At 70.3% G+C, this 57058-nt stretch carries 50 protein-coding genes and 1 pseudogene (1 of these 51 cut by a window edge); 21 read left to right on the top strand and 30 right to left on the bottom strand.

Features of this window, described 5'->3' with window-relative positions:
- The 4 genes from hrcA to lepA form a co-directional block, all read right to left on the bottom strand.
- Positions 1-522, bottom strand: partial view of a heat-inducible transcriptional repressor HrcA gene (gene hrcA / locus ABD169_RS09475; RefSeq protein ID WP_344031773.1) — the 5' portion only. Its footprint begins 513 nt before the window's first position; only the first 522 of its 1035 coding nucleotides appear in the window; it begins with the start codon at positions 520-522; its stop codon lies off the left edge, out of view.
- A gap of 133 nt (positions 523-655) precedes the next feature.
- Entirely contained in the window at positions 656-1894 is a 1239-nt protein-coding gene (hemW, locus tag ABD169_RS09470) for a radical SAM family heme chaperone HemW (protein WP_344031771.1), read from the bottom strand.
- 2 nt (positions 1895-1896) lie between these two features.
- Entirely contained in the window at positions 1897-3069 is a 1173-nt protein-coding gene (locus ABD169_RS09465; protein WP_344031769.1) for a DUF1990 domain-containing protein, read from the bottom strand.
- Positions 3066-4916, bottom strand: coding sequence for a translation elongation factor 4 (gene lepA, locus ABD169_RS09460; protein ID WP_344031767.1), 1851 nt, complete (start codon positions 4914-4916; stop codon positions 3066-3068). The genes ABD169_RS09465 and lepA overlap by 4 nt, the downstream gene beginning before the upstream one ends.
- A gap of 91 nt (positions 4917-5007) precedes the next feature.
- Between lepA and ABD169_RS09455 the strand changes: the two genes are divergently transcribed.
- On the top strand, positions 5008-5805 hold the full coding sequence (locus tag ABD169_RS09455; RefSeq protein ID WP_344031765.1) for an MOSC domain-containing protein: 798 nt from the start codon (positions 5008-5010) through the stop codon (positions 5803-5805).
- Between the two features lie 133 nt (positions 5806-5938).
- Entirely contained in the window at positions 5939-6199 is a 261-nt protein-coding gene (rpsT, locus tag ABD169_RS09450) for a 30S ribosomal protein S20 (RefSeq protein ID WP_099725122.1), read from the top strand.
- A gap of 1168 nt (positions 6200-7367) precedes the next feature.
- Here rpsT and holA read toward each other — a convergent pair.
- The 3 genes and pseudogenes from holA to ABD169_RS09435 all read right to left on the bottom strand — a co-directional run bounded on the left by holA (position 7368) and on the right by ABD169_RS09435 (position 11769).
- Positions 7368-8315 (bottom strand): DNA polymerase III subunit delta, encoded by a 948-nt coding sequence (gene holA / locus ABD169_RS09445; protein WP_344031763.1) that lies wholly within the window; start codon positions 8313-8315, stop codon positions 7368-7370.
- A gap of 806 nt (positions 8316-9121) precedes the next feature.
- Positions 9122-10243 (bottom strand): annotated as a pseudogene (locus tag ABD169_RS09440) (ComEC/Rec2 family competence protein); the annotation flags it as partial.
- 728 nt (positions 10244-10971) lie between these two features.
- Positions 10972-11769: a helix-hairpin-helix domain-containing protein gene (locus tag ABD169_RS09435; protein WP_344031761.1), complete on the bottom strand. Its 798-nt coding sequence runs from the start codon at positions 11767-11769 to the stop codon at positions 10972-10974.
- A 178-nt stretch (positions 11770-11947) separates the two neighbouring features.
- Here ABD169_RS09435 and ABD169_RS09430 point away from each other — a divergent pair, with 178 nt between their 5' ends.
- Genes ABD169_RS09430 through ABD169_RS09420 form a run of 3 tightly spaced genes read left to right on the top strand, consistent with a single transcriptional unit; the run spans position 11948 to position 13886 of the window.
- The gene (locus tag ABD169_RS09430) at positions 11948-12331 is read left to right on the top strand and encodes a GntR family transcriptional regulator (protein WP_344031759.1); all 384 of its coding nucleotides are present in this window, start codon (positions 11948-11950) and stop codon (positions 12329-12331) included.
- Positions 12328-13050, top strand: coding sequence for an ABC transporter ATP-binding protein (locus ABD169_RS09425; RefSeq protein ID WP_344031756.1), 723 nt, complete (start codon positions 12328-12330; stop codon positions 13048-13050). Before ABD169_RS09430 ends, ABD169_RS09425 begins: the two co-directional genes overlap by 4 nt.
- Complete coding sequence (locus ABD169_RS09420) at positions 13047-13886, top strand: hypothetical protein (RefSeq protein WP_344031754.1); 840 nt, start codon at positions 13047-13049, stop codon at positions 13884-13886. The genes ABD169_RS09425 and ABD169_RS09420 overlap by 4 nt, the downstream gene beginning before the upstream one ends.
- An 85-nt stretch (positions 13887-13971) precedes the next feature.
- Here ABD169_RS09420 and leuS read toward each other — a convergent pair whose 3' ends face one another.
- Positions 13972-16488, bottom strand: coding sequence for a leucine--tRNA ligase (gene leuS, locus ABD169_RS09415; RefSeq protein ID WP_344031752.1), 2517 nt, complete (start codon positions 16486-16488; stop codon positions 13972-13974).
- 52 nt (positions 16489-16540) lie between these two features.
- Positions 16541-17917 carry an anthranilate synthase component I family protein gene (locus ABD169_RS09410; RefSeq protein ID WP_344031750.1) on the bottom strand — a complete coding sequence of 459 codons (1377 nt, stop codon included), beginning with the start codon at positions 17915-17917 and terminating at the stop codon, positions 16541-16543.
- Positions 17918-17971: 54 nt separating this feature from the next.
- Between ABD169_RS09410 and ABD169_RS09405 the strand changes: the two genes are divergently transcribed.
- From ABD169_RS09405 to ABD169_RS09395, 3 genes are read left to right on the top strand one after another with little or no spacing between them, the layout of a single operon-like run.
- Positions 17972-18736: an aminotransferase class IV gene (locus ABD169_RS09405; RefSeq protein WP_344031748.1), complete on the top strand. Its 765-nt coding sequence runs from the start codon at positions 17972-17974 to the stop codon at positions 18734-18736.
- 42 nt (positions 18737-18778) lie between these two features.
- Complete coding sequence (locus tag ABD169_RS09400; protein ID WP_344031746.1) at positions 18779-19720, top strand: SPFH domain-containing protein; 942 nt, start codon at positions 18779-18781, stop codon at positions 19718-19720.
- Between the two features lie 2 nt (positions 19721-19722).
- A complete protein-coding gene (locus ABD169_RS09395; protein ID WP_344031744.1) occupies positions 19723-19986 on the top strand; it encodes a type II toxin-antitoxin system antitoxin in 264 nt (87 codons plus the stop codon).
- Here ABD169_RS09395 and ABD169_RS09390 read toward each other — a convergent pair.
- From ABD169_RS09390 to ABD169_RS09380, 3 genes are read right to left on the bottom strand one after another with little or no spacing between them, the layout of a single operon-like run.
- Complete coding sequence (locus tag ABD169_RS09390; RefSeq protein WP_344031742.1) at positions 19974-21359, bottom strand: amino acid permease; 1386 nt, start codon at positions 21357-21359, stop codon at positions 19974-19976. The two genes, ABD169_RS09395 and ABD169_RS09390, sit on opposite strands and share 13 nt — an antisense overlap.
- Before the next feature lie 57 nt (positions 21360-21416).
- Complete coding sequence (gene kynU, locus ABD169_RS09385; protein WP_344031740.1) at positions 21417-22688, bottom strand: kynureninase; 1272 nt, start codon at positions 22686-22688, stop codon at positions 21417-21419.
- 41 nt (positions 22689-22729) lie between these two features.
- On the bottom strand, positions 22730-23383 hold the full coding sequence (locus ABD169_RS09380) for a cyclase family protein (RefSeq protein WP_344031738.1): 654 nt from the start codon (positions 23381-23383) through the stop codon (positions 22730-22732).
- Positions 23384-23524: 141 nt separating this feature from the next.
- Here ABD169_RS09380 and ABD169_RS09375 point away from each other — a divergent pair, with 141 nt between their 5' ends.
- Complete coding sequence (locus ABD169_RS09375; protein WP_344031736.1) at positions 23525-23986, top strand: Lrp/AsnC family transcriptional regulator; 462 nt, start codon at positions 23525-23527, stop codon at positions 23984-23986.
- Positions 23987-23991: 5 nt separating this feature from the next.
- Here ABD169_RS09375 and cydC read toward each other — a convergent pair whose 3' ends face one another.
- Genes cydC through ABD169_RS09355 form a run of 4 tightly spaced genes read right to left on the bottom strand, consistent with a single transcriptional unit; the run spans position 23992 to position 29872 of the window.
- The gene (gene cydC, locus ABD169_RS09370; protein WP_344031734.1) at positions 23992-25671 is read right to left on the bottom strand and encodes a thiol reductant ABC exporter subunit CydC; all 1680 of its coding nucleotides are present in this window, start codon (positions 25669-25671) and stop codon (positions 23992-23994) included.
- Entirely contained in the window at positions 25668-27371 is a 1704-nt protein-coding gene (gene cydD, locus ABD169_RS09365) for a thiol reductant ABC exporter subunit CydD (protein ID WP_344031732.1), read from the bottom strand. Before cydD ends, cydC begins: the two co-directional genes overlap by 4 nt.
- An 11-nt stretch (positions 27372-27382) precedes the next feature.
- A complete protein-coding gene (gene cydB / locus ABD169_RS09360) occupies positions 27383-28411 on the bottom strand; it encodes a cytochrome d ubiquinol oxidase subunit II (RefSeq protein ID WP_344031730.1) in 1029 nt (342 codons plus the stop codon).
- Positions 28412-28423: 12 nt separating this feature from the next.
- The gene (locus ABD169_RS09355; protein WP_344031728.1) at positions 28424-29872 is read right to left on the bottom strand and encodes a cytochrome ubiquinol oxidase subunit I; all 1449 of its coding nucleotides are present in this window, start codon (positions 29870-29872) and stop codon (positions 28424-28426) included.
- Between the two features lie 236 nt (positions 29873-30108).
- On the opposite strand from ABD169_RS09355, the gene ABD169_RS09350 reads away from it, so the two are divergent.
- The 3 genes from ABD169_RS09350 to ABD169_RS09340 all read left to right on the top strand — a co-directional run bounded on the left by ABD169_RS09350 (position 30109) and on the right by ABD169_RS09340 (position 33533).
- Positions 30109-31158, top strand: coding sequence for an App1 family protein phosphatidate phosphatase (locus ABD169_RS09350; protein WP_344031726.1), 1050 nt, complete (start codon positions 30109-30111; stop codon positions 31156-31158).
- Positions 31155-32264 (top strand): FUSC family protein, encoded by a 1110-nt coding sequence (locus ABD169_RS09345; protein WP_344031724.1) that lies wholly within the window; start codon positions 31155-31157, stop codon positions 32262-32264. The genes ABD169_RS09350 and ABD169_RS09345 overlap by 4 nt, the downstream gene beginning before the upstream one ends.
- A gap of 63 nt (positions 32265-32327) precedes the next feature.
- The gene (locus tag ABD169_RS09340; RefSeq protein WP_344031722.1) at positions 32328-33533 is read left to right on the top strand and encodes an amidohydrolase; all 1206 of its coding nucleotides are present in this window, start codon (positions 32328-32330) and stop codon (positions 33531-33533) included.
- On the opposite strand, the gene ABD169_RS09335 is transcribed toward ABD169_RS09340, so the two are convergent.
- Genes ABD169_RS09335 through ABD169_RS09305 form a run of 7 tightly spaced genes read right to left on the bottom strand, consistent with a single transcriptional unit; the run spans position 33515 to position 41036 of the window.
- Complete coding sequence (locus ABD169_RS09335) at positions 33515-34561, bottom strand: LacI family DNA-binding transcriptional regulator (protein ID WP_344031720.1); 1047 nt, start codon at positions 34559-34561, stop codon at positions 33515-33517. The two genes, ABD169_RS09340 and ABD169_RS09335, sit on opposite strands and share 19 nt — an antisense overlap.
- Before the next feature lie 23 nt (positions 34562-34584).
- Positions 34585-35847, bottom strand: a complete 1263-nt coding sequence (locus ABD169_RS09330) for an amidohydrolase family protein (RefSeq protein ID WP_344031718.1) — start codon at positions 35845-35847, stop codon at positions 34585-34587.
- A complete protein-coding gene (allE, locus tag ABD169_RS09325) occupies positions 35837-36601 on the bottom strand; it encodes a (S)-ureidoglycine aminohydrolase (protein ID WP_344031716.1) in 765 nt (254 codons plus the stop codon). Before allE ends, ABD169_RS09330 begins: the two co-directional genes overlap by 11 nt.
- 28 nt (positions 36602-36629) lie before the next feature.
- Positions 36630-37649 (bottom strand): aminopeptidase, encoded by a 1020-nt coding sequence (locus ABD169_RS09320; protein ID WP_344031714.1) that lies wholly within the window; start codon positions 37647-37649, stop codon positions 36630-36632.
- Positions 37646-39052, bottom strand: a complete 1407-nt coding sequence (locus tag ABD169_RS09315; RefSeq protein WP_344031712.1) for a dihydroorotase — start codon at positions 39050-39052, stop codon at positions 37646-37648. Before ABD169_RS09315 ends, ABD169_RS09320 begins: the two co-directional genes overlap by 4 nt.
- On the bottom strand, positions 39049-40326 hold the full coding sequence (locus ABD169_RS09310) for an amidohydrolase family protein (RefSeq protein ID WP_344031710.1): 1278 nt from the start codon (positions 40324-40326) through the stop codon (positions 39049-39051). Before ABD169_RS09310 ends, ABD169_RS09315 begins: the two co-directional genes overlap by 4 nt.
- A 2-nt stretch (positions 40327-40328) precedes the next feature.
- On the bottom strand, positions 40329-41036 hold the full coding sequence (locus ABD169_RS09305) for a pyroglutamyl-peptidase I (RefSeq protein ID WP_344031708.1): 708 nt from the start codon (positions 41034-41036) through the stop codon (positions 40329-40331).
- Positions 41037-41289: 253 nt separating this feature from the next.
- On the opposite strand from ABD169_RS09305, the gene ABD169_RS09300 reads away from it, so the two are divergent.
- The 7 genes from ABD169_RS09300 (at position 41290) to ABD169_RS09270 (ending at position 48782) form a co-directional block, all read left to right on the top strand.
- A complete protein-coding gene (locus ABD169_RS09300) occupies positions 41290-42930 on the top strand; it encodes an ABC transporter substrate-binding protein (RefSeq protein ID WP_344031706.1) in 1641 nt (546 codons plus the stop codon).
- A gap of 37 nt (positions 42931-42967) precedes the next feature.
- Positions 42968-43924 carry an ABC transporter permease gene (locus ABD169_RS09295; RefSeq protein ID WP_344031704.1) on the top strand — a complete coding sequence of 319 codons (957 nt, stop codon included), beginning with the start codon at positions 42968-42970 and terminating at the stop codon, positions 43922-43924.
- Complete coding sequence (locus tag ABD169_RS09290) at positions 43921-44802, top strand: ABC transporter permease (RefSeq protein WP_344031702.1); 882 nt, start codon at positions 43921-43923, stop codon at positions 44800-44802. The genes ABD169_RS09295 and ABD169_RS09290 overlap by 4 nt, the downstream gene beginning before the upstream one ends.
- Positions 44802-45623: an ABC transporter ATP-binding protein gene (locus tag ABD169_RS09285; RefSeq protein ID WP_344031700.1), complete on the top strand. Its 822-nt coding sequence runs from the start codon at positions 44802-44804 to the stop codon at positions 45621-45623. Before ABD169_RS09290 ends, ABD169_RS09285 begins: the two co-directional genes overlap by 1 nt.
- Positions 45620-46471: an ABC transporter ATP-binding protein gene (locus ABD169_RS09280; RefSeq protein WP_344031697.1), complete on the top strand. Its 852-nt coding sequence runs from the start codon at positions 45620-45622 to the stop codon at positions 46469-46471. The genes ABD169_RS09285 and ABD169_RS09280 overlap by 4 nt, the downstream gene beginning before the upstream one ends.
- A gap of 83 nt (positions 46472-46554) precedes the next feature.
- Positions 46555-48228 (top strand): ABC transporter substrate-binding protein, encoded by a 1674-nt coding sequence (locus ABD169_RS09275; protein ID WP_344031695.1) that lies wholly within the window; start codon positions 46555-46557, stop codon positions 48226-48228.
- A gap of 104 nt (positions 48229-48332) precedes the next feature.
- Positions 48333-48782: a hypothetical protein gene (locus ABD169_RS09270; RefSeq protein ID WP_344031693.1), complete on the top strand. Its 450-nt coding sequence runs from the start codon at positions 48333-48335 to the stop codon at positions 48780-48782.
- 88 nt (positions 48783-48870) lie between these two features.
- Here the strand turns inward: ABD169_RS09270 and ABD169_RS09265 are convergent, their stop codons facing one another.
- The 6 genes from ABD169_RS09265 to ABD169_RS09240 form a co-directional block, all read right to left on the bottom strand.
- Positions 48871-49431, bottom strand: coding sequence for a YceI family protein (locus ABD169_RS09265; RefSeq protein ID WP_046455981.1), 561 nt, complete (start codon positions 49429-49431; stop codon positions 48871-48873).
- 138 nt (positions 49432-49569) lie between these two features.
- A complete protein-coding gene (locus ABD169_RS09260) occupies positions 49570-50328 on the bottom strand; it encodes a type 1 glutamine amidotransferase (RefSeq protein ID WP_425560967.1) in 759 nt (252 codons plus the stop codon).
- A complete protein-coding gene (locus tag ABD169_RS09255) occupies positions 50322-51623 on the bottom strand; it encodes a MurT ligase domain-containing protein (protein ID WP_344032373.1) in 1302 nt (433 codons plus the stop codon). The genes ABD169_RS09260 and ABD169_RS09255 overlap by 7 nt, the downstream gene beginning before the upstream one ends.
- Before the next feature lie 92 nt (positions 51624-51715).
- Positions 51716-52735: an Fpg/Nei family DNA glycosylase gene (locus ABD169_RS09250; RefSeq protein ID WP_344031689.1), complete on the bottom strand. Its 1020-nt coding sequence runs from the start codon at positions 52733-52735 to the stop codon at positions 51716-51718.
- A gap of 5 nt (positions 52736-52740) precedes the next feature.
- The gene (locus ABD169_RS09245; protein WP_046455983.1) at positions 52741-53232 is read right to left on the bottom strand and encodes a ribose-5-phosphate isomerase; all 492 of its coding nucleotides are present in this window, start codon (positions 53230-53232) and stop codon (positions 52741-52743) included.
- 35 nt (positions 53233-53267) lie between these two features.
- Entirely contained in the window at positions 53268-53885 is a 618-nt protein-coding gene (locus ABD169_RS09240) for a mycothiol-dependent nitroreductase Rv2466c family protein (RefSeq protein ID WP_046455984.1), read from the bottom strand.
- A gap of 90 nt (positions 53886-53975) precedes the next feature.
- Here ABD169_RS09240 and ABD169_RS09235 point away from each other — a divergent pair, with 90 nt between their 5' ends.
- On the top strand, positions 53976-54665 hold the full coding sequence (locus tag ABD169_RS09235; RefSeq protein WP_344031687.1) for a DedA family protein: 690 nt from the start codon (positions 53976-53978) through the stop codon (positions 54663-54665).
- Here ABD169_RS09235 and ABD169_RS09230 read toward each other — a convergent pair.
- A complete protein-coding gene (locus ABD169_RS09230) occupies positions 54627-55586 on the bottom strand; it encodes an aldo/keto reductase (RefSeq protein ID WP_344031685.1) in 960 nt (319 codons plus the stop codon). The genes ABD169_RS09235 and ABD169_RS09230 overlap by 39 nt on opposite strands.
- 184 nt (positions 55587-55770) lie before the next feature.
- Here ABD169_RS09230 and pepN point away from each other — a divergent pair.
- Positions 55771-57058 (top strand): aminopeptidase N (gene pepN, locus ABD169_RS09225; RefSeq protein WP_344031683.1); only part of this gene is annotated, 1288 nt, incomplete at its 3' end.

Here is a 57058-nt window from a genome sequence, read left to right as displayed (position 1 = left end):
CACCCAGGCCTCGGTGACGCGCACCGCGGGCAGGGCGGCGACCTGCTGCTCGACCACGCCGGTGCCGAGGATCAGCACGCAGAGCACGCGGGCCTCGCCAACGGCGACGAGGTCGATGTGGCGCACCGCCGTGCGCTTGAGCGACGGGTACTGCACCACGGCGACCTGGTTGGTGAGCTGCGCCAGCAGCCGCACGGTGCGGGCCATGGCGTCGTCGAGGTCGCTCGATTCGCCGAGGAAGCGTTCGATCGCGGCCCGCTGACCGGCGCTCAACGGTTGGAAGCGGCTGAGCGTGTCGACGTAGAGCCGGTAGCCTTTGTCGGTCGGAACGCGACCGGACGAGGTGTGCGGCGCTGCGATCAGCTCTTCGTCCTCGAGCAGCGCCATGTCGTTGCGGATGGTGGCGGCGGAGACGCCGAAGCTGTGGCGCTCGACGATCGACTTCGAGCCCACCGGCTCGTTCGATTCGACGTAGTCGCCCACCAGCGCGTGCAGCACGGCGAGACTGCGCTCCGAGACCATCACGCACCTCCTCGCCGGCGTTCGATGTGGATCGGGTCGGCACCCGTCGACTGGCACTCGCAATCGATGAGTGCCAAGTCTATCCCACCGACCCCGCGGAACGGCCCGCTCGTGGCCGCCGCGTCACCCCGATTCAGCCGTCGGCGGAACCGAGTAGCCGATGCACCACGGTGTCGGCGAGCAGACGGCCGCGCAGGGTGGGGATGATCCGGCCGCGGATCGCCGCCGGGCCGTCGATGAGTTCACTCGCGATGAGCCCCGGGACCGCCCGCCGTTCCTCCGGGCGGAGCACCGAGGCGTCGAGCCCGTCCGAGATCCGAGTCTCGAGCAGGATTCGCTCGGTCCGCCTGGACTCGGCGTCGAGCGTCTCGCGGGCGTGCGCCGGCGAGATGCCCTCGGCGATCCGCTGCGAGTACGCGGCGGGGTGCTTCACGTTCCACCAGCGGACGCCTCCGATGTGGCTGTGCGCGCCCGGGCCCGCGGCCCACCAGTCCTCGCCCGTCCAGTACGACAGGTTGTGGCGGGATCGGGTCTCGGGCGTGCGCGACCAGTTGCTGATCTCGTACCAGTGCAGCCCCGCGTCGGCGATCCGCGCGTCGGCGAGCTCGTACATCTCGGCATGGAGGTCGTCGTCAGGGGCGGCGACCTGCCCGCGCTTGATCTGCGCCGCGAGCTTGGTGCCCTGCTCGATGATGAGCGCGTAGGCCGAGAGGTGGTCGGGTTCGCAGGCGAGCGCGACGTCGAGCGATCGCTCCCAGTCGCCGATCCGCTCGCCCGGAGTCCCGTAGATCAGGTCGAGGCTGACCTGCAGGCCCGCCTCCTTCGCCCATTCGACGACCAGCGGGATGCGTTCGGGGGTGTGCGTGCGGTCGAGGGTGGCGAGCACGCTCGGCACGGCGGACTGCATGCCGAAGCTCACCCGGGTGAACCCCGCGTCGGCGAGCGTGCGCAGGTAGGCGGCGTCGACGGAATCGGGATTCGCCTCCGTGGTCACCTCGGCGCCGGCGGCCAGCCCCCACTCGTCGCGGATGCGACCGAGCATCGAAGCGAGGTCGCCGGCCGGGAGCAGCGTCGGCGTCCCGCCGCCGAAGAACACGGTCGAGACCCGCCGTTCGGGCAGGCCGGACTCGCGCAGCACGCGAGCGCCGAAGGAGAGCTCGGTCGCGGCCTCTGCGGCATACCCGGCCTGGCTCGCTCCCCCGCCCAGCTCGCTCGCCGTGTAGGTGTTGAAGTCGCAGTAGCCGCAGCGCACCCGGCAGTAGGGCACATGCACGTAGACGCCGAAGGCGCGATCCGAGGCGCCGTCGAGCACGCTCGTCGGAAGCGAACCGTCGGAGGGAGCGGGATCGCCCTCCGGAAGGATGCTGGGCACGCCTAGCCCTTGCCGCCGCGCGACTTGCCGCGGTTCTTGCCGCCGTGCGGCTTCGAGCCGGGCGACTTGCCGCCCTGGGCCCTGCCCTTCGACTTGCCCCACGACTTCGCGGTCACGGGTGCCGCGTCGTGCGGCTCGACCCGGGGAACCTCCGCTGCGGCGGGCGCGACGGCGTCGGTGTCGGCTGGCGCTTTCTCGGCGGCGGGCGCGTCGGGCTCGGGCTCGGGCTCGGGCTCGGGCTCGGGCTCGGGCTCGGGCTCGGGCTCGGGCTCGGGCTCGGGCTCGGGCTCGGGCTCGGGCTCGGGCTCGGGGCCAGGATCCACCGCGGCGGCCTCGGCCGCAAGCGGGTCCGCCGCGGCCTGCGGAACGGCTTCCGGCGCGGCCGGAGCACTGGGCTCGGCCACCGCCTGCGCCTCGGGTTCGGGCGCAGCCTGCGGGGCGCTCGGCACGGATCCCACGCCCTCGGTCAACCCGGGCGCGGGCACCATCGGAGTGGCATGCACCGCGGCGGGTTCCCGATCGGACGCGGCGGCCTCGACGGGAGCCGCGTCGGGCACAACGCCGGGGAGCATCGCTTCGAGGTGCTGCTTGGCGCGCCCGATCGCGGAACGGATCTGCGAGCGTCCCTTGAGCGCGCTCGTCGATCCGAGGAAGCCTCGGGTGACGCCCCAGACGGTGTCGTCCGAACGGTGCTCGACGAGGAACAGCTCCTCGCCGATCGCACCGTCGTCGTCGGCCGTGCCGATGGCGAAGCCGACGCGGTCGGCCTCATCGATCACGTAGACGACTCGGATGCGGCGGGACTGCTTGCCGCTGTTACGGCTGATCGTCGCGGTCGTACCGGAGGTCAGGTACGGCTCGCCGTCGGGACCGAAGTGATCCTCGCGCGCGGCGGGCGCTTCCGCCGAGCCCTGCGCGTCGAAGGTGAGGCCCGCGTACTGCCCGCCGTCGCCGCGGACCACGTCGGCGATGGTCTCGCCGGAGGCCCGGTGCGCACCCCAGGTCATGAGCAGGCTGACCGCGGCCAGGAAGCGCTCCTGTCCGCTGCCGATCAGCAGCGACTCCTCGAAAGGCGTGGTGCCCTCGGGCGGGAAGCGGAGCAGATCCGGTGCGTTCGACGCCCCGACGGCGGCATAGGTCACCGGCATCGGCACGTAACTGCTGCGCCGACTCACTTCTTCTGCTCCTTGCCCTCCACGTCACCCGAGAGCGCAGCGATGAAGGCTTCCTGGGGTACTTCGACCCGGCCCACCATCTTCATGCGCTTCTTGCCCTCCTTCTGCTTCTCGAGCAGTTTGCGCTTGCGGCTGATGTCGCCACCGTAGCACTTGGCGAGCACGTCCTTGCGGATCGCGCGGATGGTCTCGCGGGCGATGACGCGCGCGCCGATCGCGGCCTGGATGGGCACCTCGAACTGCTGGCGCGGGATCAGCTTGCGCAGCCGCTCCGCCATCATCGTGCCATAGTGGTAGGCGTTGTCGCGGTGCACGATCGCGCTGAACGCATCGACCTTGTCGCCCTGGAGCAGGATGTCGACCTTGACCAGATCGGCCTCCTGCTCGCCCATCGGCTCGTAGTCGAGGCTCGCGTACCCCTGGGTGCGGCTCTTCAGGTGGTCGAAGAAATCGAAGACGATCTCGCCGAGAGGCATGCTGTAGCGCAGCTCGACGCGCTCGCCGAGGTACTCCATGCCGAGCAGGCTGCCGCGCCGACTCTGGCAGAGCTCCATGATCGTGCCGACGTAGTCCTTCGGCGCGAGGATCGCGACGCGGACCATCGGCTCGCGCACGCTGGCGATCTTGCCGTCGGGGTACTCCGACGGGTTCGTCACCGTGATCTCTTTGCCGTCCTCGCGCGTGACCTGGTAGACCACGCTCGGTGCCGTCGCGATGAGGTCGAGGTCGAACTCGCGGCGCAGGCGTTCGCTGATGATCTCGAGGTGGAGCAGGCCGAGGAATCCGCAGCGGAAACCGAAGCCCAGGGCGACCGAGGTCTCGGGCTCGTACTGCAGGGCGGCGTCGGAGAGCTTGAGCTTGTCGAGCGCCTCGCGCAGCACCGGGTAATCGCTGCCGTCGATCGGGTAGAGCCCCGAGAACACCATCGGCTTGGGATCCGTGTAGCCGGGGAGCGGCTGCTCGGCGGGCTTCAGCTTGGTCGTGACGGTGTCGCCGACCTTCGACTGACGCACGTCCTTCACACCCGTGATGAGGTAGCCGACCTCGCCGACGGCGAGGCCGCCGGTGGGGGTCGGGCCGGGGGCCGAGACGCCGATCTCGAGCGCCTCGTGCTCGGCCTTCGTCGACATCATCTGGATCTTCTCGCGCGGCGTCAGACGACCGTCGACCATGCGGACGTAGGTGACGACGCCGCGGTAGGGGTCGTAGACGGAGTCGAAGATCATCGCGCGGGCCGGCGCATCGGCCCGGCCCACGGGAGCCGGGATCCGCTCGACGACGCGATCCAGCAGCTCTTCGACGCCCGCACCCGTCTTGCCCGACACCTTGAGGATGTCGTCGGGGTCGCCGCCGATGAGGTCCGCGATCTCGCGCGACACCCGCTCGGGGTCGGCCGCGGGCAGATCGATCTTGTTGAGCACCGGGATGATCTCGAGGTCGTTCTCCATCGCCAGGTACAGGTTGGCGAGGGTCTGCGCCTCGATGCCCTGCGCAGCATCGACCAGCAGGATCGCGCCCTCGCAGGCCGCGAGCGAACGGGAGACCTCGTAGCTGAAGTCGACGTGGCCCGGCGTGTCGATCATGTTGAGCGCGTAGTCGCCGCCGGCGGCCTGCCAGTGCATGCGCACCGCCTGCGACTTGATGGTGATGCCGCGCTCGCGCTCGATATCCATGTTGTCGAGGTACTGCGCGCGCATGTCGCGGTCGGAGACGGTGCCGGTGATCTGCAGCATGCGGTCAGCGAGCGTCGACTTGCCGTGGTCGATGTGCGCGATGATGCAGAAGTTGCGGATCTGCGCGGGGTCGGTCGCAGCCGGCTTGGGCGGATTCACACTTCGTGGAGACATATGGAGGCCATTATTCCAGAGAACCGCGGCTCCCGCGGCCGATTGCGCTTCGAACGCGCTCCCGCGTGGCGGAGTCTGCGAGGATTGGGGCATGGCACAGGTCGTCGCGCTCTATCGTTTCCCGGTCAAGGGGTTCACTCAGGAGACCTGCGAGGAGCTCACGATCCAGGACGACGGGCGCGTGAGCGGGGATCGCGCGTTCGCCTTCCGGTACGCGAACGCGCTCGCGCCGCGCGAACGCGACGGCATGGAGATCTGGTCCAAGTCCAAGGGCCTGACCCGGATGGAGTATCCGGCGCTCGCCGCGCTCAAGCTCTCGACCGACGCCTCCGGGGAGCGGATCCGCATCGACGGGCCCGACGGCCTGCACGTGGATGAGCCCCTCTCGGACGATGGGCGCGAGCGGGTCTCCGCGGCCGTGACCGAGTACCTGCTGGATTCGGCCGACGCGCGAGGGCTCGAAGCTCCCGGCCGCCTGCCGCTGAGCCTGCTGGGCGATGCCGATCGATCCCGGTTTCAGGACAGCGCCCGCGGATTCGTCTCGATGCACAGCCGCGAGAGCCTCCGGGCCCTCGAGTCGGCGCTCGCCCGCCCCATCGACGACCACCGCTTCCGTTCCAACATCGCGATCGAGGGTGTCGAGCCCTGGGAGGAGATCTCCGAGCTGTCTCGGGTGCGGATCGGCGACCTCGAGTTCGCGCCGCAGGAGGTGATCGGTCGCTGCCTCAACACGCACGCGAATCCCGAGACCGGAGTCCGCGACGCCGAGGTGCTCACCACGCTGACCCGGGTGATCGGGCAGGCGCAGCCGACGTTCGGACGGTTCCTGCTCCCCCTCCACGGCGGCGGCACGATCCGCGTCGGCGACACGGTCGAGCTCATCGCCTGAATTCCGCACCCATCTCTGCTAAACTCGACTCTTGGCTTGCGTGTGGATCAACACCACACAACCCGCAAGGTGCCCTCTCTCGCCGCGCGGACAACCCGTCAATACCTCTTACCTCGTAAGGACAGAACCCAACGTGGCAAACATCAAGTCGCAGATCAAGCGCATCAAGACCAACCGCAAGGCGACCGAGCGCAACCGTGCGTACAAGAGCGAGCTTCGCACCGTGATCCGTCAGGTGCGCGAGGCGATCTCCGCTGGCGACAAGAGCGCTGCCGAGGCCAAGCTGCAGGTTGCCGCGCGCAAGCTCGACAAGGCCGTGAGCAAGGGCGTCATCCACAAGAACCAGGCCGCGAACCGCAAGTCGAAGCTCGCGGTCAAGGTCGCTGCGCTCTAAGCTCGACCAGCTTTCACAGCTTCCAACAGGCCCCGCCGGGATTTCGGCGGGGCCTGTTGCGTACCCGGGAACCTGGGTACCCGGGTCCTCTGGGGTTCTCGGGCTGCTTGCGTTTCTTGCTTCCTGCATTTCCGCGTTTCGCGGCTCTCTCTCTCTCTCTCTCTCTCTCTCTCTCTCTCCCCCCCCCCCCCGGGCAACTCCTTTGGGGAAGGCCGCTCGGTCTGGGCCGGGTCTGGTCAGGGCGGTCTAATGCGGATTGGCGGACGGACAGGCCACCGACTTCGCCGACGATGTCCGCGTCTGTGTCGGCACTCACGGCCACGACAACCGCGACGGCCACGGCGATCGGACGCCTTCCCGACAAGTGGACGCTTTCCCGACGATTGGACGTCTCCCCGACGAGTGGACGGCGAGTCGGCCACCGGCAAGACGTCCAATCGTCGGTTCGGCGTCCAATCGTGGCTCGGTGCGCGCCGACAATCTGGGGCACCACCCGCACTGCCCGTGAAGTTCCCCGCTCCGTACAAGGCCATCCGTCGGGCGCCGACTCCACACCCGAGGGGAGCACCGCCACAGCCCGACCGCCGACCGCTTCGGCGGCGCCAGGTCGTCCATCCGTCGGGCGCTTCCCAACGTCTGTACGTATTCCCGACGGCTGGCCGTATTTTCGAAGGCTGGACGCCTTCCCGACAAGTGGACGCTTTCCCGACGATTGGACGTCTCCCCGACAAGTGGACGCTTTCCCGACGATTGGACGTCTCCCCGACGATTGGACGGCGAGTCGGCCACCGGCAAGACGTCCAATCGTCGGTTCGGCATCCATTCGTCGGTCCTGCGGCCAGACCACCGTGCCAGCGCCCCGTCGCGTCTCAGCGGCTGCCCGTCGACGCAGACCGCTCCGATCGCTTCCTGGGCGCCACCCGCCCAAACAGGGACAGCAGGCAAGGGTCCCTCTCGCGAACGGGATCACCCGGCGGGAGCCAGTTTCGTCCCGAGCTGACCCGGGCGCCGAAACTGCACGACACACGCAGCGTTCTCGGAAAGCACCCCGCCAAAATGCACTCCGCCAAGAACCATTCCGGTCAGACACGCCTCAGCGAGATTCACCGCAGCCGGAACCAGTGCGCCCGGCACTACCGCACCCGCACCCGCAACCGCCGGGAGCACCTCAGGCGCGGCGGGGCTCGCGTCCGCGGCGGGCGACGAAGAGCACGAAGCGTTCCAGCGCGTACTCGGGGTCCCGGCTGCCGCCCTTGAGCAGCCACTCCGTCTCGGCCGCGAAGTCGATCGCGGCAGCCAGGTGCTCCTCGCTCCACGCCCGGCCGTCTTTCACCGCGCGTTCCGCCTGCCAGGGCGCCATACCCAGGTCCTTCGCGAGCTGCCCCGCGGATCCGCGGGCGCCGTAGGCCCGGGCGATGCCGCGGAGCTTGAAGTTGAGCGCCGCGAGCATGGGGATGGGATCGGTGCCGGTCGAGAGCGCCTGACGGAGCAGCACGAGCGCATCGGCCGCCTTGCCCGCAGTGGCGGCATCGGCGACCTTGAACGCGCTCGCCTCCACGCGCCCCTCGGTCGCCCGCTCGACGTCGTCCTCGGTGATGCGGGCACCCGCGGTCTCGACGATCTGGGCGCAGGCACCGGCGAGCTCGCCGAGACCGCCCGCGTAGGCGAGCACGAGCTGCCGCGCCGCGCCGGGCGTCGCCTGCGCCCCGAGCCGGTGGAACTCGCCCATGGCGAAGTCGTAGCGGTCCTGATCCTTCTTGATCTCGAGGCAGGGGATCTCGATCGCGTCCGCGAGCCCGCGGACCTGATCGAGCACGGCCTTGCCGCGCTGCCCGCCTCCGTGGCGGAGCACGAGGGTCGTGTCGTCGGCCGGCTGCTCGAGGTAGCGCTTCATGTCGGTGATGAACGCGTCGGAGCACTTCTCGACGCCATCGACACGGATGAGGCGGGGCTCGGCGAAGAGGGAGGGGCTCGCGATCGTGAAGATCTCGCCCGAGGCGTAGCCGGAGGCTTCGAGGTCGTGAACCTCGGTCTCGGGGACCGCGGCCTTGAGCTGATCGCGGATGGTCCGTGCAGCACGGTCAGCGAGGAACGCCTCGGGTCCGCTGATGAGCACGACCGGCGCCGGGCGCGCCTCGAACCATCCCACCTGAGGGATCTTGCTCTTGCTTCCGCCCTTTGCCACTGCCACCCTTCAAGCCTAGGGCAGCCCGCCGACATTGCCCGCCCGTCCGTCGCTTCGCCGCCGCGCTCCGCCCACACCCGAGCCGTTCCGTCGCCCCGGGGCGAGATCGCGATCGAGCCGAGTCGATCGGTGCGCAGCACGACGGATCCCGCCTGCTCGTAGGACGCGATCGCCTCGGCGGTCGGATGTCCGTAGCGGTTGCCCGCGCCCACCGAGACGACCGCGAGTCCCGCACCAACCGCTGGTGCCAGCCGGGGATCGTGATCGCGCGAACCGTGGTGCGCGATCTTCACGAGGTCCGCCGAGAGGTCGGTCCCCGCCCGCTGCAACCTGAGCTGCTCCTCCCGCCCGGTGTCCGCGAGCAGCAGCATCGCGAACCCGACCACCCGCACACCGAGCACGAGGGAGGCGCCGTTCGAATCCGCCGGACGCTCACCGACGGACGGCGCGAGCACCGAGATCTCGACCCCGGCTCGCTCCTCCAACTGCGCGCCCTCCGAGGCGAGCACGTCACCGGTCCGGGACGGCAGTGAGATCCTGCTCCCCGCGACCCCGAGTTCGACCGGTATCGCAGCCGCGCACAGCTCACCGAGCACGCGCCGCTCGGCGACGGCCCGCGGGTCGCCGCCGCAGGCATCCCGCGAGGTTCCCTCGCCAATGGGAGCGACGGGCGGGCCGACCGGCGGCGCGATGGTCGCCGAGCCGACACGATCGATCACCCGCCCGAGCGCGCCGACATGGTCGCGGTCGTCGTGAGTGAGCACGAGTCGCTGGATCCGGTCGACTGCGAAGCGTCGGAGGCAATCCGTGAGCCGCTCGGGCTCGTCCCCGGTATCGACCAGCGCGACTGCGTCGGGCGAACGGGGGTCCCGCAGGAGCAGCGCGTCGCCCTGCCCGACATCGCAGGCGACGAACGCCCAGTCGCGGGGCGTGGCCGCCCGTTCCGCGAGCGGAACCGCGACCGTGATCCCGGCCGAGGTCCCCGCGGACCCGAACACGAGCAGCGCGATCGCGACGCGCACGACGGTCGGCACCGACGGGGCGGGACGCCACGGCGCGCGCCGGCGCACCCGCGCACCTCCGGGCAGCCCGATAGTACCGGAGCGCAGTCCCATCGCGATCAGCGGGGCGCACTGCACGGCGATCAGCAGCGCCGCGCCGAGCCACCCGCCAGGCCATTCGAGCCGGGCGAGCGGAAGCGTCTCGCAGACCTCGGCGACGGCCGCCACCCAGCGGGCGGCCCAACTCGCCACCACGACGGCGCTGCTCCCCAGCGACTCGGAGATCCCGAGCAGGAGCAGAGCGATCAATCCGACGCCGGTGCCGAACGGTGCCGCCGGCGCCGCGAGCAGGTTCGCGAGGATGCCGACCAGCGGGATTCCCGGTTCGATCAGGAGCAGGCCGGGCCCGCAGGCGAACTGCGATGCGCCGCTCATCGCGATCGGTAGCCCGAGGACCCGGGGCAGCCGCGCGGTTCGCCGCAGGCGCTCCTCGAGCGCCGGGACGAGGAGCAGGACTCCCCCGGTCGCCAGCACGGACAGCCCGAACCCGGCCTGCCTCGATTCCCAGGGGTCGGCGAGCACGAGGAGCAGCACGGCCGCGCCGAGCGCGGGAAGTCCGGCCCCCGGCACTCCTCCGAACCGACTGGCCAGCATCACCCCCGCCATGACCGCCGCACGCTGCACGCTCGCATCGGGACCGATGAGGGCGACGAAGCCGACGAGAGCGAGCCCGGAGAGCACGATCCGGGTCCGGCGCCCGGCTCCGAGACGCGCCGAAACCCAGGTGATCGCCCCGATCACGAGCGCGCAGTTCGACCCGGACACCGCGGTGAGGTGCGTGAGCGATGTCGCACGCATGCTGTCGTCGAGGCGCTCCGGCACCGGGCTCGTGTCGCCGACCGCGAAACCGGGGACCAGTTCGGCGCCCGGAACGACGGCGGCCGCGGCGGCGAGGCGGGCGCGGGACTCCGCCAGGGCTCCCACGATGCCGTCGAGCGCACCCGGGATCGATTCGGCGGCGCCGCGCGCGGATATCTCGAAGGCGGCGCCCGATTCGGGCGGCTGCGCCCGGATCCCGCCCGTCACCCGGACCCGGCTCCCCGGCCCCCATTCGGGATCGGGAGCCCCGTCCAACCAGACCAGGACGGGCGCGGCATCGACCGTTCCCCGGAGCCAGGACCGCGTCCCGTCTTCGGAGGCCCGAGATCCCGGATAGGCGCTCAGCCGCACTTCGACGGTCATCGCGCGGCCGCCGTCCGCTGCCGTGCTCAGCCCGGGGTGCCTCCGATCCTCCTCGAGCACGATCAATCTGACGCCCAGGAGGAGCAGCGCCGCGGCTCCGATCAGCAGCACCCCGAGCACCCGGGCTCCGAGCACCGGGTCCGTCGAGGACCCGGCCCGATTTCGCCGACGTCCGACGACGTGCGCGACCGTGCTCGAGAGGAGCGCCGCCACCACCGAAGCGGCGCTCAGCCAGACGCCGGCACCGGGTACCGCGATGACGGCGGCCGCGACGGCCCAGATGCAGAGCGACGGGGCGAGCACCCGCCAGAGTCCGTCAACGGTGCCCGAACGACGCGCGGCGCTCACCCCACCCGCACGGCGTCGCGGAACCCGTCGAGCGTCTTCTCGCCGATGCCGGGAACCTCGAGCAGGTCATCGACGGACCGGAAACGATCGTTCGCGGTGCGCCAGTCGACGATCCGCTGCGCCAGCGCGGGGCCGATGCGGGGCAGCGCCTCGAGCCCCGTGGCATCCACCTGATTCAGATCGATCTGAGCCGCGCCGCCGGACCCGCCCGCACCGCCGGACGCCGCACCGCCGCCGGCCGAGGGCTCGGCCGCATCGGACCGGTTCGGGATCAGGATCTGCTCACCGTCCTGCACGGCCCTCGCGAGGTTGACGCCCGCGACGACCGCGTCCTCGGTGGGGCCGCCTGCCGCTTCGACCGCGTCCTCGACCCGCGCTCCCGCGGGCATCCGGAATACTCCGGGGTGTTCGACCGCGCCCACGACGTGCACGAAGCGGGGGCCGTCGTCCGACGGCCCGTTCGACGTGCTCCGCTGCGGCGACGTCTCCGCGACACCGCGACCCGCTTCCGCGACACCGCGACCCGCCTCGCCGGCGCTCGGCGCAGCCTCGACCCGATGCGGCCGGAACCAGACGAGCGCGACCGCGACGACCACTGCGATCGTGAACACGGCGATCCCGGCGAGCACCGGGACGCCCAGGGCTCTGCGCATGCGCTCCCGCACCGGGACCACCGGCTGCAGACGCATCGGTTCTGGCGGCGGTTCGGCCGAGAGCCGCGGGCCGAAACGTTCGAGGAGCGCGCGGCGGATCTGGGGGCGATCGAGCGGAGCCGGTGACGAGATGTGGGACATGCGATCGACCGTAGGTGTGTGGGTTCGCGGTCGGACGATTATGCACAGGGATCGGAGTGCTGCGTCTCGGTGGGTGCGTCCACGCGGGTGAGGTGGATCGAATGGCCGGATCGACTGTATTAGTGTAATAATACAACGAGACAACAGGTCGCACGAGAATCCGAGAGCAGGGACACCCATGAGGATCGATGACTCCCGCCCCATCTGGGCGCAGCTCGTCGACGAGGTCCGCCGCCTCATCGCTTCGGGCGAGTGGCCTCCCGGCGGAAAGATCCCCTCCGTCCGCGAACTCGCGCTCGAGTTCGGCGCCAACCCGAACACGGTGCAGAAGGCCCTGGTCGAGATCGACCGCCTCGGACTCACCACCACCGAACGCACGGTCGGCCGGTTCGTGACCACGGACCGCGACGCGGTCGCCGCCGCACGGTCCGCGCTCGCCGAGACCTCGGCGGATCACTTCATCGACGCGATGAGCGGCATCGGGCTCGAGCCCTCCGCCGCCATGGCGCTTCTCGAACAGCGCTGGGCACAGCGCACAGCACACGGAAAGGACGTGCCATGAGCAGCACATCGATCACCCCGGAGCACCCGGCCGTCGAGGTCGAGGGACTCCGCAAGACCTACCACGGGCGCGCTGCGCTCGACGGGCTCTCGCTGCAGCTCGCCTCGGGGCAGATCGTCGGCCTGATGGGCGACAACGGCTCCGGCAAGACCACCCTGCTCAAGATCCTGGCGGGTCTGCTCTCGGAGTGGGAGGGCGAGGTCCGCGTCGAAGGACGCGCGCCGGGCCCGGAGTCGAAGGCGATGGTCTCGTTCCTCCCGGATGCGTCGTTCCTCGCCGACGGCCTCCGCCCGGCGGATGCCATCGCGCAGTACGCGCGGTTCTTCGCCGACTTCGACGAGGCGAAGGCGCGGGAGATGATCGATTTCTTCGCGCTCCCGTGGGATCTCACGCTGAAGGAGATGTCGAAGGGAATGCGCGAGAAGCTGCAGATCTCGCTCGCGATGTCCCGCCGTGCCCGCGTCTACCTGCTCGACGAACCGATCTCGGGCGTCGATCCGGCATCCCGCGATGTGATCCTCCGCGGCATCATCTCCGGCTTCGCCGAGGACTCGCTCATGATCATCTCGACGCACCTGATCCAGGACGTCGAGGCGATCGTCGACTCGGTCGTGTTCCTGCGCGGCGGCCGGATCCTGCTCCAGGGCGCGGCCGATGAACTCCGCGAACAGCATCAGATGGGCCTCGACGCCCTCTTCCGAAAGGTCTACGCATCATGATGTCGGCACTCCTCTCCCAGGAACTCCGCACGAGCCGCCGCATGCTTCTCGGCACGCTCGGCACGATCGTCCTCGTCGCCGCGCTCTCCTTCGCCCTCGCCGGACTCCGCGTCCCGCTGATCGGTCCCGCCGGCCTCGTCGTGGGGATCCTCGCGTCGCTCCTGCTGGTGCCCGCGGCGCTCGCGGTCCTCGCGATCCGCTACTGGCAGTCGATGTACGGGCGCGAGGGCTACTTCACGATGTCGATCCCGGTGCGCGGTCGCAGCCTGTTCTGGGCGAAGACGCTGTACGCGCTCATCGTCGCCGTGGTCGCGGGCGCGATCTCGGCGCTGGGACTCGCCACCGCGATGGTGGTGCTCGGCATCTCGCAGGGGCTCTCGACGGATGCCGCCCTCGACTCGCTCCGCGGGACGCTCGACTCGCTGGGGGCTCCCATGCTCTGGTTCTTCGCCGTCGTCCTGCTCGTGCAGCTGGTATTCGCGGTGCTCTGCGGTGCGGCGATCATGTCGATCGGCGCCGAGGGACGGTTCAACCGGCTCGGGTTCGGCGCTCCGCTACTCGGCTGGGTCGGACTCTACGTGGTCATGCAGGGCGCCGGGCTCGCGGCGATGCTCTTCGTCCCTCTCGGCCTGACCATCGGCGGACCGGATGCCGGCACCCTCGTCGCCCAGGGCATGCTGCAGGAGTTCGTCGACGCGCTCCAGAACCCCGGCGCCGGCGGCCAGCAGCAGGTCGATGTGCTGGGCCTCGGCGTCATCCCCCTGACCATCGCGGTGACGGCCCTGCTGTCGTGGTGGGGTGTGCGGTCGATCGAACGTCGCACCTCGCTGCGCTGAGCCCGCGAACGACGAAGCGGAGCGGAACCGTGCAGGTTCCGCTCCGCTTCGTCGTCCCGGTCGCCGTCGGCGATCGAGGAGGCGCCTAGCTCGCGGGCTTCGTGACGATGCTCACGATCTTGGGCACGCGCACCACGGTGTTGACGATCTCGCGGTCGCCGATCGCGCGCTGCACGGCGGGCGATGCGAGCGCCGCAGCCTCGGCTTCGGCCTCGGTGACGGACGCGGACAGCGTCAGGCGGTCGCGGACCTTGCGATCGACCTGGACCACCATCGTCACCTCGTCCTCGACGAGGAGCGCGGGATCGGCCTGCGGCCACACCGCGAGCGCGACGGTCGGCTCGTGCCCGAGCTTCGCCCACATGTCCTCCGCCGCGTAGGGCGCGAAGATCGACAGGATCATCGCGATCGCCTCGGCGGACTCGCGCACCGCGGGGTCCGCCGCACCGGCACCGGCGTCGATCGCCTTGCGGGTCACGTTGACCTGCTCCATGAGGCGCGCGACGACGACGTTGAACTTGTAGGCCTCGAGGAGCTCGGGAGCATCGGCGAGCAGCTTGTGCGTGGCGCGGCGCAGCACGGCATCGCCCGAGTCGAACGATGCGCCCGCCGGCGAACCGGACTTCTGCACGTCGTCGGCGATGCGCCAGGCGCGCGCCAGGAACTTGGCCGAGCCCTGCACGGACACGTCGGCCCAGTCGATGTCGTCCTCGGGCGGGCCCGCGAACGCCAGCGTGACGCGCAGCGCATCGGCGCCGTGGTCGCGCAGCTCGGACGCGAACTCGACGAGGTTGCCCTTCGACTTCGACATCTTGGCGCCGTCGAGCAGCACCATGCCCTGGTTGAGCATGTCGAGGAAGGGCTCCTCGAAGTCGATGTAGCCGAGATCGTGCAGCACCTTGGTGATGAAGCGCGAGTAGAGCAGGTGCAGGATCGCGTGCTCGACGCCGCCGACGTACTGGTCGACCGGCGCCCACTTCTTGGCCTCGGCCGGGTCGAACGCCTGCGTGTCGTCGTTCGCCGAGAGGAAGCGGAAGTAGTACCAGGAGCTGTCCACGAAGGTGTCCATGGTGTCGGGATCGCGCGTCAGCGTCTCGCCGGTCTCGGTGTCGACGACGGTCGCCCACTCGGTCGCCGCACCGAGCGGCGAGGCGCCCTTCGGCTTGAGGTCCAGGCCCTCGGACGCCGGGAGCTCGACGGGGAGCGCCGACTGCTCGACCGGGCGCATGGATCCGTCGGCCCCGTGCAGGATCGGGATCGGGGTCCCCCAGTAGCGCTGGCGCGAGATGAGCCAGTCGCGCAGGCGGTAGGTCTTGGCTCCGCGACCCGTGCCGCGGGCCTCGAGCACCTCGATGGCCTTCGCGATGGCGTCGGTCTTGCCGAGCCCGTCGAGTTCGCCCGAGTTGATGAGGATCCCGTCGCCGGAAGCCGCGACACCGCTCTCGGCGGGGTCCGCGACGATCTCGCCCTCGGCGTCGCGCACCTCGAGCACGACCCGCACCGGCAGGTCGAACTTGCGCGCGAAGTCGAGGTCGCGCTGGTCGTGCGCCGGCACGGCCATGATCGCGCCGTGACCGTAGTCGGCCAGCACGTAGTCGGCGGCCCACACCGGGATCCGCTCGCCGTTGACCGGGTTGATCGCGAAGTGGTCGAGGAAGACGCCGGTCTTCTCGCGGTCGGCGTTCTGCCGATCAATCTCGCTCTGCTTCTGCGCCTCTTCGAGGTAGGCCTGGAACTGCGTGCGCACCTCGGCCGAGGCCGATGCGGCGAGCTCGGCCGCCAGGTCGGAGTCGGGCGCGACGACCATGAAGGTCGCGCCGTGCAGCGTGTCGGGGCGCGTAGTGAAGACTGGGACCTTCTCGGCCCGGCCCTCGATCTCGAACTCGACCTCGGCACCGACGGATCGGCCGATCCAGTTCCGCTGCATGTTCAGCACCTTGGTCGGCCACTTGCCCTCGAGCTGGTCGAGATCGTCGAGCAGGCGATCCGCGTAGTCGGTGATGCGGAAGTACCACTGGGTGAGCTTCTTCTTCACGACCACGGCGCCGGAGCGCTCGGAGGTGCCGTCGGCCAGCACCTGCTCGTTGGCGAGCACGGTCTGATCCACCGGATCCCAGTTGACCCAGCTCGCCTTGCGGTAGGCCAGGCCCTTCTCGTACATCTTGAGGAACAGCCACTGGTTCCACTTGTAGTACTCGGGGTCGCTCGTGTGCAGCACTCGGCTCCAGTCGAACGACGGCGCGTACAGCCGGAACGAGGCCTTCTGCTGCGCGATGTTCGCGTAGGTCCACTCGCGGGGATCGACACCGCGCTTGATCGCCGCGTTCTCTGCGGGGAGACCGAAGGAGTCCCAACCGATCGGGTGCAGCACGTCGTAGCCGCGACCGCGCCAGTAGCGGGCGAGCACGTCGCCGAAGCAGAACGCCTCGGCGTGCCCCATGTGGAGGTCGCCCGAGGGGTAGGGGAACATGTCGAGCACGTACTTCTTGGGCCGTCCGTCGTCGGAACGACCCGCGGCGAACGGCTCGAGCTGCTCCCACACGGGAAGCCATCGATCCTGAATCGCCCGGAAGTCGTAGCCTTCGGCCTGCTGCTCGGTCACGCGCACCTCGATCTCTTACTCGCACGCACCCGCTCGGCAGCGGGCGCACAAGTCACCAGGATACCGCGCCGAGCGCACGGATCAGCGGCACGGCCTTCAGCTCCTTCTCCGCGCGCTCGCGCTCCGGATCCGAATCCGCGGTGATGCCGCCCCCGGCCCCGACGCGCGCGGTCGCGAAGCGCGACCGACCGCTTTCCGGCTCGGGTGCTCCTCCGCGCAGTTCCGCGCTCCGGATCGTCATCGCGAGCTCGGCGTCGCCCCCGTCTCCGACCCACCCGAAGCACCCCGAGTAGAGGCCCCTCGGCCCCCGTTCGAGCCCGGCGAGGATCTCCACCGCACGGCGCTTCGGCGCCCCCGTCATGGATCCGCCCGGGAAGCAGGATCGGAGCACCTCGGCGATCCCCGACCCCGGCTCGAGGCGACCGCGCACGGTGCTCACGAGCTGGTGCACGTGCGCGTGGGTCTCGACCCGGAGGAAGCCGTCCACGCGGACGCTGCCCGGCCGGCAGACCCGGCTGAGGTCGTTGCGCATGAGATCCACGATCATGAGGTTCTCGGCGCGCTCCTTCGGGTCCCGGGCGAGCTCGGCCGCGAGCTCGGCGTCCCGGGCCGGATCGGGATCCCTCCGCCGCGTCCCCTTGATGGGTCGTGTCGACACGCGGTCCCCACGGATCTCGATGAAGCGTTCGGGACTGGCGCTGACGAGCGCACGATCGCGCGCCGCGACGACGCCGCCGCGGATCGCACCGCCCGCCGCCCGCAGCTCGCGGTAGAGGTCGAGCGCGTCGAAGCTCCCCGCCATCTCGGCGGTGTCCGTGAGGCAGAGCACGTAGGCGTCGCCCGCAGCGATCGCGGAACGGCAGGCCTCGACGTCGGCTCGGTAGTTCGCCGCGGTCCGTCGCCACGCGGGCTCCGCCGGGGGCGCGGTCGACCCGCCCGGTCCGTTCGGGTCGGGCCGCTCGGCGTCCACCCGCGATTCGGCGAACAGACCGGCCCCGAACCGCGTGATCCACGCGTCGAGCGCCTCGTCGCTCTCGCCCCGCAGCTCAGCGGTCTCCCGTTCGTGATCGATCACGAGCACGGTCGAGACGCGCAGGGCGAAGGCGGGAGCCGCGTCGTCGGGAGCCGGCTCGAGGTCGAGCAGCGCCACGCCGAACTCGTACGACAGGGCGACGACCCAGCCGCCGGAGAAGCCGCCGCGTGCCTCCGCGTCGGTCGAGGACCCAAACAGAGCCAGGAACTCCGTCTCCCTGCCGGGCCGGGCTTCGGCTACCCGATCGGCCGCGCCGAGATAGCTCGTCCGGGAGTCCCCCGTGGCGGAGCCGTCGAGCCAGAACCAGGCCGGCTCCGCGGACAGCGCCCGCGCGACCGCCTCGGGATCCCCCGGGTACGGCAGTGCGCGAACCGCACCGCGCGCCGCTTCGACCATGCAGCCAGCGTAGTGTGGACCGGGCCAGGGACTGCGCGAGGAAGGGGCATCGCCGTGACGCATCCGGAGCCCGATCCGCGCGACGAGCTGCTCGTGGCGGATTCCTTCCGCGTACGGGTGAGCGAAGGGCGAGCGGAGGTCCGCGGCCTGGCCCATCACATCTTCAGGTTCTCCCGGTCCACCCATCGAGCGAGCGCCGGTGCGCTCCGGGGCGTCGGCAACTTCCTGGACGAGGCCCGGTTCCGCATCGCCGAGTACGGCGAGGGGTTCCCCCGCTGGGAGCTCTGGCGCAGCGCCGCGGATCGCGGCCTGGATCTGCGACTGTCGCTGCGGCCGCTGCCCGAGCTCCGTACCGCGATCGAGCTGCGCTCCGCACCCGGCGTCGTGCTCGAGCACGCCGACCGCAAGGGCCCGAACATCTCGCGGCTCGCCGAGCTCAATCGGAACCTCGGCGCCGAGGCCCTGCTGCTCGATCCGCAGCGCCGGGCGGTGGAGGGCGCGACCACGTCGCTCCTCTGGTGGGAGGACGGGGTCCTGTTCCGCAGCGGGTCCTCCGCCCGGGTGCCGAGCGTGACCGAACAGCTCATCGACGAAGCCGCGACAGCGTTCGGGATCCCCCGCACCTCCGCGTCGCTCGAGCCGGAGGCGCTCGCCGCGCGCGAGGTCTGGGCGGTCAACGCGCTGCACGGGATCCGCCCGGTGAGCGCCATCGACGGCATCGTGCTGCCCGCCCCGGATCCGCACCGCCTCGCGCGGTTCCGGGAGGCGATCGATGCGAGCCGGCAGGAGGTCGCACCCGCCCGGCTCCGCATAAAGTGATATCTTTTTAATATCACCGCTCGGCGACCGAAGGAGCCCGCCATGACCACCACCCCCGAACCCGTCGGCCACGACGGGATCCGCGTCAACATCGCCGAGCGATCCGCCTGGCACCTCGGCAGCGCAGCCGGCATCACGGCGCTGCTGCTCGCCATCGTCGGCTTCCCGGGCGGGGGTCTCCTGGTCATCGGCGGCGGCGCGCTCCTCGACAGCGGAGACGGCGCAGGCGGGGCGATCCTCGCCCTCGGCCTCGTCGTCATCATCGCGGCCGTGCTCATCTGCACGATGCTCACCATCGTGACGCCCGGCCACACCTCGGTGCGGCAATTCTTCGGGCGCTACGTCGGCACCGTTCGCCGCGACGGCATCAGCCTCGTCGCCCCCTTCACGAGCGGGAAGAAGGTCTCGGTGCGCGTGCACAACTTCGAGACCAACGAGCTGAAGGTCAACGACTCGGACGGCAACCCGGTCAACATCGCGGCGATCGTGGTCTGGCAGGTCGCCGACACCGCCAAGGCGATGTTCGCCGTCGAGAACTACGGCGAGTTCATCGAGACCCAGGCCGAGGCGGCGCTGCGGCACGTCGCGACCACCCACCCCTACGACGAGCCCGGTCCCGGCGAGCAGTCGCTGCGCGGCAGCACCGACCTCGTCTCGGCCGAGCTCGCCGAGGAGGTCGCCGCCCGCGTTGCCATCGCCGGCCTCGAAGTGATCGAGGTGCGCATCTCGTCGCTCGCCTACGCTCCCGAGATCGCGCAGGCGATGCTCCAGCGCCAGCAGGCCAGCGCGGTGATCGCGGCCCGCGAGAAGATCGTCGAGGGCGCCGTCACGATGGTCGAGCAGGCCCTCAGCCGGCTCGAACAGGAGGGCGTCGTGGTGCTCGATGACGAACGGCGCGCGCAGATGGTGTCGAACCTGCTGCTCGTGCTCACGAGCGACCAGCGGGCGACCCCCGTCATCAACGCGGGCTCCCTCTACAGCTGATCATGTCCGAGAGGTCCGATCCGGGAGCGGGCGGCGGCCGATCCGAGGAGTCGTCGCGCCGGCAGAGCGGTGAGCGCAAGCAGTTGCTGCTCCGGCTCGATCCCCGCGTGCACGCGGCCGTCGCGAAGTGGGCGTCCGACGATCTCCGGTCGGTCAACGCGCAGATCGAAGTGCTGCTGCGGCAGGCGCTCGCGGACGCCGGCCGGGACCCCGGAGCGGGCCCGATGCGCGGCCGCGGCCGGCCCCGCGCCGATCAGCGCGGCTGAGAGGCCCGCTGCCGTCGACGTCGCAGGATGAAGAAGGCCGCGACGGCGAGTGCGAGCGCCAGCGCCCCGAACGGCAGCGTCGCTCGGAACTCCTCCGTGAACGCCGTCGAGATCGCGACCGCGAGCATCAGCACCGCCCCGACGACGGCGCCCGCGCGCGACCCGGGTACTCGGTAGGCGAGCTTCTCCCCCGAGGCCGCGATCCGCCGCCGGAACGCGATGTGCGTGACGAAGATCATGAACCAGGTGAACATCGCCCCGAACATCGAGATGGCGAACATCATGGTGAACGCTTCGCCCGGGATCAGCACGTAGATGATCGTCGCGACAGCGATGCCGGCCGTGGAGAGCAGGAGCGCGTTGAGGGGTGCGCCGTTGGGCCGGACCCGCCCGAGCGCCCGAGGCGCCTCCCCCGCACGAGCCAGCGAGAACATCATGCGGGTGGAGATGTAGAGCTGGCTGTTCATGGCCGACAGCGCCGCGATGATGACCACGAAGTTGAGGAGCGAATCCGCATAGGGGATCCCGACGAGCTGCATCACCGTGACGAACGGGCTGCCGCCCTTGAGGATCTCGGACACCGGTGCGATCGACACGATCAGCGACAGGGTCAGGAAGTAGAAGACCACGAGACGGAAGATCGTCGCCTTGAACGCGCGCTTGACGGCCGCCTCGGGCTCCTTCGCCTCGCCCGCGGCGACGGCGATCATCTCGATGCTCAGGTAGCTGAAGATCGAGACGATCACGGCGAACCACATGCCGGTCAGGCCGTTCGGCATGAATCCTTCGCCAGCCGTCCAGTTGTGCAGGCCGTAGCCGCCGTCGCCCGAGAAGAACACGAGCCAGGCGGCGACGATCACGAAGGCGATGATCGCGAACACCTTGATCGCCGAGAACCAGTACTCGAGCGTGCCGAAGTTCTTCACGTTCATCGCGTTCACGCCGATCAGGGCGGCGGAGAAGAGCACGACCCAGATCCAGGGCGGGACACCGGGGAACCAGAGCTGCATGTACTCGCCGACCGCCGTCACCTCGGTGCCGACCGCGAGCACGATGCAGGCCCAGTACATGTAGCGCACGAGGAACCCCGACAGTGGGTTCAGGTAGTGCTCGGCGTACGCGCCGAAGGATCCCGAGGTCGGATGCTTCACGGTCATCTCGGCGAGCACGCCCATGAGCATCAGGGCAATCGCGCCGCCGATCATGTAGCTGATGACCACGCTCGGTCCGGCGAATCCGATCGCGAACTTGCTCCCCAGGAAGAGGCCGGTGCCGATGGCCCCGCCCAGCGCGATCATGCTGAGCTGGCGGGCGCTGAGCGTCTTCTGGAGCCCGATCTCGCGGGTCTGGATGTCGCTGAACTCTTGAGTCATGGTGCTGGTCCGTTCGGTCGTGCGTCGTTGCAGGGCTGGATCAGGAGCGGTCGGCGCTCAGGTGACCGCGCCGCGGGTCTGGAACTCGGGCGCCCGCCAGACCTCCTCGTCGAGCACCCATCGGAGCGTCTCCACCGCGTCCCACACGTCCAGGAAGCCGACGTAGAGCGGGGTGATGCCGAAGCGCAGCACCTCGGGCTCGCGGTAGTCGCCGACGACGCCGTTCGCAATGAGCGCCTGCATGACGGCGTACCCCTCCGGGTGCCGGTAGCTCACGTGACTGCCCCGTCGCTCCGGATCCTCCGGGGTGATGAGCGTCAGATCGTGATGCGCCAGCCGCTGGTCCACGAGGCGCATGAAGAGGGTCGTGAGCGCGAGGGACTTCTCGCGGAGCGCGCGGTCGTCGACGCTCAGCGCGAGATCGACGCCGACCTCGGTCATCGCGAGCGAGACGATCGGCTGGGTCCCGGTGAGGAAGCGGTCGATCCCCGGCGCGGGCTCGAACGCGACGGCCATGTCGAACGGTGACGCATGCCCCCACCAGCCCGAGAGCGGCTGCTCGGCGGCGGCCTGGTGGCGCTCGTGCACCCACACGAACGCCGGCGATCCCGGCCCTCCGTTGAGGTACTTGTAGGTGCAGCCGATCGCGAAGTCCGCGTCCGCTTCGCTCACGCGGACGGGCACCGCGCCGACCGAGTGGCAGAGATCCCAGAGCACCAGAGCACCGGCCTCGTGCGCACGCCGCGTCTCCGCCGCCATGTCCCAGAGCGCCCCCGTGCGGTAGTTCACGTGCGTGAGCAGGAGCACGGCGACATCCTCGCGGAGCGCCTCCGAGAGCGGCAGGTCCTCGTCGACGAGGCGCAGCTCGTAGCCGCGGTCCAGCAGCTTCGCGAGCCCCTCGACCATGTAGAGGTCCGTCGGGAAGTTCTCGCGCTCCGAGACGATGACGCGGCGTTCCGGAGCCGCCTGATCCTGGATCTTCAGCGCGGCGGCGAGCACCTTGAACAGGTTGATCGAGGTCGTGTCGCTCACGACGCATCCGCCGCGCTCGCCGCCGATCAGGCGTCCGATCTTCGCGCCGATCCGCTTCGGCAGTTCGAACCAGTCGTGCGTGTTCCAGCTCGCGATGAGGTCGTGCCCCCACTCGCGCTCGATGACCGCCGCCGCGCGTTCGAGCGCTCCCTTCGGCCTGGCTCCGAGCGAGTTGCCGTCGAGGTACACGAGTCCCTCCGGGAGGAGGAACTCGTCGCGGAGCCCGGCCAGCGGGTCCTGGGCATCGGCCTCCGCGCAGAACGCGCGGGTGATCGGAGTGCGGTCGGTGTCAGTCATGGGGTCCTCTCGGTCGACCGGGATGGGAAGTTCGGGGGGGGTCAGGGGCGCCGGAGCACGGCGCGCACGGGCGATGCGTCGGCGCCGACCAGGCGCAGCGGGAACGCGATGAGCTCGCCGGGACCCTCGGGCGCGAGCGCGAGATCCAGTCCTTCGAGCAGTACGACTTCTGCGGCGATGGCCGCCCGGTGAGCCGCGAGCACGGTGTCCTGCAGTGGATCGAAGGAGTCGAGATCGATCCCGAGCAGTCGGCCTCCCTGTTCGGCGAACCAGCGCACGAACGCGGGGTCGACGCCCGGGCTCTTCGGCATCCAGTCGTTGCCGGGTGCCGCGCGATGCCGTAGCAGCAGGCGTTCGACGGGCGCGGGCGAGACGTCCGCGATCCGCGCGCGGATCGCGGACTCCGGCGCGAATCTGAACGGGTCGCTCGAGCGATCGACCAGCTCGGAGACATCGAGGACCAGGCAGGATCCGATGCAGGCGTCGAGATCGATCGACGCGGCATCGGGGGCGCCCTCGAGCACGTGGGCGGGTGCATCGATGTGCGCACCGACGTGGCCGGTGCTCGTGATGGTCTGCACGGAGACGGAGTCACCCGCGGCGATCGACCAGCGCCGCTGCAGGCGGAACGGGGCGTCGCCGGGCCAGACGGCGGTCGCACCGTCGACTGCGGGGCTGAGGTCGATGATCTGCACGGCTTCCCTCCATCGCGAACGTGCGGTTTCGATCTCAGTCTGTCGAGAACGCGGGATCGGCGCCGATAATCCGGAAATCTTCCAGCCTTCGGTGGATCATCCGGATAGGCTTCAGCATGACCCGCCCATCTGGAGGAGCCCGTGAACACTTTCCCGCTCACCGACACCGACCGCGCGATCCTGTCGGAGCTCGCCGCCGACGGTCGCCTGGCCTACACCGAGCTCGCCGCGCGGGTCGGGCTCCCGGTCTCGACCTGCCATGGCAGGGTCCGAGCACTCGAGGCCGCCGGAGTGATCCGCGGATATCGCGCCGACATCGATCCGGAGGTGACCGGAGCAAGCGTCAACGCGCTGATCCTGCTCCGCGTGCTCAGCCACGAACGCGACGGGATCCCCGCGCTCGCCGAACAGCTGCGCCGGGTGCCCGGGGTGCAGCAGGTCTATCTGATCGGCGGCGACCGGGACTTCGTGCTCCACGTCGCGTGCGCGAGCGTGCCCGCGCTGCGCGATCTGATCGCGCGGCACATCGGATCGAATCCCGCGCTCGCCCAATCCCAGACCCAGATCGTCTTCGACCACTTCCGCGGCCTCAGTCCGGTCTGACCGGCTCAGAGCACGATGCGGCGCGCCCGCACCCCCTCGGGCAGTGCGGTGTGGGTGATCAGGATCGCGGCGCGGTCGTCCGGCAGCGCCCCGAGCAGCTCGGCGAGCAGCGCGTCGGCGACCTCCCGATCGACGCCCGCCGTCGGCTCGTCGAGGATCACGACCGGGAACTCCGCGAGGATCGCCCGGGCCAGCGCGATGCGCTGCGCCTGGCCTCCCGAGACGAGCGCCCCGCGCTCGCCCACTTCCGCGTCGAGCCCGCCGCGCGCACGCGCCCAGTCGCCGAGGCGCACACGATCGAGCACGGCCAGCAGCTCGTCGTCGCTCGCGTCGGGCTTCGCGAACTTCAGGTTCTGCCGGAGATCCGCGTCGAAGAGGTGCGGGGTCTGCTCGCAGAGCCCCACGGCGGCCCGCACCTCCGCCTGAGCGAGGTCGCGCGCCTCCCGCCCGCGGATCGCGTACGAGCCGGAGTAGTCGAGGAACCGTACGAGCGCGGCGGCGAGGGTGCTCTTCCCTGCGCCGCTCTCGCCCGACACCACCAGCGTCTCGCCCGGGTGCAGCGCGAAGCTCACCTCGGAGAACGCGGGTCCGGCGGAGCCCGGGTGCGCGGCGGAGAGGTCGCGGACCTCGAGCAGCGGGACACGCGGATCCGCCTCGGGAACCGCGGGACGATCGCCCGCATCGTCGACGGGGATCTCGGCCGGCAGCGGCGTCTCGATCAGTTCGGCGACCCGCTCGGCGCTCGCCAGTGCGGTGCGTCGCGCCACGAACGCCGTCGGTACGAGCGCGAACACCTCGAACACCGCGGCCGGGACCACGACCGCCGCTGCGAACAGCGGGGCGGAGAGCCCCTGCCCGGTCGCCGGCGCGAGCAGCAGGAGGATCGCGATCGAGGCGATCCCGGAAGCGGCCCCGAGCACGGCCGCGCTGAGCCCGGCGGCCCGGGCCCGGCGCAGCTGCACACGGGACAGCTCGGCCTCGGCCGCGGAGATCCGTTCCCGCTGCCGGTCCAGCGCGCCGAACGCCGCGAGGGCTTCGGCCGCGCGGAAACGCTCCAGCAGCGCGTCCAGCAGGGTCGCGCGCGCGGCGCCCAGCTCGCGATCGCTCTCGGCCGCGATCCTGGAGGACCAGCGGACCGCGAGCACGCCCGCCCCCGCGAGCGCCAGGGCGAGGATCAGGGCGGCGAGCGGCGACACGATCGCGATCGCGATCAGGGAGAGGCCGATGACGATGCTGCTCGTCACGATCGGCTGACGGACGCGGAGCGGAAGGTCCTGCAGCTGGTCGACATCGTCGACGAAGGCACCGAGGACCTCCCCTCGACGTCGATCCTCGATCGCGCCGGGGATCCTGGGGACGAGCCGCTCGTAGGCGTGCACGCGAAGATCGGAGAGCTGTGTGAGCGCCGCCCGGTGGCTGGCGAGCCGCTCCGCATAGCGGAACGCGGCCCGGCCGATCGCGAGAGCGCGCACGCCCACGATCGCGAAGGTGAGGTGCAGGATGGGGGGCTGCTCCCCCGCGCGCACGATCAGCCACATGCTCAGCGCGAGCAGGCCGACCACGCAGGCGTCGGCGAGCACCCCGAGGGCGACCCCGGGTGCGCGCTTCGACCGCTCGGGCAGGGCCAGCGCGATGACCCGCTCGAGCGGAGTCGCATCTCGCTCGAGCGCGACGGAACGGGTCATTCGGCGTCTCCGATCCGGATCACACGGTCCGCCGAGGTGAGCAGCGCCGCCCGGTGGCTGATGACGAGCACCGCGCGCCCGGCTTCCGCCTCGGCGCGGAGCGCTTCGGCGAGCACGGCCTCGTTCTGCGCATCGAGCGCGGAGCTCGGCTCGTCCAGGACGAGGGCGTGCGCGCCGGCCTCGTCGGCGCGGTAGAGCGCGCGGGCGACGGCGACGCGCTGCGCCTGTCCGCCCGACAGGCCGGAGCCGCCCGCGCCCAGCGGGGTCCGGGCATCGAGATCCCCGAGCCCGACCCGCCCGAGCACGCGCTCCGCACGCTCGTCGTCGATCCGGTCGGCACCGAGCGCGAGGTTCTCGGCGACGGTGCCCTGCAGCAGGTCTGGGCGCTGCCCGCTCCAGGCGATCGCACCGGAGTGCGCGGCCGATCCGGTGCTGGGTTCGAGGAACCCGAGGAGCGTCGCGACGAGGCTCGTCTTGCCTGCACCGGACGGCCCCGCGAGCGCCACCACTTCGCCCGGAGCGACCTCGAAGCTCACCGGGCCGACGACGACGCGGTCGCCGCGGTGCACCACCACCTCGTCGAAGCGGATCCCCCGGCCCCCGTGCCCGAGCCCGGCACGGGCATCGGCCGGGGCCCCGCTCGCGCCTCCGGTCGCAGCCGCATCAGCGCTGTGAGCGCTCGGAGCGCCGGGACCGTCGATGAGCGCGAACACGGCACCGACCGCGGCGAGCCCCTCCGCCGAGGCGTGATAGGCCGCGCCGACCTGCCGGATGGGCGCGAAGGTCTCGGGCAGCAGGAGCAGCACGAAGAGGCCGAGCCCGAGCGGGAATCCACCGCTGACGAGCCGGGTGCCGACGGTGACCGCGACCAGCGCGATCGAGAAGGTGCCCGCGAGATCGAGCACGAAGCCCGAGAGGAAGGTGACCCGCAGGACCTGCATGGTACGGGAGCGGTACTCGCCGGTCTCGCGCGCGATGCGCTCGCTCTGCCGCGATTCGCGGCGGAAGATCTTGAGCGTGGGCAGGCCCTCGACCGCGTCGAGGAACGAGCGCGAGAGCCGGTTCAGCTGCGACCACTGGCGATCCTGCACCCGCTGGGTCGCGAGTCCGATGAGGATCATGAAGATCGGGATGACCGGGAACACCACGAGCACGGTGATCCCGCTCACCGGGTCGGCGAGCAGCACCGTGAGCACGAGGATCGGCGTCGCGCACGCCGCGAGGATCAGCTGCGGCAGATAGCCCGAGAAGTAGCCGTCCAGCGCGTCGAGGCCGCGTCCGAGCGACACGGCCCGTTCAGCTTCGGATCGGCCGTCCGTCGCCAGGGGCGACCGCGCGTCGAGCGCGTCGAGGGCAGCGGTGCGGAGCTGGGACTTCGCGAGCACCGCGCCGCGCGCCGCGAGGCGATCCATCGCGAAGCCCGCGCCGGTGCGCACAACCAGCGCGACGCCGGCCGCGAGCAGCAGCATCGGCAGATCGGCGACGGGAGCCGCCCCCTCGGCGACGCGACCGCCCGCCGCGCTCGTCGCCCCTCCCGGGATCCCGAGAGCGGGCAGCGCGACCGCGGTGATCGCCTGGGCCAGGAACCAGCACCAGGCGACCACCGCGAGCGTGCGGACCACGCCGAGGACCGCTCCGATCGCCAGCACGCTGCGGGCGGCCCGCGCCGTCCGCAGCAGCCGGGGATCGAGTGGTTTCATCTCGGATCAGCCTAGTGGGCGGCTGCCGGGATATGGGTCCGCGAGATGCGCTTGCGGAACACCCAGTAGGTCCAGCCCTGGTAGGCCAGCACCAGCGGCATGGTGAACACCGCGACCCAGGTCATGAGCTCGAGCGTCTTCTGCGAGCTCGCCGCGTCCGCGATCGACATGGACAGGGCGGGATCGGTGCTCGAGATCATCACGTTCGGGAACAGCGCGGCGAAGATCGTGAGCAGCGCGAACGCGATCGTGACCGCGTTGCCGGCGAAGGCGATGCCCTCGCGGCCGCGGAGGTTCGCGATCAGGCCCACGATGAACGCCACTGCGGCCACCGCGGCAAGCGCGGCGATCAGCACGACGTTCGGGTGCGCCCCGTGCATCAGCACGGTCCAGACGAGGAACGCCGCCGCCGCGACCAGGGTCACAATTCCGACCTTCGTCGCCAGCGCGCGAGCCCGGGTGCGCACGTCGCCCTCGGTCTTGAGCGCGATGAACACCAGGCCGTGGGTGAAGCAGAGCAGCGTCAGCGTGACGCCGCCGAGCAGGCCGTAGGGGTTCAGCAGCGTGAGCAGCGAGCCGGTGTAGATCCACCCGCCCGTCGAGAGCTCCTCGATGGGCAGCCCCTGCACCAGGTTCGCGAACGCGGTGCCCCAGAGCAGCGGCGGGAGCAGCGAGCCCCAGAAGATGAACTGGTCGAACCAGCGGGTCCACTCCCGACCCTTGCCCTGGTGGCGGTACTCGAACGAGACGCCGCGCAGGATCAGCGCCACGAGGATCAGCAGCAGCGCCAGGTAGAAGCCCGAGAACATCGTCGAGTACCACTCGGGGAACGCCGCGAAGAGGCAGGCGCCGGCGACGATGAGCCAGGTCTCGTTCAGGTCCCAGACGGGGCCGATGGTGTTGATGAGCACGCGGCGGTCGGTGTCGTCCTTGCCGAGGAACGGCAGGGCCATGCCGACGCCGAAGTCGAAGCCGTCGAGCACGAAGTACCCGATGAGCATGACGCCGACGATGAGAAACCAAATGGTGGTGAGTTCCATGATCGTGATCTCCTAATAGACCGTCTGCAGCTTCGACGCGTCGGCATCCGCGTCGTCGTCGCCGTCCGCGGACAGGTCGGGGGTACCGACCTTCGCGGCCTTCGTGATGAGCTTGAACTCGACGACCGCGAGCGAGCCGTAGACCAGCGTGAACACGATGAGCGACACCAGCACCGCCCAGCCGGGCACCCCCGGCGAAACGCCCGACGCGGTGGTCATCACCCCGAACACGAGCCAGGGCTGGCGGCCCATCTCGGTGAAGATCCAGCCCACGAGGGACGCGACCATCGGAATGGGGGCGGTCCAGATCGCGACGCGCCAGGCCCACATCGGCACCGCGCGGTTCTTGCGGGTCATCCAGAGGCCGACGATCGAGACGAGGGTCGCGAGGCCGCCGAGGGCGATCATCCAGCGGAACGCCCAGTACGTCACCCAGACGATCGGCACGAACGAGCCGTCGGTCGGGCAGGTGAGCAGGGTGGAGTCCGCGCCGCAGAACTGCTGCGTGTACTCGCCCTGCAGATCCCGGATGCCCTCGACGGTGCCGTCGAAGGTGCCCGTCGACAGGAACGACAGCAGGTACGGGATGCGGACCGAGAAGATCTCGTGCGCGCCGTCGGGGGTGCCGAGGCTGAAGATGGAGAACGACGCGTCGGCGCCGGAGGCCGTGTTGTAGAGCGCCTCGGCCGCGGCCATCTTCATCGGCTGGGTCTGGGTCATGACCTCGCCGAGCAGGTGACCGCTGAGCGCGACGCCCGCGAAGGCCACGATGTTGGCCCAGAGCCCGAACCGGAGCCCGGTGCGCATGTCGTCCACGAACTGGTTGCGCTTCAGGTGCCAGGCGGCGACGGCGACCATGACGCAGGCGGCGAACATGATCGACGCGAAGATCGTGTGCGGGAACTGGTGGGTGGCCACCGGGTTCAGCAGCACCGCTCCGATGTCGGTGAGCTCGGCACGGCCCTTCTCAGCGTTGATCTCGTAGCCGACCGGGTTCTGCATGAACGCGTTGGCGGCGAGGATGAAGTAGGCCGAGAGCATCGTCGCGATCGACGTGAGCCAGATGGAGGCGAGGTGCAGCCCCTTGGGCAGCTTGTCCCAGCCGAAGATCCAGAGGCCGATGAAGGTGGCCTCCAGGAAGAAGGCGATGAGGCCCTCCATGGCGAGGGGCGCGCCGAAGATATCGCCGACGAAGCGGGAGTAGTTCGACCAGTTCATGCCGAACTGGAACTCCTGCACGATGCCGGTGACGACGCCCATCGCGAAGTTGATGAGGAAGATCTTGCCGAACAGCTTGGTCAGGCGGAGGTACTTGGCCTTGCCCGTCCGGTACCAGCAGGTCTGCAGGATCGCAACGAGGAACGCAAGGCCGATAGTGAGCGGAACGAAGAGGAAGTGATACAGCGTGGTCAGCCCGAATTGCCATCGGGCCAGCGTGAGCGCATCGAGGAAGTCGTTCATATGACACTCCAGGGTGCGGGCGCGCACTCACTATGGAGCGCACTCCCATAGTGAGTTCCGGCTGGGGATGGTGATTCCCCGCAGAGCTACCGAACGGTGTCCGGTCACTGTCCATTTTCCGCTTCCTGGGGGTTCACTGCAAATACATCTTGACGTCGAACAACACCTGGATCAGGGATTTCTTCACGTCGAGCGACATGTCACCCGGCACCCCCGTCTCTGCCTAGGATGGACTGGTGACTGATCCCGCCATTCCCGATTCCCGGCCGAGACTCGCAGCCCGGACCGAGGACTGGGTGCACTCCCGCCGCGAGAAGCGGGCGAAGGCCCGCGGCAAGCTGCCCGCGGTGATCCCCTACATCGGCTACGGATCGACCGAGTGGGTGCGCGTGCTCGGCCGCGTGCTCTATCTGAAGCCCGCGGCGCACGAGCAGAGCCGCTTCCGGTCGGACGTGGCCGAGGTCTCGCGCGTGCGCGGCTGGCGCACCTTCACGAGCCTGCACGTGCCGCACCAGCGGGTGCAGGTGCTGATCGACGGCGAACCGCACGCGGAGGTCGAGGCGGATCGCGGCGGCGTGGTCGACGCGAACGTTCGCGCGGCGCTGTCGCCGGGCTGGCACACCATTGGTCTGCGCATCGCCGACGAGGAGCCCGCTGAGGCACCCGTCTACATCGTCGATCCCGCGGCCCGGTTCGGCGTCCTCTCGGACGTCGACGACACGATCCTGATCACCGCCCTGCCGAAACCGCTCGTCGCGGCGTGGAACAGCTTCGTGCTCGACGAGCACGCCCGGTCGGCGACGCCCGGCATGGCCGTGATGCTCGACCACCTGATGGCGGCCCACCCCGGCTCCCCCGTCATCTACCTCTCCACCGGAGCGTGGAACGCGGCACCCGCGCTCAGCCGCTTCATGGCGCGCAACCTCTACCCCATGGGGCCGCTGCTGCTCACCGACTGGGGCCCGACCCATGATCGCTGGTTCCGCAGCGGCAAGGAGCACAAGCGCCGCGAGCTCCGCCGCCTCGCGCGCGAGTTCCCCGAGGTGAAGTGGGTGCTGTTCGGCGACGACGGTCAGCACGACGAAGCGCTCTACCACGAGTTCGCGACCGCGCACCCCGAGAACGTCGCCGCCGTCGCGATCCGGCAGCTCTCGGTCGGCGAGGCCGTGCTGGCCGGCGGCCGTTCGAAGGCCCGCCTGCACCGCAGCGTGAGCGGAGTGCCCTGGATCTACGGACCCGACGGCGCCACGCTGCGCGAGGAGCTGCGCAAGCTGGGACTGCTGTGAGCGCCGGCGCCGCGGGCTTCTCGGGATCCGAGCCGCCGCAGACGCGGCAGTGGCGGCGAGCCTCGCGCAACCTCACCGGACGCTTCACCGTCAACGAACGCGCGCCGCTGCTCCAGGTCGCCAAAGCGACGGTCGCCGCGATCCTGACCTGGTTCGTCTGCCTCCTCATCTTCCCCGAGCAGCTGCCGATCTTCGGCGCGATCGCCGCGCTGCTCTGCGTGCAGGAGAGCGTCGACGCCTCGCTCACCCGGGGGATCGAGCGCGTCGTCGGCGTGCTGCTCGGCGTCTCGGTCGCGATCGGCGCGGGCAGCATCTTCGGCGCCCAGTCCTGGCTCTTCATCCTCGCCTTCGTCGTGGCCATGGCGGTCGGCTGGCTGCTCCGCATGAGCAATAGCTCGATGAACCAGATCGCCATCTCGGCGCTCCTCATGATCGCCCTCGGCGGTCTGCACCTCGGCTACGGCGTCGAGCGCCTCGTCGAGACCGCGATCGGCGCGGCGATCGGCGTCATCGTCAACGCGGCGATCGTCGCGCCCGTGCGCACCACCTCGGTCCGGTCGAAGATCAGCGAGCTGACCCTCGATGCGGCCGCAGCACTGCGGCGGCTGGCGGACGCGCTCGCCGAGCCCCGCGACGAGGCCTGGCTGGACGACATGCTCACTCAGGCCAGAGCCCTCCAGGAGAAGCGCTCCGACGTGCACGCGCTGCTGCGGCGCGCACGCGAGAGCCTCCGCCTGAACCCGCGCGGACCTCGGCACCGCGAAGCCCTCGCCGCGGACGACGCGCTGTTCGAGCGGTTGCAGCCGATCGTCACGCAGGTCATCGGCATGTCTCGCGCGATCTACGATCTCTACGACCCCGAGCTCGTCGAGGATTCCTCGGTCATCGGCATGGTCGAGGAGATGCGGCGCGCAGCTCACGATCTGGAGCTGCTCGCGCACCCCGCGCTGCCGGAGGGCGAGACCGATGCCGGCGCGGCCCAGGAGCCCCTCGCGCTCACGAAGCCGTACACGATCCCGAAGCCGCACCCGGTGCACTGGGTCCTGATCGGTTCGCTCATGGAGGATCTGCGCCGGATGCGCGGCCGCATCACGGGCGAGCTCTAGCCTTCCGCAGACCGCTTGGTATACCATGGTCCTGAGACTCGGCAGTCGAAGGAGACCACCGCCATGCCAGCACTGCACATCGCGAACGCGCGGATCGCGGGGACGCCGAGCGACATCGCCGTGATCGACGGCAGGATCGCGGCACTCGGTCCGAACGCGGCCGAGGTGCTCGCCGGCGTGGCGCACGAGACACTCGATGCTCGCGGCGTCACGGCCTTCCCGACGCTCGTGGATGCGCACATCCACGTCGACAAGACGACGTGGGGCGGAGCCTGGGTCTCCCGGGAGCCCATGTCGAGCATGCTCGACTTCATCACCGCGGACGCCGCGCTGCAGCAGCGGACGCGAGCGGAGACGCCCGTCGTCGAACGCGCCGGCGCACTCATGCGGCATGCCGTGTCTCGCGGCACCCGCGCGATGCGCGCGCAGGTCGACGTCGCGCCCGCGCACGGACTGCTGAACGTCGAGGGCGTCGCCGCCGCACGGCGCGAGCTCGCCGATGCGCTCGACGTGCAGATCGTCGCGTTCCCGCAGATGGGAATCCTGCGCGAGCCCGGCACGGCCGAACTGCTCGAGCGTTCGATCGAGGCCGGCGCCGACATCGTCGGCGGCATCGATCCGATCGGCGTCGACGGCGACCTCGACGGCCAGCTCGACACCGTGTTCGGCATCGCGCGCGCCACGGGTGCCGGCATCGACTTCCACCTGCACGACGACGGCGAGATCGGAGCGGAGCAGGTGCTCGCGATCGCCGAGCGCACGGCGAGGCTCGGCCTGCAGGGGCGGGTCACCCTCGGCCACGTGTTCGCGTACGAGAACGCCTCGCCGGCCACGATCGCCCGCATGAACCGTGCCGTCGTCGACGCGGGGATCGTGCTCGTCACGGTGGCACTCGGCGGCGAACCCGTGCTTCCCGTCTATGCGCTCCGCGATGCCGGGGTCGGGGTCGCCCTCGGCTCCGACGGGGTCCGCGATTCGTGGAGCCCGTTCGGCAACGCCGAGATGATCGAGCGCTGCCACCTGCTCGCCTATCGCCTCGAGGTGTTCACCGACCCCGATCTGCAGCACGCGTTCGACATCGCGGCGCACGAGGGTGCCCGGCTCATGGGCCTGCCGGAGTCGCGGCTGCGGATCGGCGATCCCGCCGACCTGATGCTCGCGGACGCCGTGCACGCGCCGCAGTTGATCGTCGACCGCCCGGTTCCCCTCGCGGTCGTGAAGGCCGGTCGGGTCGTGGCGCGCGAGGGACGCTACGCGCCGGGCGTCTGACCCCGGCCGGAACTCGCCCGGACCCGCAGCATGCTCTCGGACACGATCGGCCCCTCGACCGCGTCGCCTTCGATGCGGCGCAGCAGCATCTGCACGGCCAGCTCCGACTGCAGCGCCGGTTGGAAGTCGATCGCGGTGATCGGGGGGTCGCCGTGCTCCGCGGCCTGACTGTCGCCGCCGATCGCGATCAGCAGCTGATCGGGGATCCCGATGCCGAGATCTCGGCACGCGCGCAGCACGCCGGGGCGGTACTGCTCGGCCGACGCCACGAGCGCGTCGGGCCGGGGATCGGATCCGAGCAGCTCGAGCGCGTCGACGTAGGCGTCGTGGTTGATCCGAGCGGGCGGGATGAGCCGCACGATCTCCTCGGCGCCGTGCTCCGTCGCCCATTCGCGGTACGCACGGATCGTGTCCTCCGCCGACGACCAGCTCGCGTCGGGTGCGAGCAGGGCGATGCGCCTCGCACCGCGCTCGTGCAGGTGGTCGAGCAGCGTGCGCGTGTTGCGCTCGTAGTCCCCCGTGACCACGTAGGGCCAGTCGGGCCGCGAGGAGTCCCGTTCGATGGTGACCACGGGAACGCCGAGCCGTTCGAGCGAGGCGAGCCGCTCGTCGCCCTGCACCGGATCGCAGAGCACGACCCCGTCCGCGCCGATGAGGTTCCATCCCTCCTCGCCGCGGATCGTCGGCGGGGTGAGCGTGAGCGCGTATCCGGCTTCGAAGGCCGCGTTCGCGGCCGCACGTGCGCCGATCATGTACGCCTCGACGTCGAGCATCGGCACCGAGCCGTCGTCGGCCGTCGGCAGCGAATAGGCGATCGTCCCGGTACGGCCGAGCCGGAAGGCGAGCGCCGTCCGACTCGGCCGGTAGCCGAGCTCGGCGGCGGCCTGCCGCACGCGCTCACGCGTCGACTCCTTGAGCGTCCCTCCCCCGTTCAGCGATGAGGAGACCGTGCTGACCGAGAGCCCGAGGTGCTCGGCGACGTCTCGAATGGTCGTCCGCCTGGATCGTGCGGCACCGCGTTCTGCCATCTCGTTCCGCCCTCCGATTCGTGTCAGGAGACGAGTTCGGTTTCGACAATACGCGCTGCGAGCAGCTCACCGCGCCGCACGTGCCAGCGCGATGCCGCTTCGTTGCGCAGGGCCTGGATCCGGTCGGGAGCCGAGAGCACGATGAAATCGGCCGGCTCGCCGACGGCGATGGGCGTCGCCGCCCGTCCGATCGCGGCCCGTGCCGACGAGGTGACGAGGCTCCAGGCCGCGTCGATGCCTTCGCCCGGCAACCCGGCCAGCGGCAACGCGTGCCAGGCGAAGCGGGCGCGCTCCATGGGATCGAGGGTGCCGAGGAACTCCCAGTTGTCCTCGTAGTTGCCGATCCCGACGGCGACGTTCGCGCCGGCCGCGAGCAGTTCGAGCGGGCGGGACACGCCGCGGTAGGGCCGCGTTCCCGACAGGTTCGTCGGGCACACCGTGATCGAGATGCCGGCGGCCGCGACCTTCTCGATCACCCGAGCGGCCGTGTCGTCGTCGTACGTCTCGAGCGCGCCGACGTGGTTCGCGTTCACGCGTCCTTGCATGCCGGCCGCCACCGTCATCTCGGCGAGCGGTTCGAGCAGCCGCTCGCTCGGGTCGGTGAAGTAGTCGATGTTGATGTCGATCGGAGCGCCGAAGCGTTCGGCGAGCGCGAACACCGTGCGCAGGTGCTCGAGGCTCGCCGCCTCGTCCGGTTCGTTGTTCGGCCACCCGCCGACCCGGTCGGCGCCCTGCCGGAGCGCCTCCTCCACGAGTTCGGCCGCGCGCCGATCGGCGACGATCCCCTCCTGCGGGAACGCGGTCACCACGAGGTCGATCCAGTCCCGGCAGCGTTCGCGGGTGGCCAGCAGCGCCTCGACCGAGACGAGCCCGGTGATCGAGTCGATGTCGGCCTGTCCGGCCACGACACCGGTCCCCTCGAGCGCGCAGTCCCGCAGGAAGCGTTCGGCCCGTTCGCCGACATCCTCACGGGTGAACCGCGCTTTCAGGTCCCGCTGCCGCTGCATGCGGTCCTCGCGATCGCGCATCACTCGCGGCCCGAGCTCGGGGATCCGGCCGCGGCTGTAGACCTTGTCCGGGTGCGAGTGCGGTTCGGCGAACGGCGCGGACACCAGCCCGCCGCCGGCCCGGATCGTCTCGGCGCCCGGTCCTCCTTCGAGCGTCCCGGCCGGCGCGAGCGCGACGATCCGGCCGTCCCGGGCCAGCAGGTCCACCCGCGATCCGTCTCCGCCATCGATCCTCGCGTCGCTGACGAGCAGTTCGCTCGATCCGGTCTCAGAAGCCATCGCGGTTCACATCCTTGTAGAGCAGGTAGGCGGTCGACCCGGCACCGGCGACGGTGAAGGCCTGGGTGCAGTAGGGCGCCATGTACACGAAGTCGTCGGCGCGCACCTCGACGTGGTCCCCGTCGAGGTGGTAGATCCCGCCTCCGGAGAGCAGGTAGAGGCCGTGCTCCTGGTGATGGATCTCGACCATCCGGAAGCGTGCGCCGGGCTCGAAGCGCATGATGTTCATCGCCAGGTCGAAGCGTGCGTCGTCCGGCAGGCACTGCCCGTAGCTGCCGTCGATCCACTCGTCATCGTGGTCGGTCACGCCCGCGAGGGTGCCGTGCACGACCGGCGGCGCCTCGATGCCGTCGACCGGGAGGTACCGCTTCTTCACCCACAACGCGCGGGTCCGCGCGGTCGCGACGAGCTGGAAGGTGCGCCCCTCGGGAAGGAACAGGTATCCCTCGGCGTCGAGGCTCCAACGTTCGTCGCCCGAGACGGCCTCGAGCCCGCCCTCGAGCACGAACAGGAAGTTCTCGAAGCCGGTGCCGAGCTCGCCCGAGGATCCGGCCCCGGCTTCGAGCGTCAGCAGCACCTGCCCGAAGCGCGCCGGCGTGCCCTGGGGTGCGGCGAGCACGACCGCCGAGTACGGCGGCAGGAACGGCAGGCTGTTCTCGACCATCGTGTCGGGGGTCATCAGGTAGTAGCGGTTCCCGACCCGTCCGCGGCTGGTGGCGACGGGGTCGGGGTTCGGCAGGATCTCGGCGGCCATGCTGGCGCTCCGTTCGTGTTGGTGGTGGTCAGTCGAGTTCGGGATCGGCGTACGCGCCGCGCTCGATGAGCAGGCGGTCGTCGACGTGGATGGTCGGACGGTCGACGACGAGGTCGACGTGGACGCCCGATTCCCACTCGGCGCCCGTGTAGTCGCCGAAGGGATGGCCGATGGCGATGTGGCAGCCGGGCACGTTCTCGTCGAACAGCAGGTTGCCGGTGAGCGCGGTGCAGGCCCGATTCGTGCCGAAGGCCAGTTCACCGATGCGCGCCGCGTGCTCATCGCGTTCGAACCAGGCGGTGAGCCGCTCTGCGAGCACCGGATCGGGATGCGAGAGACCGACGAGGCGTCCGCCCGAGATCTCGAAGCGGGCCGGTTCGGCCAGCAACCCCGTGGCCGCATTGAACGGGTAGCCGATGACGGAGGCGGCGATGGTCCCGTTCGCGTTCACCGGGCTGCAGAAGGTCTCGCCCTGCGGCAGCCGTCCGCCCTCGCCCGGGCGGCGGTAGATCCCGGTGAACGGGGTCCAAGGACGCGCGGGATCGCAGTCGAAGACGATGTCGGTGCCGAGCGCGTTCGCGACGCGGACCCGCCGCACGCCTGCGACGCACGACGTGACCGCTTCGGTGAAGCGGGCCACCTCCGCGTAGTCGGTGGCGAGACCGATCCCGAGCGACGGCGCGTCGAGGGCGGGCAGCTGCGCGCTGCGCGCGCCGATGCCGTCGAGCAGTTCCCAGTAGCGGCCGTCCCAGGCGAGCCGATCGTCGGCGTCCCGGGCTGCGAACAGCACGACGCTGGGCCGGTCCTCGACGATGCCGGCCTCGATGCGGGCGAACGCCTCGTCGTAGGCGTCGTCGAGGGAAGGCAGCACGAGTAACCGCGTCGGGGCGAGCGCCGCCGAAGCCCGCTCGAGGTACTCGGCGAGCGGCGCGGTCGCCGCGTCGGTGAGCACGAGGACACGGTCGGCCTCCGAGATCGCGAGGCAGCCGGTCGCGAGCTCGCGGGCCCCAGCCTCCAGTTCGGCGGGGCCGATCCACGGGGCGCTCACGCGTCCCACCCCCGCATCGGAACGAAGCGCCCGACGCCCGGCGCTCCGACGAGCCCGCCGTCGCGCACCACCTCGGTGCCGCGCACGACGGTGCCGTCGACCCGGATCGAGCTGCGCCACCCCGCGTAGGGCGTCCACTTCCAATTGCCGAGCTGCTCGTCGACCGAGACGACCCAGTCGGCATCGGTGTCGAGCAGTACGAGATCGGCGTCCGCGCCGAGCTCGATCCGCCCCTTCTCCGGCGCCAATCGGAACAGCTCGGCCGGCCCGCTCGTGAGCGGGGCGACCGCTTCGGCGAGCGACCATCCGCGGCGCAGCGCCTCATCGAGGAAGAGCGGAGCGAACTCGCGCGCGCCCTGGACCCCGAAGGGGCCGGCGAACGAATCGCGATCGGCCAGGGCCTTCTCCCGGGGGTCGTACGGGCAGTGATCGGAGACGACCGCCGCGATGTCGCCGGCGCGCAGGCGCGCCCAGAGTCCGTCGACGAGCGCGGGTTCTCTGAGCGGAGGTGCGCACAGCGCCCGCCAGCCGAGCTCGGGGAATCGGGATGCGTCGAGCAGCAGGTGATGGGCGGCGACCTCGCACGTCGCGCGCAGCCCGTTCGCGCGGGCGGCCGTGACCAGATCCACGGCCTCGGGGACCGAGAGGTGCACGAAGTGCACGGCGCCCCCGGTCTCCTCGGCGATCCGAAGCACGTCGCGCACCGCGGCGAGCTCGATCCCGGGTCCGCGACCGGAGGCGAGAGCCGCGTACCCGCGCTCGCCGGACTCGCGGCTGCGGACGTCGAGTTCGAGGATCGCGGCGCGGTCCTCGGCGTGCACGAGCACCGTGCCGCCCGAGGCCGCCGCGACCCGGAATCCGCGCCGCAGATCCTCGGCGAGGGCCGCCGGATACCCCATGTCGTTCTCGGGCAGGAACGCCTTGAACCCGGCGGCCCCGGCAGCCGCCTGAGCCGGGATCTCGTCGATGCTGGGCCGGGTCATTGCGCCCCAGAGGCCGAAGTCGACGCGCGCACCCGCCGCGGCCAGGTCGATCTTCTCCCGATACCGCGCCCCCGTCGTGGTGAGCGGGCTCGAGAAGGGGTGGTCGCCGACGAACGTGTGCCCGCCGAGCGCCGAGTTGCCGGTGCCGACGGCGAAGTCGTCGGTGATCGACTCCCCCGGATTGTCGAAGTGCACGTGCAGGTCGAGGAAGCCGGGCAGCACGGCGCGCGCGCCCGCATCGATCCGGCGCGCCGCCGGCATCGAAGCGCCGGTCGCAACGTCGACGATCGCCGCGATCCGGCCGTCGCGCACGCCGAGCGCCGCAGCGACGAACGCCCCGCCGATGAGCACGCGGGATCCCTCGACCACGAGGTCGAAGGCCCGATCGAGCGCCGCGCCTGCGGACGTCCCGGGGCTCACTGCGCCGCTCCGGCGAAGCTGCGGGTCACCGCGCGCCGCGAGACGATCCGGCCGCGATGGATCGTCGTGAGTCCGCAACCCGGGTCGCGCAGTGCGCCCGCACGATCGGCCGCGTCGAGGATCACGAGTTCGGCGGGCATCCCGACCGCGAGATCCCCGGCACCCGCTCCGAGCGCGCGCCACGCGGCGCCCGAGACGAGGTCCCAGACCGTGTCCACCTCGTCCTCGTCGTCGAACGAACCGCCCCAGAAGGTCATGGAGGCGCGATCGAGCGGATTCAGCGTCCCGAGCGGATACCAGCCGTCGTTGAGATTGTCGGTGCCGGAGACCACGGGAACGCCCGCGGCCAGCAGTTCCTGCGGCCGGGACAGGCCGCGCGGACCGCCGTCGGCGAGATTGAGCGGGATCACGGCGATGGTGATTCCCGCCTCGGCGACGCACGCGATGATCCGGCGCGCATCGTCGTCGGTCTGCAGTTCGAGCGCGGCGCAGTGGCTCGTGAGCACGCGGCCCTGGTACCCGCGGCGGATCGTCTCCTCGGCGATGAACTCGAGGATCCGTTCTTCAGGGTCGAGGAAGCAGTCGGCGTGGATGTCGACGTCGACGTCGAACTCCTGCGCCAGGTCGAAGACGGTGCGCACGTGCGCCCGCTGGTCCTCCGGTGCGGCCTCGACGTTCGGCCAGCCGCCGACGAGGTCGGCCCCGGCCTCGAGCGCCGCACGCAGCAGCGACTCGGCGCCCGGATCGCGGATCAGACCCTCCTGGGGGAAGGCGACGATCTCGACGTCGAGCAGCTCGGCCACCGCCTCCCGGGCGCGCAGCAGCCCCTCGAAACCGCGCAGGCCCGCGACGGTGTCGACGTCCGCCGTCGCCCGCGCCCGCGTGACCCCGTTGGAGACCGCGAGGCGCAGCGCGCGCTCGGCGCGCGCCGCGACGTTCTCAGGAGTGAAGGCCGACTTGATGCGCGCCGCGCGCTCGAACGGCTCGAGCGATGCGAGCTCGGCGGCATCGATGCCGTCGGGCAGCACGCTCAGACTGTAGGACTTGTCCGGATGCACGTGCGGTTCGGCGAAGGCGCGGGAGACGAGGCCCCCGCACGCGTCGAGCACGCCCTCTCCGCCGGCCGCGTCGGTGCCGGTCGCGTGCGGCAGGATCTCGCGCACGACGACCTCGCCGTCCGGACCGGGACCCAGCACGAGATCCCACTCGCCGTCCCGACCGTGCAGCGCGGCGCGCACGATCCGTACCGCCTCGGTTCCCACCGGCGCACCCATGCTCACCACTCCCATTCGTTGGCCGGCAGCTCGATGTCCCCGTCCGAGTGCGCGATGGCCGCGGCGATCGCCGTGCGCACGGCCTCGATCTGCAGCTCGACGGCCATGCTCGGTCCGTCGCTGCCGACGGATGCCACGTGGGCGGGCGGATCCGGGAGATGGAGGAACCCGGCCCTGGTCGGGAAGCCGCGCTCCGCCGCCCGGTGCAGCAGCGTGTACATCACCGAGTTGCACCCGTGGGTCGAGGCGCTGTTCGAGACGAGAGCCGGGATCCCGACGCCGCGGATCGCCTGCGCGATCGCCTTGATCGGCAGGGTGGCCAGGTAGGCGGCCGGCGCACCGGCGAACACCGGCTCCCCGGCGGGTCGATGGCCTCCATCGGCGAACTGGAAGTCCCGGACGTTCACCGCGGTGCGCTCGACCGAGACGGTCGGTCGCCCGGAGAACACGCCGAGTCCGATGGCGACGGCCGGCGGCCGGCCGTCGGCCGCGTCGAGGATCGGATCGATCGCCTCGGCGGGCGTGCGGTCCCACTCGAGGGCGACTCCGCGGATCAGGTGGCCCGCCACCGTCTCGCCGTCGAGATGCAGCGCGATCTCGCTCGACGGATTGGTGTCGTACTGCCACCCGACCCGCTCCGCGGTGTCTCCGTAGGCGCCGTTCCCCGTGACCAGCACCCAGGGCCGATCATCCGTGCTCCCGGTCGTCATCCGTGCTCCTCCCGCTCTCGCAGATCGCTGTTTCGGTCTCGCGGCACCGTCGATCGAGCGGCGGCGCCTGAGCAGGAACGCTAGCGCACTCAGACGTGAAATGAAACGTTTCTTTTCAAAAAGAAACGTTTCATTTTGCTTGACAAGCCGGATGCCGCTGGGTTTACTTGCAGCAATCCATCGCGTTGACACTCGTGATCATCCGGTCGGACCTTCAGCCCGTTCCGGGCACACAACGATGTGAGGAGCACCCATGTCTTCGACCGTTCTGCGTCGCGGCGCCCTCGGCCTCGCGGCCGCGGGGGTCGCGCTCGCCCTGGCCGCGTGCGGATCCCCCGCAGCGCATCCCGGCGCCCCCGCGCCGAGCGCCGACCGGGTGGTCACGAGCACGCCGAAACCCGTCGGTGATGTCGACTCGATCACCTGGGCCGTCACGAGCGAGCCGGCGTCGATGGACTGGATCTACAACGCCGACAACTCGACCGGCTCGATCATGGCCAACGTCTGCGAGGGCCTGTTCCGGCTCTCCCCCGAGATGACGCCGGAGCCCGCGCTGGCCGAGAAGGTCGAGACTCCGAATCCGACGACCCGCGTGTACACGCTGCGCGACGGCGTGAAGTTCCACGACGGGACGCCGCTCACCGCGGCCGATGTCGTATTCAGCCTGAAGCGCAACCTCGACCCGGAGCTCGGGTCCTACTGGGCCGGACCGTTCGCGCACGTCAAGAGCATCACCGCGACGGGGCCGCTCGAAGTGACCATCGCACTCACGGAACCCGACGCCCTGCTCGACTCAGCGCTCAGCTCGCCCGCCGGCATCGTCGATCGCGCGCAGACCGTGCAGGAACTCGGCAAGGCCTACGGCACGCCGAAGGGCGGCATCAACTGCGTCGGCCCGTTCTCGCTCGAGAAATGGGACTCCGGCCAGTCGATCACGCTGAAGCGCGACCCGGACTACTTCGACGCAGCCGGCCGCGCCCGCGCGAAGCAGATCGTGTTCCAGTTCGTCCGCGACCCCGCGGCGCTCACCAACGGGCTCCTCGCGGGGTCCATCGACGGCACCTGGGATCTCGCGCCCGCCGCGGTCAAGCGACTGTCGCAGGGCGGGCCGGGCACCGTGTACCACGGTCCGAGCACCCAGGGCTACAACGCCATAGTGATGGATCCGAAGGGGCCCCTCCAGGATCCGGTGGTGCGGCAGGCGGTGTCGCGCGCCATCGATCGTTCCGCGATCATCACCGCGGCCGTCGGCGGCGCGGCGCAGGAGCAGCGCGCACCCGCCGTGCCCGGCACCTGGGGCTACGAGCAGCAGAAGTTCCGGTCGGCCTGGGACGGGATCGAACTCGGACAGACCGACCTCGCCGCGGCGAAGCAGCTGCTCGGCACCACGAAGACGCCGACGAAGCCCATCGTGATCGCCTCGACGACGGCCGAGGCGCAGACCCCGATCATCGCCGCCGAGATCCAATCGGCGCTGAAGAAGCTCGGCCTCGAGGCCGAGATCCGCAACATCCCTGCCGACCAGTACTACGCGGTCTACACCGACCCGAAGGCGCGCACGGGCATCGATCTCTACCTCACGGCCTGGGGCACCGACTACGCCGATCCCACGCAGATCTACCAGTACTTCACCACCGGGAACTTCTACAACTTCAGCGGCTACTCGAACCCGGCGTACGACGCGCTCGTGGCGAAGGCCGCCGCCACCGACGATCTCTCGGCCCGTGCCGACGCGATCATCGCGGCCCAGAAGATCATCGTCGAGCAGTCGCTCTGGATCCCGATCTACGCCCCCGACAACACCGTGTTCCTGAACAAGCGGATCACGGGCACCCCGACCTCGTACATGCAACTGCACCGTCCGTGGGCCGCGGCGCTGGGGGCGGCGAAGTGACCCGGCGCACCCGATCAGCGCAGAAGGGAACGCACTGATGCATCCGGTCCTCTCGACCATCCTGAAACGGGTCGGCTCGCTCGCCCTGGTCCTCCTCGTCACCTCCTTCGCGGTGTTCGGCGGCATGTACCTGGCGCCGGGCTCCCCCGAGACCTTCCTCGCCCGCGGCAACAACGTCACGGCGGAGACCCTCGCGTCGCTGCGCGCGCAGTACCACCTCGACGATCCGTTCTTCGTGCAGTACGCCCGCTGGGTCGGCGGCGTGCTGCAGGGCGACTTCGGGCAGAGCCTCCAGTTCCACCAGCCGGTCGGGGACCTGCTCGCCTCGCGACTGCCGACCACGCTCGCGCTCGTGGTCTACGCCGCGATCCTGATCCTCGGCATCGGCGTGCTGCTCGGCGTCCTCGCCGCGGTGAAGCGCGGTCCCGTCGATGCGATCGCGATCGTGCTCAGCACGGTCGGCATGGCGACCCCGGCCTTCGTGGTCGCCATGGCGCTCACGTCGCTGTTCGCCGTGACGCTCGGCGTCTTCCCGGCGTTCGGTCCGGGCGACGGCTTCGCCGATACGGTCTGGCATCTCACGCTGCCCGCCATCGCGCTCGCCCTCTCCTCGATCGCGCTCGTGTTCCGCACCACCCGCACCTCGATGATCGGCACGCTCGACAAGGAGTACGTCGAGACCGCGCGCGTCCGCGGCTTCGGCAGCCAGCGAGTGATCTGGGCGCACGCGTTCCGCGGAGGCATCGTGCCCGTCATCACGCTGGCCGGCCTCGTGGTCTCCGGCCTGCTCGTGACGACGACGATCGTCGAGACCGTCTTCGGTCTCAACGGCATCGGATCCCTGCTCGTGCAGGCCGTCAACGTCAAGGACTTCCCCGTCGTGCAGGCGATCGTGCTCGTGATCGTCGCCGTGTTCGTCGTCTCGAACCTGATCGTCGACCTGCTCTACCCGCTCCTCGAACCCCGGGCCCGACAGAAGGCGGCGACGCGATGACCCTTCCCACCACGCACACCCGCACGACGAGCCTGCTCACCCGTCGTACCTGGCTCAGCTTCCGGGTACGCGGCAACGGGCTCACGCTCGCGGCCCTCGTCGTCCTCGTGCTGCTCGTGCTCATGGCGATGCTCGCTCCCGTGATCGCGCCGCAGGACCCCTACGCGGTGTCGCTGCTCGACGCGCTGCAGGGCCCATCGGCCCAGCACCTGCTCGGCACGGACGAGGCCGGCCGCGACGTGCTCTCGCGCACCATCTACGCCGCCAGGATCTCACTGCTCGGGCCGCTCGGCGTCGTGCTCGGATCCGCGATCCTCGGCGTGCTCATCGGCGTCGTCTCCGCCTGGCGCGGCGGCGCGGTCGACGCGGTGCTGTCGCGCATCGTCGAGATACTGTTCGCGTTCCCCGGCGTGCTGCTCGCGATCCTCGCGGTCGCGATCTTCGGCCCGGGACTCAACTCGATCGTGATCGCCCTCGCGATCGCCTACATCCCGTACATGGCGCGCGTCACCCGCAGCGTGGCGATCGCGGAGCGGGGCAGCCTCTACATCCAGGCGCTCGAGACCCAGGGCATGCCCGCCTGGCAGATCCTGATCCGGCACCTCGTCCCCAACATCATCCCCTTCGTCATCGCGCAGGCAACCCTCTGCTTCGGCTACGCCATGATCGACCTCGCGGGCCTCTCCTTCCTCGGGTTCGGCGTGCAGCCGCCCGAGGCCGACTGGGGGGCCATGTCGGCGGAGGGCCAGGCGGCTCTCATCCAGGGCGTCGCGCTCCCGGCGCTCGCCCCGGGCGCGATGATCGTGCTCGCGGTCGTCAGCTTCAGCCTGCTCGGCGAGGGTCTCGCCGAGCGCATCACCCGGAGGGAGCAGAACTGATGCTCACGATCGAGAACCTGTCGCTGACCGTCAAACGCCGCGACGACGAGCGGCAGATCCTCCGGGAGGTCTCCCTCACGTGCGGGCCCGGCGAGTTCGTCGCCCTGGTCGGCGAGTCCGGGTCGGGCAAGTCGATGACGCTCCGGACCGTCGTCGGGCTCACGCCGCGCGGATCGCGCCTCACGGGCTCCGTCCGGTTCGGGGACGTCGACCTCGTGACCGCGTCGAAGGCGCAGGTCGCCGAGGTCCGGAAGAAGCGGGCGGCGATGATCTTCCAGGATCCCCGAGCGCACATCAATCCCTACCAGACCATCGGCGGGTTCATGTGCGAGGGCCTGCGGGTCAACCGCGGCCTCGGCAGGGACGAGGCCCGGCGCACCGCGGCGCGGCTGCTCGACGAGGTCGGCCTGTTCGATCCGGAATCCCAGCTGAAGAAGCACCCGCACGAGCTCTCCGGCGGAATGCTGCAGCGCGTCATGATCGCGTCCGCGCTCGCGAGCGAGCCCGAGCTGCTGCTCGCCGACGAACCGACCACCGCGCTCGACGTGACCACCCAGGCCGAGATCATCGCGATCCTGCAGGAGCTCCGCACCAGCCGCGGCCTCGCGATCGTGCTCGTCACCCACGACCTCGACCTCGCGGCCGGATCCTGCGACCGGATCTCGGTCATGCGGTACGGCGAGATCGTCGAGGAGGCCGAGGCTCGTGAGCTGTGGCGGAACCCGCAGCACGCCTACACGAGGGCCCTGCTCGCCGCGATGCCGGCCCGACTCGAGAAGCTCCCGGCGCAGTCCGGTCACCCGACGGAGGAGAAGCCATGACCCCGACCCGCGAGCGCGAGCGCACCGCAGGCAGCGCACTGCTCGAGGTGCGCGGCCTCACGAAGCGTTTCGGCCACGGCGCCGTCACCGCAGCGGCGGACATCTCGTTCTCGATCGAGCGCGGCGGCGCGCTCGGCATCGTGGGCGAGTCCGGCTCGGGCAAGACCACGGTGTCGCGGATCGTCGCGGGCCTCGAGACCGCGGACGCCGGCGAGATCCTCGTCGACGGGGCCCCGCTGCCGCACGGCCGAGGCGTCCGTCAGCGTATGGCCCGAGCCCGGACCATGCAGATGGTGTTCCAGGATCCGTACCAGAGCCTCGATCCGCGGCAGAGCGCCCGCGAGGCGCTCGCCGAGATCATCACCCTGCACACGACCCGGCGCGGGCAGGATCGCGCCGCCCGCATCGACGAGCTGCTCGATCAGGTCGGGCTCGACGGGGCGGCCGCCGGCCGCATGCCGCGCGACCTGTCCGGCGGGCAGCGGCAGCGTGTCGCGATCGCGCGCGCCCTCGCCGCAGAACCGGAGCTGCTGATCCTCGACGAGGCCGTCGCGGCGCTCGACGTCTCGATCCAGGCCCAGATCCTGCGGCTGCTCGACGGGATCCGCCGGGAGACCGGCGTAGCACTCATGTTCGTGAGCCACGACCTCGAGGTCGTGCGCTGGATCACCGACGACGTGCTCGTCATGTTCCGCGGCCACGTGGTCGAGGCCGGCCGTACCGAGGCCGTGCTGGCCGCGCCGAGCCACCCGTACACCCGCCTGCTGCTCGCGAGCGTGCCGACCCTCGACTGGAATCCGCGCGCGGTCGCAGATGCCAGACGGGAGTTCATCGCGGCGAGCGGCTGAACCGCGCGACGGCTCGGCTCACCAGTCCGCCGAGCTCCCCCACCCCAGATCAGCAGCGTCACCATCCAACAAAGGAGTATCGGATGCCCCTCTCCCCCATCGGATCGAGCGGCGCACGCCGCTCGGCCGTGCGCGTCGCCGCCGCGTCCGCGGCGATCGCCGCGCTCGCCCTGAGCGGCTGCTCGGCCGCGGGCTCAGCCGCCCGCACGACCGCCGGACCGCCGAAGATCACCACCTCTCTGCCCGGGGCCACCGGCCAGGCGAAGACCGTGAAGTGGGCGCTCTACAACGAGCCCACCTCGCTGGATCCCATCAAGATCAGCGACTTCCCACCGCAGCAGGTCATTACGAACGTGTGCGAGAGCATGCTCAAGCTGACTCCCGACATGACGATCGAGCCGAACCTCGCGGAATCATACGACAACCCGGAGCCGACGAAGTGGGTGTTCCACCTGCGCAGCGGGGTGAAGTTCCACGACGGGGGCACGATGACCGCGGACGACGTCGTCTACAGCATGAAGCGCTCGGCGAACTACGACCTCGGATCGATGGTCGCCGGTGCCTACGATCAGGTGAAGTCGATCACCGCCACCGGACCGCTCGAGGTCACCGTGACCCTGAAGCAGCCGGACGTCACGTTCTTCCAGGAGATGGCGACGAGCTCGGGCCGCGTCGTGAGCCGGGCGACCTCGGAGCAGCAGGGCGAGAAGCTCGGCACGCCGAGCGCCAACGTCGATTGCACCGGACCGTTCAAGCTGAGCGAGTGGAAGCCGGGCGAGCGCATCACGATCGAGAAGTTCGACGGGTACTGGGATTCGAAGCACCTCGCGAAGACCGACCGCCTGGACTTCACGTTCGTGCGCGACGCCGCCTCGCGCGTCAACGGCATGCTCAGCGGTGAGATCCAGGGCGCCTGGAACGTGCCGCCCTCGGGCTTCGCCAAGCTCGCGCAGAGCGGCAAGGGCGACCTCTTCTTCGGCGAGACGTCCGGTGCCTTCATCGGCATGGTGACGAACCTGAACGGCGGACTGAAGGACACTCGCGTCCGCCAGGCGCTGTCCATGGCGGTCGACCGCGAGGCCATCATCACGGCGGCGATGGCCGGCGCGGCCGATCCCCTGTACACGGTCGCGTCCTCGGGCACCTGGGGCTACGAGAAGCCGAAGTTCGAAGCGGCGTCGAAGGAGATCGCGGCGATGCCGCGGTCGGTCGAAGCGGCGAAGAAGCTCGTGCAGGAGGCCGGCCCGCAGCCGAAGATCACGCTCGCCGTGACCAGCGCGCAGCCGGAGATGCCGATCGTGGCGGCAGAGATGCAGCGGGCCGGGAAGGAGATCGGACTCGACATCGCGCTGAAGACGCTGCCCGAGGACGTCTACAACTCCCTCTACTCCGACGCGAAGGCCCGCGAGGGGATCGACATGATCTTCACCACCTGGCAGACCTACTACCCCGACCCGGTGTCGCTCTACGTCTTCCTGCAGAGCGACAACTTCTACAACTACGCCGGATGGAAGAACCCGGAGTTCGATCAGCTCGTCGCGAAGGCCCGCCAGACGACCGACGAAGCCGCCCGTGCCGATCTGCTGATCCAGGCCCAGAAGATCGCGGCGGAGGATCCCACCTGGATCCCGGTGTTCCAGCCGTACAACCCGGTCTACCTGGCGAAGGGCCTCACCGGGGTGCCGACGGCCGCGATCCAGCACAACGTGCCGTGGGCGCAGGGGCTCGGCGAGGGTGACGCGGCCGCGAAGCCGTAGCGCAGCGCAGACCCCCGGCAGATGGAGGAGGCCCCTCCCGACCGGGAGGGGCCTCTTCGCCGGAGACCTTCCGTCGCCGCCCGGCGACCGCCTAGTCTGAAGGCATGGGTGCATGGGGCGTGAAGGCGTTGCAGAGCGATGAGGGCCTCGAGCTCCTCTCCGCGATCGAGGGGCTGGCCGCGGAGCGGAGCAGCGTCACCGCGGACGAGCTCGTCGCTGCGGCTCGGAACGAGGGATTCCTCGGCGACGATCCGGGCGACGACGAGTACCTGTTCGACGTCACCGCGCTCGCGCTCTCCGAGATCCTGACCGGCGACACCGACCAGCTCGCGGATCCGGCGCTCGGCGGCGTCGCGCTCGAAGCGACCACCGAGGGGACGCGGGTCCTGCTCGCCTGGCTGCACCGGATCCGGGACTCCGATGAGGAGGATCGGGAGTACCTCGAGCTCTGGGAGGGCGACCCGGAACAGGCCGCGCACCTCGAGAAGACCATCGCGGCGCTCGAAGCCCTGAGCTCGGGGTCGGGGTCGGGCTCGGCCCCGGCCTCCTCCTGACGGACCGGAACAGGGCCGGCCCCCTTCCGGGGGCCGGCCCTGTTCATCGCTCACGCAGCCCGGGTCGACGCCCGAGCGCGCAGTGCGCTCAGTCCTGGACCAGCGCGGCCTGGACGTCGATGTTGATGGTGACGTCGGAGCCGAGCAGCAGCCCGCCCTTCTCGAGCGGTGCGTTCCAGGTCAGGCCGAAGTCCTCGCGCTTGACCACGGTGGTGGCGGTGAAGCCGGCCTTGTAGTTGCCGTAGGCGTCCTCGCCGAAGCCGCCGAACTCGAAGGCGAAGGTGACGGGCTTGGTCACGCCGCGCATGGTGAGATCGCCGTCGACGAGGAAGTCGCCGCCGTCCTCGCGAGCACCGGTCGAGACGAAGCTCAGCTCGGGGTGCTCGTCGGCGAGGAAGAAGTCGCCGGTGCGCAGGTGACCGTCACGGTCCGCCTGGTTGGTGTTGACCGAGGCGACCTCGGCCGTCGCGGAGACGGTCGAATCCAGCGGGTTCTCGCCGGTCTGGAAGGTCGCGTCGAACTTCTCGAACTTGCCCTTGACCTTGCTGATGGCGAGGTGGCGGATCGAGAAGCCGACCTCCGAGTGGGTCGGGTCGATCTTCCAGGTGCCGGTGCGGTAGCCGGGGATCTGATCTGCGGTGATGGTCATGGCGTGCGCCCTCCAACGGTTGATGATTCAAGTACGAGGATCATTCTCTCACGATCCATTCAGTTGAATGCAACTGTTGCGATGAATATTCCCCGAACTCACGGTTTCTTCTCGAAACCGTGCGTCGGGGCGGCGCGATCAGCGCGGACGGCGCTTCGCGCTCGCGCGCGCCTGCTCGACCGTGCGGTCCCCCGCGGTCGCCGCCGCGGTCGGCTCGAACGACCCGTACCGCCGCTCCGCGGCGCGGGCGATCAGGAAATCGCTGATCGCCGGATTCTTCGGCAGCAGCGAACCGTGCAGGTAGCTGCCGATCACGTTGCCGGTCCGCGCACCCTCCACGCCGTCGCTCGGGTTGTTCCCCGCGCCCTGCGTCACTCGCCCGAACGGCACCGAACCCGGGCCGAGCGTCGTGACGCCGCTGTGGTTCTCGTATCCGATGATCTCGCCGAACTCATCGCTCTCGAGCACGATGTTGCCGATCATGCGCGTGTCGTCGCCGCGCGTCTCGACGTCGAGCACGCCGATCCCCACGAGCTCCTCACCCGTGTAGGTGACGAAGCGGTGGCCGAAGAGCTGGTAGAGCCCGCAGATCATGAGCATCGGGGTACCGTCCTCCGCGAGTTCGCGGATCCGATCCCGCTTGTCGACGAGGTCGATCGCGACGCGCCCCTGGCCCGAGTCCTGCCCGCCTCCGCCGACCATGATGTCGATCCGCTCGGGCAGCGGGTCCCCGGGATTGATCTCGACGATGCGCGGCTCGAACCCCTGCAGGCGCGCGCGCCGGGCCAGCGAGAGCACATTGCCGCGATCCCCGTAGATGTTCATGTCCCTCGGGTAGAGGGAGACGATGACGAGCTCGCGCGGAGCCGTCCGATCCTGCTGATCCTCGTTCACCAGATCTCCTCCACATCGGTCAGGGTGGCCAGCTCCTTGCGCAGCGCGAGCATCGCCGTGTAGGTGCAGAAGATGCGTCGCGGGCGCCCGGGGGTGCGCTCCCGGAAGCCAGCCAGCGCGGCCGCGAGATCCTCCTGCACCGTGCCGACCGCGACATCGTCGTGCTCGAGCCGCAGCGCCATGTCCCAGGCGCGCGCGCCCGAGACCGTGTCGACGCCCTCGGACGCGAGCGAGGCGAAGTCCACGTCCCACAGCCACGACATGTCGCGTCCGTCGGCGTACTGGTCGTTGATCGCGATCATGGTGCCGACGCCCTCGGGAGCGAACGAGGCGAGCGCGAGGCGGAACCCCGCAGGGTTCTTCACCAGCACCAGCTCGAGCGGCTGCCCGTCGAGCACCAGCTGCTCACCGCGACCGAACGCCGGACGCACCTCCGAGAGCGCTGAGAGCAGCGCGTCGGGGTCGGCATCGCCGAGCACCATCCGCACGGTCGAGAGCGCCGCCGCGGCGTTGAAGGTGTTGTAGAGGCCCTCGAGCTTGAGCGTCGTCGCCCGATCCTCACCGTCGATGCGGAACACCGCGGAGTGATCGCCGACCTCGACGAGGGTCACGTCGGCGGCTCCTGAGTCGGGCGTCTCGACCTCGGGGGCGTCGTCCGCGGGCGCGCCGGCGTGGAAGTCGTCGTCGCTCGGGAACATCGCGCGGAGCTTCGGGGAGAGCCCGAACTCGCGCACGGCGACCCCCCTGCCGGACTCGGCGACGCGCGCCCCCACCGCGGCGAGCAGCGGATCCTCGCGGTTCACCACGACCCCGTCGGTGGTGGCGTCGGCGATCCGCTGCAGCAGCTTCGCGGTCGCGTCGATCTCGCCGAAGCGATCGAGCTGGTCGCGCAGCACGTTGAGCAGCAGCGTGTGCCGCGGCTTCACCTTCGCGATGAAGTGCATGGCGTGGGCCTCGTCGAGCTCGAGCACCGCGATGTCGGCCGCGAGGCGCCCGCCGATCGAGCTCTCCTGCACCGCCGCCGCGACGACGCCGCGCGAGAAGTTCGAACCGGTGCGGTTCGTGAACACCCGCAGGCCCTGGGCCTCCAGGATCTCGACGATCATCTTCGTGGTGGTCGTCTTGCCGTTGGTGCCGCTCACCGCGACCACGCCGTGCGGCAGACGGCCGAGCACGCGGGCGAGATACCCGGGATCGAGCTTTTCGACGACGAGACCGGGGAGCGCGGAGCCTCCGCCGCGCAGCCGGGCGACCTGACGGACCGACTTGCCGATCACGGTCGAGAGGAAGTCACGCATGCACACCAGCGTACTGGGCGCGGGCCTGCGCAGCCGCCCGACGCCGGCCGGTGCCGGGTCGCGGATCGGATCCGGGCCGGTGCCGGCCGGGGTCAGGTCTGACAGCCGGGGCACCAGTAGAGCTTGCGGTTCGCCATCTCCTCCAGTGCGATGTTCGTGCCGCAGCGTTTGCAGGGCGTCCCCTCGAGCTTGTAGACCCAGTGCCGCTCATCGCGCTCGGTCAGAGCACGCCGGTAGGCCTCGCCCTCGAGTCCGTCGATGGTGATCATCTGCCCGACGGTGATCCCGATCTCGAGCAGGTGCGCCCAGTCGTCCCACAGCGCTTCGAGCACCGTGCGGTCGAGCGAATTCGCCGGGGTGTGCGGATCGAGCTCCGCTCGGAACAGCATCTCGGCCCGGTAGACGTTGCCGATCCCCGCGACGACCGACTGGTCCATGAGCACGAGGCCGATCGGGGTCTTCTTCTTCGCGGCCCGCTCGACGAAGCGGTCGCGCTCGCGAGGTGTGTTCGCGTTCGCCGGATCGGGCCCCAGGCGCTGGATCACGGCGTCGGCCTCAGCCGGCGTGAGTACCTCGCAGGCCGTCGGACCGCGGAGATCGGCGCACACGAGATCGTTGAGCAGGCGCACGCGCACCTGGCCGACCGGCTCCGGGGGGAACGCACCGAGCTCGTCGCTCTCGCGGTCGTGCTCGGCCATGCGCACCCGGGTGCGCCGCGGCGCGCCGATCGAGGTCACCGAGTCCTCGCCGTCGCGGTCGACGGGAGCCGCGCCGTCGGGACGGGAGTACTCCCCCGTCTGTCCCAGCTTGGAGTGCCCAGGCGTGACGCCGTGGATCTGGATGCTCGGATCGACGCGCACCGCTCCGGCGAAGTCCCAGGCTCCGTAGATGCCGAGATGGACGCGCAGCCAGTGCGGATCCTCGCCGGGAGCCCCGGCGAACTCGAGGAACATCTGCTTGCCGACGGCACGGGCATCGATCATCTCGCGACCGTCGATGATCGCCGCGCCCGGGGCGAAACGGCCCTGCGGGCTCGAGACCGCCACCGGACCGCCCACGAAGTTCGCGGCGAACTGGCGGGCGATCCGGTGTACGGAGTGTCCTTCGGGCATATCGCTTAGATCGCGTCGACCTGCTTGCCGGCGATGAGGCCGGTGCGCTCGTACTCGCCGAGCTGGCCGATGCGGCGCACGTGGCGCTCGTCGCCGGGGAACGGAGTCGCGATGAACAGGTCGATGAAGCGGATCGCGTCCTCCACCGGGTGCTGGCGCGCACCGATGGAGATCACGTTCGCGTTGTTGTGCTCGCGCGCGAGGCTCGCGGTCGACTCGTTCCAGACCAGCGCGGCGCGGATCCCCTCGACCTTGTTGGCAGCCATCTGCTCGCCGTTGCCCGAACCGCCGAACACCACGCCCAGCGCCTCGACGCCGTCGCGCTGATCGCGAGCGACGCCGACGGCGGCGTTGATGCAGAACGACGGGTAGTCGTCGAGCGCGTCGTACTCGGCGGGACCGTGATCGATCACCTCGTGCCCCTGCTCGCGCAGATGCTGCTGCAGCTGCTGACTGAATTCGAGTCCGGCGTGGTCGGTCGCAACGTGAATACGCATGACTGCGATCCTATCGGCAGCCCGAGGGGCCGGATTCAGAACTGCGGGCCGGCGGTGCGGCCCCGTTTGAGTTCGTAGAAGCCGGGCACGCTCGCGGCCGCGTGGATGCCGTCCCACAGTCGGAGCGCCGCGTCGCCCGTGGGCGCCGGAGTCACGACCGGACCGAAGAAGGCGACGCCGTCGATCGAGATGATCGGAACGCCCACGTCGGGACCCGCGATCTCGAGCGCGTGCGCGGTGTTGGCGCGCAGCTGCGCGTCCGAGGTCTCGAGGTCGGCCTCGGCCGCGATGCGCTGCGCGGCCTCGCCCGCGATGCCGACCTCCGCGAGCGATTCGGCGACGATCGCCTCGACGTCCTCGCGCTCACCGGGGTGCACCCGCGTTCCGATGGCCGTGTAGAGCGGGCCGACGACCGACTCGCCGGCCTCGCGACGGGCCGCCTCGACCACGCGGCCGAAGCGATGGCCGCGCACGTGGTGCTCGTGGTGCGAGTCGTCGGGATTGTTCTCGTTGATGATGCGCAGGCTGATCGGGTGCCATGCGATGTCGAAGCCGCGCACGCTCGCGACCTCGCTGGCCCAGCGGCTCGTCATCCAGCACCAGGGGCAGATCGGATCGAACCAGAACTCGACGGACGTCGGTGTGTTTCCCATGTGACGATCCTAAGCTGGAGATCTGACATTTCGACGAAGGGGGCGGGGCGCCTGTTCCAGTGGATCACCGATGCCATTCAGGCGTTCGCGATGGCGACCGTCGAGTCCCCCTGGATCCTGCTCGTGGTCCTCATGCTCTGCATCGTGGACGCGGCGTTCCCGCCGGTCCCGAGCGAATCCGTCGTGATCGCGGTGGCCACCGTCGTCGCGAAGGATCACCCCGAGGCGCTGCTGTGGCTCGGCGTGATCGCGGCCGTCGGCGCGTTCACGGGCGACCAGATCGTCTTCCGCATCGGACGCAGGCTCGGTGACCGCCGGCCGAAGTGGCTCTCGGGCCGCCGCGTCTCGAAAGCGCTCGCCTGGGCCACGCACGCCATCGACCGCAGCGGCCCCATCCTCATCATGACCGGCCGCTTCGTGCCCGTCGGACGCACCGCCGTCAACCTCGCAGCGGGCACCACCGGCTATCCGGTCCGCAAGTTCACGATCGCCGCGGCGTTCGCCGCGGTCTTCTGGTCCGCGTACTCCATCGCCATCGGCGCCGTCTTCGGGCACGTGTTCGGCAACCACCCGCTGCTCGCGCTGGTGCTCGGCATCGCCACCGCGTTCGTCATCGGTCTGCTCGTCGAGATCGTCACCAGCCGCATCAGCGGGCGCAGGCGCGATGCCAAAGCCGCCTCGACGGCCGCACCGACGGATGCGGGCGATGCCGGCACCACCGCGGCACCCGGCTCGCCCGACTCAGCTCGGGATCGGGAAGAGGGCGTCGATCTGCGCTGACTGCTCGGCGCTCGGACGGAACGCCGAGCCCGCCGCGGCGTTCTGCTGCACCTGCTCGATCCGGGTCGCGCCCGCGATCACGCTCGCGATCGGCCGATGTTCGAGCAGCCACCCGAAGGTCGCCTCCAGCATGGTGACGCCCCAGGCCTCGCAGAGATCCCGATAGGCGTCGAGCGCGTCCCAGTCCGCCTGCTCGGCCACGTGCGGGCGCTGGCGCATGATCCGCGAATCGGCCGGGAAGTGATCGCGCGTGAACTTGCCCGTGAGCAGCCCGTTGGCGAGCGGGAAGAAGGGCAGGAGCCCGAGCCCGTTGCGCAGCGCCGCCGGCGTCACCTCGCGATCCGTCTCGCGGTTCACGAGGCTCAGTTCGTTCTGAGCCGAGACGAAGGCCGCGCCGCCGAGCTCGGTCGCGACGCGGGCCGCCTCGTCGATCTGCTCGGCCGAGAAGTTCGAGTGCCCGATCGCACGCACCTTGCCCTCGCGCACGAGCTCGTCGAGCGCCGACAGCGTCTCGGCGATCGGCGCCTCCGTGTCGGGCCAATGCATCTGGTACAGATCGATCCGATCGGTGCGAAGACGCGAGAGGGATCCCTCGACCGAGGCGCGGATGAACTCGCGCGATCCGCGCGCCCCGGCGTATGGCGCGCCGGAATCCGGGTATCCGAATTTGGTCGCGAGCACGATGCCGTCGCGACGGGCGCCCAGCACGCGCCCCATCATCTCCTCGCTCCGCCCGAACGAGTACCCGTACAGATCGGCGGTGTCGAAGAAGGTGATCCCCGCATCGATCGCGGCCCCGATCACACGGTCGGTCCCGGCCTGATCCTCGGTGGCCGAGCCCGGCCGGCCGAAGTTGTTGCAGCCGAGTCCGACCGCCGAGACGAGCAGGTCCGAGGTTCCGAGCGCACGCGTTTCCGTCATGTCCTCAGCGTAGCCCTCCGGCCGCGCGCCGCCCGGGGGGTCAGGAACCTCACCGAAGACGGACAGGCGGAGCACGGCGGGATGTCGGCGGGTGGGAATAGTCTTGAGTCGATCCGCGGCCCGCACCATCGGCGCCGCGACCCCGTATTCCATCGCACAGAACCACTGCAGCAGAAGGAGCATCGTGCCCGGAGAGAACCTCACCCGCGCCGAGGCGCAGGAGCGCGCCGCCATCGTCACGTCCCGCAGCTACACCGTCGCGCTCGATCTCGCGACCGGCCCCGAGCTGTTCCGCGCCGAGACCGTGGCGCGCTTCGACGCGACCGAGGGCGCTGCGACGTTCATCGATCTCATCGCCGAGCGCGTGCTGAGCATCGACCTCAACGGCCGCGCCATCGACCCCGCCTCCGCCTTCGCCGATTCGCGGGTGCAGCTCGACGGCCTCGCCGCCGAGAACGTGCTCACCATCGTCTCCGAGCAGCGCTACACGAACACGGGCGAGGGTCTGCACCGCTTCGTGGATCCCGCCGACGGCGAGGCCTACCTCTACACGCAGTTCGAGGTGCCCGACTCCCGGCGCGTGTTCGCGGTGTTCGAGCAGCCCGACCTGAAGGCCACGTTCCAGTTCACCGTCACGGCGCCCGCCCGCTGGAAGATGGTCGGCAACCAGCCGACGCCCGAGCCCGCGGCGGCCGGCGAGCGCGACGGCGAGGCGCTGTCGACCTGGGCGTTCGAGCCGACCCCGGTCATGTCGAGCTACATCACCGCGCTCATCGCCGGCCCCTACCGAGAGGTCCGCTCCGAGCTGACCAGCCGCGACGGCCGCACGATCCCCCTCGGCGTCTTCTGCCGGGAGTCCCTGGCACCGCACCTCGACGCCGACTACGTCTTCGACAAGACGCGCGAGGGCTTCGCCTTCTTCGAGGAGCAGTTCGACTACGCCTACCCGTTCGACAAGTACGATCAGCTCTTCGTCCCCGAGTTCAACGCCGGCGCGATGGAGAACGCGGGCGCCGTGACCTTCACCGAGGCCTACGTGTTCCGCAGCCAGGTCACCGACGCCATGCGCGAGCGCCGGGTCGTCACGATCCTGCACGAGCTCGCCCACATGTGGTTCGGCGACCTCGTCACCATGCGCTGGTGGAACGACCTCTGGCTCAACGAGTCCTTCGCCGAGTACATGTCGACGCTCGCGACCGCTGAGGCGACCGAGTGGAGCGACTGCTGGACAACCTTCGTCGCATCCGAGAAGTCCTGGGCCTACCGTCAGGACCAGCTCCCCTCGACGCACCCCATCGTCGCCCCAATCCGCGACCTGCAAGACGTGCTCGTCAACTTCGATGGCATCACGTACGCCAAGGGCGCGTCCGTGCTCAAGCAGCTCGTCGCCTGGGTCGGCCGGGAACCCTTCATGCAGGGCGTGCACGACTACTTCGTGAAGCACCACCACGGCAACACCGAGCTCCCCGACC

It is taken from the genome of Leucobacter iarius (genome assembly GCF_039530105.1).
In the GTDB taxonomy this organism is placed as follows: domain Bacteria; phylum Actinomycetota; class Actinomycetes; order Actinomycetales; family Microbacteriaceae; genus Leucobacter; species Leucobacter iarius.
Note: the sequence above shows the minus strand (reverse complement) of the source record. Positions and strands in the feature narration are given on the sequence as shown.

Bases quoted from the DNA above. Each gene is read 5' to 3' on its own strand.
- ABD169_RS09270 (WP_344031693.1), top strand. From the start codon at position 48,333: ATGGGTGCATGGGGCGTGAAGGCGTTGCAGAGCGATGAGGGCCTCGAG.
- ABD169_RS09235 (WP_344031687.1), top strand. From the start codon at position 53,976: ATGGCGACCGTCGAGTCCCCCTGGATCCTGCTCGTGGTCCTCATGCTC.
- ABD169_RS09390 (WP_344031742.1), bottom strand. From the start codon at position 21,359: ATGACTCAAGAGTTCAGCGACATCCAGACCCGCGAGATCGGGCTCCAG.
- ABD169_RS09295 (WP_344031704.1), top strand. From the start codon at position 42,968: ATGCATCCGGTCCTCTCGACCATCCTGAAACGGGTCGGCTCGCTCGCC.
- ABD169_RS09410 (WP_344031750.1), bottom strand. From the start codon at position 17,917: ATGGTCGAAGCGGCGCGCGGTGCGGTTCGCGCACTGCCGTACCCGGGG.
- ABD169_RS09255 (WP_344032373.1), bottom strand. From the start codon at position 51,623: ATGCGTGACTTCCTCTCGACCGTGATCGGCAAGTCGGTCCGTCAGGTC.
- ABD169_RS09330 (WP_344031718.1), bottom strand. From the start codon at position 35,847: ATGGCTTCTGAGACCGGATCGAGCGAACTGCTCGTCAGCGACGCGAGG.
- allE (WP_344031716.1), bottom strand. From the start codon at position 36,601: ATGGCCGCCGAGATCCTGCCGAACCCCGACCCCGTCGCCACCAGCCGC.
- ABD169_RS09285 (WP_344031700.1), top strand. From the start codon at position 44,802: ATGCTCACGATCGAGAACCTGTCGCTGACCGTCAAACGCCGCGACGAC.
- cydB (WP_344031730.1), bottom strand. From the start codon at position 28,411: ATGGAACTCACCACCATTTGGTTTCTCATCGTCGGCGTCATGCTCATC.
- lepA (WP_344031767.1), bottom strand. From the start codon at position 4,916: ATGTCTCCACGAAGTGTGAATCCGCCCAAGCCGGCTGCGACCGACCCC.
- ABD169_RS09355 (WP_344031728.1), bottom strand. From the start codon at position 29,872: ATGAACGACTTCCTCGATGCGCTCACGCTGGCCCGATGGCAATTCGGG.
- ABD169_RS09335 (WP_344031720.1), bottom strand. From the start codon at position 34,561: ATGGCAGAACGCGGTGCCGCACGATCCAGGCGGACGACCATTCGAGAC.
- ABD169_RS09435 (WP_344031761.1), bottom strand. From the start codon at position 11,769: ATGTCCCACATCTCGTCACCGGCTCCGCTCGATCGCCCCCAGATCCGC.
- ABD169_RS09240 (WP_046455984.1), bottom strand. From the start codon at position 53,885: ATGGGAAACACACCGACGTCCGTCGAGTTCTGGTTCGATCCGATCTGC.
- ABD169_RS09300 (WP_344031706.1), top strand. From the start codon at position 41,290: ATGTCTTCGACCGTTCTGCGTCGCGGCGCCCTCGGCCTCGCGGCCGCG.
- ABD169_RS09310 (WP_344031710.1), bottom strand. From the start codon at position 40,326: ATGGGTGCGCCGGTGGGAACCGAGGCGGTACGGATCGTGCGCGCCGCG.
- ABD169_RS09250 (WP_344031689.1), bottom strand. From the start codon at position 52,735: ATGCCCGAAGGACACTCCGTACACCGGATCGCCCGCCAGTTCGCCGCG.
- ABD169_RS09455 (WP_344031765.1), top strand. From the start codon at position 5,008: ATGGCACAGGTCGTCGCGCTCTATCGTTTCCCGGTCAAGGGGTTCACT.
- ABD169_RS09245 (WP_046455983.1), bottom strand. From the start codon at position 53,232: ATGCGTATTCACGTTGCGACCGACCACGCCGGACTCGAATTCAGTCAG.
- ABD169_RS09395 (WP_344031744.1), top strand. From the start codon at position 19,723: ATGTCCGAGAGGTCCGATCCGGGAGCGGGCGGCGGCCGATCCGAGGAG.
- kynU (WP_344031740.1), bottom strand. From the start codon at position 22,688: ATGACTGACACCGACCGCACTCCGATCACCCGCGCGTTCTGCGCGGAG.
- ABD169_RS09230 (WP_344031685.1), bottom strand. From the start codon at position 55,586: ATGACGGAAACGCGTGCGCTCGGAACCTCGGACCTGCTCGTCTCGGCG.
- cydD (WP_344031732.1), bottom strand. From the start codon at position 27,371: ATGAAACCACTCGATCCCCGGCTGCTGCGGACGGCGCGGGCCGCCCGC.
- ABD169_RS09420 (WP_344031754.1), top strand. From the start codon at position 13,047: ATGATGTCGGCACTCCTCTCCCAGGAACTCCGCACGAGCCGCCGCATG.
- ABD169_RS09430 (WP_344031759.1), top strand. From the start codon at position 11,948: ATGAGGATCGATGACTCCCGCCCCATCTGGGCGCAGCTCGTCGACGAG.
- cydC (WP_344031734.1), bottom strand. From the start codon at position 25,671: ATGACCCGTTCCGTCGCGCTCGAGCGAGATGCGACTCCGCTCGAGCGG.
- ABD169_RS09400 (WP_344031746.1), top strand. From the start codon at position 18,779: ATGACCACCACCCCCGAACCCGTCGGCCACGACGGGATCCGCGTCAAC.
- ABD169_RS09275 (WP_344031695.1), top strand. From the start codon at position 46,555: ATGCCCCTCTCCCCCATCGGATCGAGCGGCGCACGCCGCTCGGCCGTG.
- ABD169_RS09290 (WP_344031702.1), top strand. From the start codon at position 43,921: ATGACCCTTCCCACCACGCACACCCGCACGACGAGCCTGCTCACCCGT.
- ABD169_RS09340 (WP_344031722.1), top strand. From the start codon at position 32,328: ATGCCAGCACTGCACATCGCGAACGCGCGGATCGCGGGGACGCCGAGC.
- ABD169_RS09425 (WP_344031756.1), top strand. From the start codon at position 12,328: ATGAGCAGCACATCGATCACCCCGGAGCACCCGGCCGTCGAGGTCGAG.
- ABD169_RS09280 (WP_344031697.1), top strand. From the start codon at position 45,620: ATGACCCCGACCCGCGAGCGCGAGCGCACCGCAGGCAGCGCACTGCTC.
- ABD169_RS09265 (WP_046455981.1), bottom strand. From the start codon at position 49,431: ATGACCATCACCGCAGATCAGATCCCCGGCTACCGCACCGGCACCTGG.
- ABD169_RS09305 (WP_344031708.1), bottom strand. From the start codon at position 41,036: ATGACGACCGGGAGCACGGATGATCGGCCCTGGGTGCTGGTCACGGGG.